The sequence below is a fragment of the Pseudomonas sp. NFACC13-1 genome, assembly GCF_900104425.1.
Taxonomy (GTDB): domain Bacteria; phylum Pseudomonadota; class Gammaproteobacteria; order Pseudomonadales; family Pseudomonadaceae; genus Aquipseudomonas; species Aquipseudomonas fluorescens_AA.
The window spans coordinates 139184-189423 of sequence record NZ_FMXV01000014.1; the positions used below are offsets into that span (position 1 = coordinate 139184).

The 50240-nt window shown below is 62.9% G+C and carries 46 protein-coding genes; 22 read left to right on the forward strand and 24 right to left on the reverse strand.

Features of this window, described 5'->3' with window-relative positions:
* Nucleotides 1–132 precede the first annotated feature (132 nt).
* Both BLQ55_RS18290 and gcbA read right to left on the reverse strand, forming a co-directional pair.
* The gene (locus BLQ55_RS18290) at nucleotides 133–2079 is read right to left on the reverse strand and encodes a methyl-accepting chemotaxis protein (protein ID WP_092255700.1); all 1947 of its coding nucleotides are present in this window, start codon (nucleotides 2077–2079) and stop codon (nucleotides 133–135) included.
* 52 nt (nucleotides 2080–2131) lie between these two features.
* The gene (gene gcbA, locus BLQ55_RS18295) at nucleotides 2132–3802 is read right to left on the reverse strand and encodes a diguanylate cyclase GcbA (RefSeq protein WP_092205093.1); all 1671 of its coding nucleotides are present in this window, start codon (nucleotides 3800–3802) and stop codon (nucleotides 2132–2134) included.
* A gap of 284 nt (nucleotides 3803–4086) precedes the next feature.
* On the opposite strand from gcbA, the gene BLQ55_RS18300 reads away from it, so the two are divergent.
* The 6 genes from BLQ55_RS18300 (at nucleotide 4087) to BLQ55_RS18325 (ending at nucleotide 10734) form a co-directional block, all read left to right on the forward strand.
* Nucleotides 4087–5154, forward strand: coding sequence for a DUF2333 family protein (locus BLQ55_RS18300; RefSeq protein ID WP_092205094.1), 1068 nt, complete (start codon nucleotides 4087–4089; stop codon nucleotides 5152–5154).
* 3 nt (nucleotides 5155–5157) lie between these two features.
* Nucleotides 5158–5715, forward strand: a complete 558-nt coding sequence (locus BLQ55_RS18305; protein WP_060739343.1) for an NUDIX hydrolase — start codon at nucleotides 5158–5160, stop codon at nucleotides 5713–5715.
* A 169-nt stretch (nucleotides 5716–5884) separates the two neighbouring features.
* Nucleotides 5885–6256 carry a translation initiation factor Sui1 gene (locus BLQ55_RS18310; protein ID WP_003197435.1) on the forward strand — a complete coding sequence of 124 codons (372 nt, stop codon included), beginning with the start codon at nucleotides 5885–5887 and terminating at the stop codon, nucleotides 6254–6256.
* A 211-nt stretch (nucleotides 6257–6467) separates the two neighbouring features.
* A complete protein-coding gene (gene speA / locus BLQ55_RS18315) occupies nucleotides 6468–8381 on the forward strand; it encodes an arginine decarboxylase (protein ID WP_060739342.1) in 1914 nt (637 codons plus the stop codon).
* Between the two features lie 254 nt (nucleotides 8382–8635).
* Nucleotides 8636–9943: a type VI secretion system Vgr family protein gene (locus BLQ55_RS18320; protein ID WP_092255704.1), complete on the forward strand. Its 1308-nt coding sequence runs from the start codon at nucleotides 8636–8638 to the stop codon at nucleotides 9941–9943.
* Entirely contained in the window at nucleotides 9940–10734 is a 795-nt protein-coding gene (locus BLQ55_RS18325) for a DUF4123 domain-containing protein (RefSeq protein ID WP_092205096.1), read from the forward strand. Before BLQ55_RS18320 ends, BLQ55_RS18325 begins: the two co-directional genes overlap by 4 nt.
* Nucleotides 10735–10737: 3 nt before the next feature.
* On the opposite strand, the gene BLQ55_RS18330 is transcribed toward BLQ55_RS18325, so the two are convergent.
* Both BLQ55_RS18330 and BLQ55_RS18335 read right to left on the reverse strand, forming a co-directional pair.
* Nucleotides 10738–12087 carry an MATE family efflux transporter gene (locus BLQ55_RS18330; RefSeq protein ID WP_092205097.1) on the reverse strand — a complete coding sequence of 450 codons (1350 nt, stop codon included), beginning with the start codon at nucleotides 12085–12087 and terminating at the stop codon, nucleotides 10738–10740.
* A gap of 183 nt (nucleotides 12088–12270) precedes the next feature.
* On the reverse strand, nucleotides 12271–12564 hold the full coding sequence (locus BLQ55_RS18335; protein WP_003197447.1) for a hypothetical protein: 294 nt from the start codon (nucleotides 12562–12564) through the stop codon (nucleotides 12271–12273).
* Between the two features lie 164 nt (nucleotides 12565–12728).
* Between BLQ55_RS18335 and BLQ55_RS18340 the strand changes: the two genes are divergently transcribed.
* From BLQ55_RS18340 to BLQ55_RS18355, 4 genes are read left to right on the forward strand one after another with little or no spacing between them, the layout of a single operon-like run.
* Nucleotides 12729–13034, forward strand: coding sequence for a MazG-like family protein (locus BLQ55_RS18340; protein WP_092205098.1), 306 nt, complete (start codon nucleotides 12729–12731; stop codon nucleotides 13032–13034).
* Nucleotides 13031–13780, forward strand: coding sequence for a methyltransferase (locus tag BLQ55_RS18345; protein WP_092205099.1), 750 nt, complete (start codon nucleotides 13031–13033; stop codon nucleotides 13778–13780). Before BLQ55_RS18340 ends, BLQ55_RS18345 begins: the two co-directional genes overlap by 4 nt.
* A 25-nt stretch (nucleotides 13781–13805) precedes the next feature.
* A complete protein-coding gene (locus BLQ55_RS18350; protein ID WP_092205100.1) occupies nucleotides 13806–14423 on the forward strand; it encodes a DUF4136 domain-containing protein in 618 nt (205 codons plus the stop codon).
* A 20-nt stretch (nucleotides 14424–14443) separates the two neighbouring features.
* Nucleotides 14444–15001 (forward strand): DUF4136 domain-containing protein, encoded by a 558-nt coding sequence (locus tag BLQ55_RS18355; RefSeq protein ID WP_092205101.1) that lies wholly within the window; start codon nucleotides 14444–14446, stop codon nucleotides 14999–15001.
* 214 nt (nucleotides 15002–15215) lie between these two features.
* Here BLQ55_RS18355 and BLQ55_RS18360 read toward each other — a convergent pair whose 3' ends face one another.
* Entirely contained in the window at nucleotides 15216–16070 is an 855-nt protein-coding gene (locus tag BLQ55_RS18360; protein ID WP_092255707.1) for a MaoC family dehydratase, read from the reverse strand.
* Nucleotides 16071–16072: 2 nt separating this feature from the next.
* Nucleotides 16073–17425, reverse strand: a complete 1353-nt coding sequence (locus tag BLQ55_RS18365) for a 3-oxoacyl-ACP reductase (RefSeq protein WP_092255709.1) — start codon at nucleotides 17423–17425, stop codon at nucleotides 16073–16075.
* A gap of 255 nt (nucleotides 17426–17680) precedes the next feature.
* On the opposite strand from BLQ55_RS18365, the gene BLQ55_RS18370 reads away from it, so the two are divergent.
* Nucleotides 17681–18958 carry an acetyl-CoA C-acetyltransferase gene (locus BLQ55_RS18370; protein WP_092255712.1) on the forward strand — a complete coding sequence of 426 codons (1278 nt, stop codon included), beginning with the start codon at nucleotides 17681–17683 and terminating at the stop codon, nucleotides 18956–18958.
* Here BLQ55_RS18370 and BLQ55_RS18375 read toward each other — a convergent pair.
* Nucleotides 18945–19973 carry a bile acid:sodium symporter family protein gene (locus tag BLQ55_RS18375; protein ID WP_092255715.1) on the reverse strand — a complete coding sequence of 343 codons (1029 nt, stop codon included), beginning with the start codon at nucleotides 19971–19973 and terminating at the stop codon, nucleotides 18945–18947. The genes BLQ55_RS18370 and BLQ55_RS18375 overlap by 14 nt on opposite strands.
* An 80-nt stretch (nucleotides 19974–20053) precedes the next feature.
* Between BLQ55_RS18375 and BLQ55_RS18380 the strand changes: the two genes are divergently transcribed.
* Together BLQ55_RS18380 and BLQ55_RS18385 are read left to right on the forward strand one after the other, a co-directional pair.
* On the forward strand, nucleotides 20054–20845 hold the full coding sequence (locus BLQ55_RS18380) for an AraC family transcriptional regulator (protein WP_092205106.1): 792 nt from the start codon (nucleotides 20054–20056) through the stop codon (nucleotides 20843–20845).
* A 221-nt stretch (nucleotides 20846–21066) separates the two neighbouring features.
* Nucleotides 21067–21960 carry a PA4780 family RIO1-like protein kinase gene (locus BLQ55_RS18385; protein ID WP_072410317.1) on the forward strand — a complete coding sequence of 298 codons (894 nt, stop codon included), beginning with the start codon at nucleotides 21067–21069 and terminating at the stop codon, nucleotides 21958–21960.
* 219 nt (nucleotides 21961–22179) lie between these two features.
* On the opposite strand, the gene cueR is transcribed toward BLQ55_RS18385, so the two are convergent.
* The 3 genes from cueR to BLQ55_RS18400 all read right to left on the reverse strand — a co-directional run bounded on the left by cueR (nucleotide 22180) and on the right by BLQ55_RS18400 (nucleotide 25578).
* Nucleotides 22180–22581: a Cu(I)-responsive transcriptional regulator gene (cueR, locus tag BLQ55_RS18390; protein ID WP_092255718.1), complete on the reverse strand. Its 402-nt coding sequence runs from the start codon at nucleotides 22579–22581 to the stop codon at nucleotides 22180–22182.
* Nucleotides 22578–24971 carry a heavy metal translocating P-type ATPase gene (locus BLQ55_RS18395; RefSeq protein WP_092255721.1) on the reverse strand — a complete coding sequence of 798 codons (2394 nt, stop codon included), beginning with the start codon at nucleotides 24969–24971 and terminating at the stop codon, nucleotides 22578–22580. Before BLQ55_RS18395 ends, cueR begins: the two co-directional genes overlap by 4 nt.
* Nucleotides 24972–25194: 223 nt before the next feature.
* Entirely contained in the window at nucleotides 25195–25578 is a 384-nt protein-coding gene (locus BLQ55_RS18400) for a hypothetical protein (protein ID WP_092171257.1), read from the reverse strand.
* Between the two features lie 148 nt (nucleotides 25579–25726).
* On the opposite strand from BLQ55_RS18400, the gene BLQ55_RS18405 reads away from it, so the two are divergent.
* Nucleotides 25727–25924: a heavy-metal-associated domain-containing protein gene (locus tag BLQ55_RS18405; RefSeq protein ID WP_092171253.1), complete on the forward strand. Its 198-nt coding sequence runs from the start codon at nucleotides 25727–25729 to the stop codon at nucleotides 25922–25924.
* A gap of 95 nt (nucleotides 25925–26019) precedes the next feature.
* Nucleotides 26020–27222, forward strand: a complete 1203-nt coding sequence (locus BLQ55_RS18410; protein ID WP_092205109.1) for a multidrug effflux MFS transporter — start codon at nucleotides 26020–26022, stop codon at nucleotides 27220–27222.
* A gap of 1 nt (nucleotide 27223) precedes the next feature.
* Here BLQ55_RS18410 and BLQ55_RS32200 read toward each other — a convergent pair whose 3' ends face one another.
* Nucleotides 27224–27394: a hypothetical protein gene (locus BLQ55_RS32200; RefSeq protein ID WP_170842341.1), complete on the reverse strand. Its 171-nt coding sequence runs from the start codon at nucleotides 27392–27394 to the stop codon at nucleotides 27224–27226.
* 262 nt (nucleotides 27395–27656) lie between these two features.
* Nucleotides 27657–28670, reverse strand: a complete 1014-nt coding sequence (locus BLQ55_RS18415) for a zinc-binding alcohol dehydrogenase family protein (protein ID WP_092205110.1) — start codon at nucleotides 28668–28670, stop codon at nucleotides 27657–27659.
* Between the two features lie 114 nt (nucleotides 28671–28784).
* On the opposite strand from BLQ55_RS18415, the gene BLQ55_RS18420 reads away from it, so the two are divergent.
* The 3 genes from BLQ55_RS18420 (at nucleotide 28785) to BLQ55_RS18430 (ending at nucleotide 32088) form a co-directional block, all read left to right on the forward strand.
* Nucleotides 28785–29714, forward strand: coding sequence for a LysR family transcriptional regulator (locus BLQ55_RS18420; RefSeq protein ID WP_092205111.1), 930 nt, complete (start codon nucleotides 28785–28787; stop codon nucleotides 29712–29714).
* Nucleotides 29715–29855: 141 nt separating this feature from the next.
* Nucleotides 29856–30590: an ArsR/SmtB family transcription factor gene (locus BLQ55_RS18425; RefSeq protein WP_092205112.1), complete on the forward strand. Its 735-nt coding sequence runs from the start codon at nucleotides 29856–29858 to the stop codon at nucleotides 30588–30590.
* A 115-nt stretch (nucleotides 30591–30705) separates the two neighbouring features.
* Nucleotides 30706–32088, forward strand: coding sequence for an MFS transporter (locus tag BLQ55_RS18430; RefSeq protein ID WP_092255746.1), 1383 nt, complete (start codon nucleotides 30706–30708; stop codon nucleotides 32086–32088).
* 187 nt (nucleotides 32089–32275) lie between these two features.
* Here BLQ55_RS18430 and BLQ55_RS18435 read toward each other — a convergent pair whose 3' ends face one another.
* The 3 genes from BLQ55_RS18435 to BLQ55_RS18445 form a co-directional block, all read right to left on the reverse strand.
* On the reverse strand, nucleotides 32276–33229 hold the full coding sequence (locus tag BLQ55_RS18435; RefSeq protein WP_060739317.1) for an adenosine deaminase: 954 nt from the start codon (nucleotides 33227–33229) through the stop codon (nucleotides 32276–32278).
* Nucleotides 33230–33313: 84 nt separating this feature from the next.
* Nucleotides 33314–34279, reverse strand: coding sequence for a 2-oxoglutarate and iron-dependent oxygenase domain-containing protein (locus BLQ55_RS18440; RefSeq protein WP_092255724.1), 966 nt, complete (start codon nucleotides 34277–34279; stop codon nucleotides 33314–33316).
* Nucleotides 34280–34426: 147 nt separating this feature from the next.
* Complete coding sequence (locus BLQ55_RS18445; RefSeq protein ID WP_092205114.1) at nucleotides 34427–35509, reverse strand: BMP family ABC transporter substrate-binding protein; 1083 nt, start codon at nucleotides 35507–35509, stop codon at nucleotides 34427–34429.
* A gap of 291 nt (nucleotides 35510–35800) precedes the next feature.
* Between BLQ55_RS18445 and BLQ55_RS18450 the strand changes: the two genes are divergently transcribed.
* Nucleotides 35801–36892 (forward strand): calcium:cation antiporter, encoded by a 1092-nt coding sequence (locus BLQ55_RS18450; protein WP_092205115.1) that lies wholly within the window; start codon nucleotides 35801–35803, stop codon nucleotides 36890–36892.
* A gap of 124 nt (nucleotides 36893–37016) precedes the next feature.
* Here BLQ55_RS18450 and BLQ55_RS18455 read toward each other — a convergent pair whose 3' ends face one another.
* The 3 genes from BLQ55_RS18455 to BLQ55_RS18465 all read right to left on the reverse strand — a co-directional run bounded on the left by BLQ55_RS18455 (nucleotide 37017) and on the right by BLQ55_RS18465 (nucleotide 39678).
* The gene (locus BLQ55_RS18455) at nucleotides 37017–38375 is read right to left on the reverse strand and encodes an 8-oxoguanine deaminase (protein WP_092205116.1); all 1359 of its coding nucleotides are present in this window, start codon (nucleotides 38373–38375) and stop codon (nucleotides 37017–37019) included.
* A gap of 240 nt (nucleotides 38376–38615) precedes the next feature.
* Entirely contained in the window at nucleotides 38616–39302 is a 687-nt protein-coding gene (locus BLQ55_RS18460; RefSeq protein ID WP_092255727.1) for an SDR family oxidoreductase, read from the reverse strand.
* 25 nt (nucleotides 39303–39327) lie between these two features.
* Entirely contained in the window at nucleotides 39328–39678 is a 351-nt protein-coding gene (locus tag BLQ55_RS18465; RefSeq protein WP_053118143.1) for a MerR family transcriptional regulator, read from the reverse strand.
* Nucleotides 39679–39758: 80 nt separating this feature from the next.
* Here BLQ55_RS18465 and BLQ55_RS18470 point away from each other — a divergent pair, with 80 nt between their 5' ends.
* Nucleotides 39759–40187 carry a hypothetical protein gene (locus BLQ55_RS18470; protein WP_092205118.1) on the forward strand — a complete coding sequence of 143 codons (429 nt, stop codon included), beginning with the start codon at nucleotides 39759–39761 and terminating at the stop codon, nucleotides 40185–40187.
* 76 nt (nucleotides 40188–40263) lie between these two features.
* Here the strand turns inward: BLQ55_RS18470 and BLQ55_RS18475 are convergent, their stop codons facing one another.
* From BLQ55_RS18475 to BLQ55_RS18500, 6 genes are all read right to left on the reverse strand, one after another.
* Nucleotides 40264–41190 carry an ABC transporter permease gene (locus BLQ55_RS18475; protein WP_092205119.1) on the reverse strand — a complete coding sequence of 309 codons (927 nt, stop codon included), beginning with the start codon at nucleotides 41188–41190 and terminating at the stop codon, nucleotides 40264–40266.
* Entirely contained in the window at nucleotides 41190–42296 is a 1107-nt protein-coding gene (locus BLQ55_RS18480; protein ID WP_092205120.1) for an ABC transporter permease, read from the reverse strand. The genes BLQ55_RS18475 and BLQ55_RS18480 overlap by 1 nt, the downstream gene beginning before the upstream one ends.
* An 11-nt stretch (nucleotides 42297–42307) precedes the next feature.
* Nucleotides 42308–43861, reverse strand: a complete 1554-nt coding sequence (locus BLQ55_RS18485; protein ID WP_092255730.1) for an ABC transporter ATP-binding protein — start codon at nucleotides 43859–43861, stop codon at nucleotides 42308–42310.
* 534 nt (nucleotides 43862–44395) lie between these two features.
* A complete protein-coding gene (locus BLQ55_RS18490) occupies nucleotides 44396–44977 on the reverse strand; it encodes an IMPACT family protein (RefSeq protein ID WP_092255733.1) in 582 nt (193 codons plus the stop codon).
* A 7-nt stretch (nucleotides 44978–44984) separates the two neighbouring features.
* On the reverse strand, nucleotides 44985–45635 hold the full coding sequence (locus tag BLQ55_RS18495) for a TetR/AcrR family transcriptional regulator (protein ID WP_060739307.1): 651 nt from the start codon (nucleotides 45633–45635) through the stop codon (nucleotides 44985–44987).
* Nucleotides 45636–45857: 222 nt separating this feature from the next.
* A complete protein-coding gene (locus tag BLQ55_RS18500; RefSeq protein ID WP_092205123.1) occupies nucleotides 45858–46778 on the reverse strand; it encodes a LysR family transcriptional regulator in 921 nt (306 codons plus the stop codon).
* A 123-nt stretch (nucleotides 46779–46901) separates the two neighbouring features.
* Here BLQ55_RS18500 and BLQ55_RS18505 point away from each other — a divergent pair, with 123 nt between their 5' ends.
* Together BLQ55_RS18505 and BLQ55_RS18510 are read left to right on the forward strand one after the other, a co-directional pair.
* Nucleotides 46902–48251: an omega-aminotransferase AptA gene (locus BLQ55_RS18505; RefSeq protein WP_092255736.1), complete on the forward strand. Its 1350-nt coding sequence runs from the start codon at nucleotides 46902–46904 to the stop codon at nucleotides 48249–48251.
* Between the two features lie 72 nt (nucleotides 48252–48323).
* A complete protein-coding gene (locus tag BLQ55_RS18510; RefSeq protein WP_072410360.1) occupies nucleotides 48324–49817 on the forward strand; it encodes a CoA-acylating methylmalonate-semialdehyde dehydrogenase in 1494 nt (497 codons plus the stop codon).
* Nucleotides 49818–50240: the final 423 nt, after the last annotated feature.

A 50240-nucleotide genomic window follows, 5' to 3' on the forward strand; every position in this document is an offset into this window, starting at 1 on the left:
CAGGCTTCCCTCGAATCTAATGTGGGAGCGAGCTTGCTCGCGATGACGGCGGCATATCCAGCATCGATGCAAGCTGACGCACCGCTATCGCGAGCAAGCTCGCTCCCACAGTGATTCATGCAGTCTGTGGCGCTAAACCCGAAATGCCTGGACGGCGGTGTGCAAACGTCCGCCCAACACCAGTAGGTTGTCGCCCTGTTCCCGGCCCTGGCCGATGCGCAGCAGGTTGTCTGCGCCCAGTTGATGAATCCGCTCGCTGTGATCGCGGATTTCGCTGACGGCGCCGCTTTGCTGGGCGGTGACGTCGGCGATGCGTACCGCCGTGTCGGAGATGGTCTGGATGGCGCCGACGATCTCATCCAGCGCGCCGTCGGCCGCTTGCGCCTGGTTGGCGGTGGCTTCGGCGTGTTCGACCTGGGCGCGCATGCCGTCCACCGATTGGCGCGCGGCCAGTTGCAGGCGGGCGATCAGTGTCTGGATTTCGGCCGTGGCGCCGGCCGTGCGCTGGGCCAGGGAGCGGACTTCCTCGGCCACCACCGCAAAGCCCCGGCCCATTTCCCCGGCGCGAGCCGCTTCGATGGCCGCATTGAGCGCCAGCAGGTTGGTCTGGTCGGCAATCGAGCGAATCACTGTCAACACGCCGCCGATGGTGGCTGATTCCTCGGCCAGTTGCTCGATCATCTGCGCGTTGCCTTGCACTTCCCCTACCAACGCATGCAGGCCCGTGAGGCTCAGGCCGATGACTTTCTGCCCTTGCTCCACCGCTTGCCCGGCGCTGCGGCTGGCGCCTGCGGCCTGGCTGGCATCGCCGGCCACTTGCTGGATCGTCGCTTCCAGCTCGCTGAGGGAATCACGGATCAGCGCCGTATCGTCGGCCTGATCCTCCGCACCACTGTGCAGTTCGCCGCTCAGCTCGGCCAGGGCCCGGCTGCTGCCGGCGACCTGTTCGGCGTTCACCCGAATGGTGCCCACCAGGTCCACCAGGTAAGCGCGCAGGCGATTGAGCGAAGCCTCGATGTCCTGCATTTCGCGGTTGCTGGCGCCCACGTGGATGTCCCGGCTGAAGTCTCCCTCGGCCCAGGTCGACAGGGCTGGAGCCAGGTGCGTCAGGGTACGGGCCAGGCGCCGCTGCAAGGTGTCGATGAGCAGCGCGATCAGCAGGATCAGGCCGATCATCAGCCCCTGGATCATGCGAACCTCCCCCTGGATCTGCCCATGCTGGGCCCGTACCGCCGGCTCCAGGGTATCGATCGCCGTTTGCACGTCGGCGATTTTCAGGTGCGTGGCATTGCTCAGCTCGGTGCGTTTCTGGATCAGTTCGCGGGTGCGGGTCAATTCCGCCGGGTAACGGCCGAGCAGGCTGTTGAGTTCGCGCTTGAGGGCGATGCCCGCATCTTCGGCAACGGTTTTTTCCTGGGTCTCCAGGCCCATCAGCGCGGCGAAATCATCGCTGCCCGATTCGCTGCTGGCGGTGACACCCAACAGGGGCAGGCTGTCGAGGCGTTCGGCCTCGGCACGGATGCTCGCCAGTTCCCGTTCGACATCGGCAGCCAATTCACTACGGCCGCTGCTGACCAGTTTGTCCCGCGTGAGGGACAACCGACCCAGGTGCTGCGAAGCGGCAAACAACGGGGGCAGGTAGGCCGGGGCGCCATTGGCGTATTGGGCCAGTTGATCGAGGCTGGCGCTCAGTTCACGCTCGGCCTGCAGCAACAAGGCCTGCGGATCGCCAGCCAGTTTGCCGGCGGCCAACAGATCGGTCTTGCTGAAGCCGTCGAGGTTCGACAGGCTCGGGCGCAGGGTCTTGGCCAGCTCCGGGGGAAACTGGTCGAGGTCTTTCTGCAGCGTCTCCAAGGCCTGGGTGGCCGCGCTCAGGCGCAAGGCGTCGCCGCTGGCCAGGTAGTCCTCGATGTTGCGCGCCACTTCGCCCTGGAAATGCCGCGACAGGCCCAGGTAGCGCTCCATCAGCATGTAGGGCCGTTCCAGGGCGATCTGCGACCACCACAAGGTGGCTCCGAGGCCCAGGCAGACGGCAACTAAAAGAACGGTGTTGAGATTGGTCAGCAGCTTCAGGCGCATCAAGGGTCTACCGAGGGCAGAATCGTAAGTGCCTGAAGTTATTGCGTTTGCGTTACAGGTTTATGACCGAGTCAGTCGATTCCGATGAAAAGGTGGCACTTTGCTTTGATTGCCGGGCGCTCTGTACCCGGTTGCGTCCGGCATGCTTGGCACGGTACAGCGCTTCGTCCGCCTGGCTGGCCATCATCAGGCTGTCGGACTCATCGCTCATCTCCACCACGCCAGCGCTGAAGGTGCACCACAGATCCTGGGGCTGGGCCGGATAGTGGATTTCGGCAAAGCGCTGGCGAATTTCATCCAGCACTTTGCAGGCGGCGTCGATGTCGGTGTCGGGCATGACGATGGCGAACTCTTCGCCGCCGTAACGGCCGATGAAGTCGGTCTTGCGCAGGCGCTGCTTGAGAAACAGCGCCAGGCTCTTGATCACCCGGTCGCCCATGGGGTGGCCGTGGCTGTCATTGACCCGTTTGAAGTGATCGATGTCGAGCATGGCGAAGCTCAGGGGCTTGCCTTCGCGACGAGCGCGGAAGCTGCAATCCTCGAGCAGTTGCAGGATATGGGTGTGGTTGTACAGGCCGGTGAGGCTGTCGCGCACCATCCGCGCCTTGAGGTTGCGCGCCCGGGCGGCACGGTTGCGCACGGTGGTGATCAAGTGCCGGGGCTTGATCGGTTTGGTCAGGAAGTCGTCGCCACCTTCGCTCATGGCGTCGAGTTGCTTGTCCAGGTCGTCTTCGGCGGACAGATAGATGATCGGCACGCTGACATAACGGTCATTGTGACGGATGACCTTGGCCAGTTCCGTGCCGGTGCAGGCTGGCATGTACATGTCGAGGATGATCAGGTCGGGCTGGAAATCCGCCAGTTCGGCCATGGCCTGGATCGGCTCGATCAGCGTGCGGGTGATGATGCCGGCGCTGTTGAGCAGGCGCTCGGTGTGCAAGGCCTGGGCGCGGGAGTCATCGATGATCAGCACTTTGTAGGGGTCGTACTGGGCGACGCAGGTCAGCACTTCGATCTTTTCCAGCAGGCTCGAGGCTTCGAGGGTGCCGGTGAGGAATTCCTGCCCGCCGGCGCGTACCGCGGCCAGGCGTGTCGGGGTGTCGGTTTCCAGCAAGCTGAAGAACAGCAGCGGCAACGGTTGTTCCAGGCCTTCCTGGGCTTCGGCGGCCAGTTTCAGACCGGTGCCCGGGCCGCTGAAGTCCACGTCCATGACAATCGCCGCCGGCAGGCGCTCGACCATCGAGGCCCGAAATGCCGCGACACTGTCCAGTGCCTGGGCGCTGAGACCGAAGAACTCCAATTGCTTGGCCAGGCGTTCGGCGCGGTCATGGTCCTGCAGCATCACATAGATGGGTTTGCGCAGCGGCGGCAGGAAGGTCTGTTCGAGCTGGTCGCCGTGGCGCAGGCCGGTGCGAGACAAACGTTGCATCAGTCGGTTGAGTTCGGTGATCAGCTGGCTGCTCAGGCGCCCGCGATTGGCGTCCACCGCTTGCAGCGACTGGCTGATGCCTTGGGCCAGTTGGGTATGCTCGGGCTGTTCGAAGCGCTCGGCAAAGCGCAGCAAGCGCAGATTGGCTTCGCTGAGCTCCGACAGATCGGTGCTTGACCACTCACTGCGCTGCAGGCGCTGCCAAATCTCCAGCATCTGGCGAGCCTGATGAATCACCCGCTGGGCAAAGTGGTGCTTGAGGCGCTCACGGCTGGGGTCTTCTGGCTCGGTCATATCCTGACTACTAGTTAGGGTGCATGCTGAGGTCGACTGGTGGCTCTATGCTAGCACCTCTTTTCCTCCATATGAGTGTCATACGTCAATATTCTGTCCAGTCGCCTGATTCAGTTTGTGACCGGACAGTCTCGTAGGCCGATGGCGACGCTTCCTTTATAGTGCTGTTCGATTGCCCTGTCGCGCCCGGCATGGTTGGCGCCGCATTATCGCGTTTCAAATCAGGCACGATGGCGTAGGGTTGTGGTCGAACCGAGAACTCAAGTGATTGAAGGAACATCGCCATGCTGGACTGGAAAAACCGCGCGGGCAGCGCGCCTGAACGTGCCGCCGAGCCGAAATCGGACACCCGCAGCTACCTGGGTGGGCTTTTTTTCAGCCGCGCACTGGCCACGCTGATCGGCCTTTACCTGCTGGTGACCATTGCCCTGGGCTGGTACTGGAGCCAGGAGCCCGCGTTGTTCCCCGTGCAGCAGAACGCCCAGGCCGCAGCCGAGAGGGATGGCCGGCAAATGGTGGTGGGCTACACCACGGTCGAGACGCTCAAGACCGTGGCCGGGACCCTGCTGACCAAGCAAGGCGGCTACATTTCCAACGACCGCTTCCCGCCAGGCCTGTGGATGGACAACATGCCGAGCTGGGAGTACGGCGTGCTGGTGCAGGTTCGCGACCTGAGCCGCGCCCTGCGCAAGGACTTCGCCCGATCCCAGTCCCAGTCCGCCGAGGACGCCGACCTGGCCAAGGCCGAGCCGCGCTTCAACTTCGACAACCGCAGTTGGGTGTTGCCTTCCAGCGAATCCGAATACCAGGAAGGCATCAACTCCCTGAGCCGCTACCAGGCCCGGCTGTCCGATCCGAACCAGAAAAGCGCGCTGTTCTACGCCCGCGCCGACAACCTGAACAACTGGCTGGGGGATGTCGGCACGCGCCTGGGCTCGTTGTCCCAGCGCCTGTCGGCCAGCGTTGGCCGGGTCAAGCTCAACACCTCGCTGAAAACCGAAGTCACGGCCCCGGGCCAAGTGCCGCAGGTGGACGAAGAGGTGGTCGAGACCCCATGGCTGCAGATCGACAACGTGTTCTATGAAGCCCGCGGCCAGGCTTGGGCACTGTCGCACCTGCTGCGCGCCATCGAAGTGGACTTCGCCGATGTACTGGCGAAAAAGAATGCCACGGTCAGCGTGCGGCAGATCATTCGTGAACTGGAAGCGTCCCAGGAACCGGTCTGGAGCCCGATGATTCTCAACGGCAGCGGCTTCGGTGTGTTGGCGAACCACTCGCTGGTCATGGCCAACTACATTTCCCGGGCCAACGCAGCGGTCATCGATTTGCGGCAACTGCTGAACCAGGGCTGATCCATGAGCGAAAGCCCCCGGGAGGTCGCTCACCGAGCGGCCTCGGATGCCGAACTGATCGCGTGGGTCGACGAGCACGACAACCTGCTCGGCAGCCTGGTGCGTTCGCAGCTGCGCGAGCGCGGCCTGATCGGGCGTGGCACCTACATCATGCTGTTCAATTCGGCCGGTGAACTGTGTGTTCACCGGCGCACCCTGAGCAAGGCCATCTACCCGGGTTTCTGGGACGTGGCGGCGGGCGGCATGGTCCAGGCCGACGAGACCTACGCCGAGTCGGCCGCCCGTGAGCTGGCGGAAGAACTGGGCGTGAGCGGCGTGGAACTGACCGCCCACGACCATTTTTATTTCGAAGACCCCGGCAGTCGCCTGTGGTGTTCGGCGTTCTCGGCGGTGTGGGACGGCCCGCTGGTCCTGCAGCCTGAAGAAGTCCTCGAAGCGCGTTTCCTGCCGCTTGAACAGGTGCTCGATGAAATCCAGCGCATGCCTTACTGCCCGGACTCCCTGGCGGCGCTTGAACGCTATTTGCGTGCCCAGGGTGGCGACGTCGCAAAGAAGCTATAAATTGGCGCTGATTGGCCCTTAGCAAGTCGGCTTTTTGCCGTTACACTGCGCGACTTTTCAAGCTGAACCGCGTCTGCGGTCCAGTAGCGCTGCCCCTGCCTGAGTGGGGTTTCGCGGTCGAGGCACGTTCTCCCCTCGACCAGTCTTTGTCCTCCCGAGAGGATTGCCGGTGGCCAAAAAAGCCGCATCCTTCGCCGCCCTGGGCGGCCTGGTATTTTCTACCGACGCCGGTCGTCATTGCCCTGATTGCCGTCAACCGGTGGATGCCTGCATCTGCAAACAGACCGCCATCCCTGCCGGTGACGGCATTGCCCGTGTGCGCCGTGAAAGCAAAGGTCGCGGCGGCAAGACGGTGACCACGATCACCGGCGTGCCGTTGGCCGAAGACGCGCTCAAGGAGCTGGCCACCACATTGAAGAAACGTTGTGGCACCGGTGGTGCGTTGAAAGACGGCATCATCGAGATCCAGGGCGATCACGTCGAGCTGCTGCTGGCGGAACTGGTCAAGCACGGCTTCAAGGCAAAGAAATCCGGCGGCTAGCAGCTTCTGTGAAAACCACCCTCGGCTTGACCCGGACCTGACGTTCGAGGTCGCCCGCATGGTTTTCACAGAGCCTGTTCTGAACGGGTTTCTAAACTCATCGCTGGGAGCAGGGTCTACCTTGCTAACAGGCAATTCGTCATTTTCACTCTCTAGACTGCCCCAGCCTCCGACCGGATGGTGCATTTTGACTTCTTTATAGGGGACTTCGATGTCCGTACGACGCACACGCAAAGACGATGGCAGCCAATGGACAGTTGCGGACAGCCGCAGCGTTTACGGGATTCGCCATTGGGGGGCCGGGTATTTCGCGATCAATGAAGCCGGTCGCGTCGAAGTCCGTCCGAACGGTCCCGGCAGTTCGCCCATCGACCTGTTCGAGCAAGTCGACCAGTTGCGCCAGAGCGGCCTCTCGCTGCCTTTGCTGGTGCGCTTTCCCGACATCCTGCAAGACCGCGTGCGCCAGCTGACCGGCGCGTTCGACAGCAACATCGCGCGCCTGGAATACCAGAGCAAGTACACCGCGCTCTACCCGATCAAAGTCAACCAGCAGGAAGCGGTGATCGAGAACATCATCGCCACCCAGAACGTCTCCATCGGCCTGGAAGCCGGTTCCAAGCCGGAGCTGCTGGCGGTGCTGGCCCTCGCGCCGAAGGGCGGCACCATCGTCTGCAACGGCTACAAGGACCGCGAGTTCATTCGCCTGGCGCTGATGGGCCAGAAGCTGGGTCACAACGTCTTCATCGTCATCGAGAAAGAGTCCGAAGTCGGCCTGGTGATCGAAGAGGCCGCGGTGCTCAAGGTCAAGCCACAGGTCGGCCTGCGCGTGCGGCTGTCGTCCCTGGCGTCGAGCAAGTGGGCCGATACCGGTGGCGAGAAGTCCAAGTTCGGCTTGTCGGCCGCGCAACTGCTGTCGGTGGTCGAGCGCTTCCGCGCCGCAGGCCTGGACCAGGGCATTCGCCTGTTGCACTTCCACATGGGCTCGCAGATCGCCAACCTGGCGGACTACCAGCACGGCTTCAAGGAAGCGATCCGTTACTACGGTGAGCTGCGCAATCTCGGCCTGCCGGTGGATCACATCGACGTCGGCGGTGGCCTGGGCGTGGACTACGACGGCACGCACTCGCGCAACGCCAGTTCGATCAACTACGACATGGACGATTACGCCGGTGTCGTGGTCGGCATGCTCAAGGAGTTCTGCGATGCCCAGAGCCTGCCGCACCCGCACATCTTCTCGGAAAGCGGCCGCTCGCTGACCGCCCACCACGCGATGCTGGTGGTGCAGGTGACCGACGTCGAAAAACACAACGACGACGTGCCGGTGATCGACAACAAGCAGGAACTGCCGGAAACCGTGCAATGGCTGGTTGACCTGCTGGGCCCGACCGATATCGAGATGGTCACCGAGACCTACTGGCGCGCCACGCACTACATGAGCGACGTGGCGACCCAATATGCCGACGGCAAGCTGACCCTGGCGGAGAAAGCCTTGGCCGAGCAGTGCTACTTTGCCGTGTGCCGTCGCCTGCACAACTCGTTGAAGGCCCGCCAGCGCTCGCACCGCCAGGTGCTGGATGAGCTCAATGACAAGCTGGCCGACAAATACATCTGCAACTTCTCGGTGTTCCAGAGCCTGCCGGACACCTGGGCCATCGGCCAGGTACTGCCGATCCTGCCACTGCATCGCCTGGACGAAGAGCCGCTGCGCCGCGCCGTGCTGCAGGACCTGACCTGCGACTCCGATGGCAAGATCAAGCAGTACGTCGACGAGCAGAGCATCGAGACCAGCCTGCCGGTTCACGCTCTCAATCCGGGCGAAGACTACCTGCTGGGCATCTTCCTGGTGGGCGCCTACCAGGAAATCCTCGGTGACATGCACAACCTGTTCGGCGACACCGACTCGGTGAACATCTACCAGAACGCCGATGGCAGCGTGTACCACGCCGGTATCGAAACCCACGACACCATCGAAGACATGCTGCGTTACGTGCACTTGTCGCCGGAGGAGTTGATGACTCACTACCGCGACAAATGCGCCAGCGCCCGTATCAGCGCCGCCGAGCGCACCCAGTTTCTCGATGCGCTGCGCCTGGGGCTGACGCGTTCGTCGTACCTGTCTTCCTGACGGAGAGACAGCGCCAATAGCCGTCCCCTCAATGCCCGCTGGGGCTGTCAGAAAACACACCGCACATCGCGGGTTTTTTCTGATAGTTCCGGAGGGCATTTTTGTTTACGCCACGGCTATTTCTTCACACCGGTGCATTTAATCGGTGATGTCCTTATTTCGTGTAGTCCCTTTCCTAACCTGTACTTGCCCCCTCTACTCGACCATGGCGGTCGGCGAGAATCCCCGACCGCCCCTCCTGTAGAGATACGCCGATGTCCGATCCAGCCTGCGAGCCAGCATTTCGTCTGGAAATAGCCGGCCTGCCCGAGCCTGTTGACGTGGTGGCCTTCACGGGTAGCGAAGCCATTAGCGAACCCTTTATCTATGAAGTGGAGCTTCTGTTGCACGATGCGAACCTGGACTTGGCGAGCCTGCTGTACCGCAGCGCCTGGTTGAGTTTCGGGACCCCGGGCCGGGGCATTCATGGGCAACTCCATGAATTGGTCCAGCACCGTCACGGCGCCGGTTGCCGGGTGCGTATCGGGCCGAAGCTGGCGTGTCTGGCGCAGCGCTTCAGCCAGCGGGTGTTCAGTGCCCGCTCGGTGCCGCAGATCATTCGCCAGGTGCTCAAGGCCCATGGCATCAGCGGCCGCCGCCTGTGCCTGGACCTGAGCGGCGATTATCCGCCCCAGGATTTCTGTACCCAGTATCGGGAATCGGACCTGCAGTTCCTCCAGCGCGTGTGCGCCCGGGCGGGTATCCACTTTCATTTCGAACACACGCGGGACGGGCATTGCCTGGTGTTCGCCGACAATCCCCACAGTTTTCCCCCTGCTGGCAAGGCTGTCTACATGGACGACGGGCTAGTCGCCGCGGTGCGGACCTTCAGCGTGCACACCGATGTGTCGGGGCAGCAGGTTGCCCAGGGGCGCAGCGAACTGACAAACCTGCGCAGTGGCCAGGTGCTGACGTTGACGGACCATCCGTTTGCCGGTTGGAACCGGCGCTGGCTGTTGACGAAGGTCGAGCATCGCGCCCAGGGGGGGGTGTATGGCAACCATTTCAAGGCCATTCCCCGGGGCGTGCTGTTCGTGCCGGACAGTGTCCCGGCCACACCACGCATGGTCAGCCGGCAACGCGGCTGGGTCGTGGCGGTGGACGAGTCGCCGGAACTGGGGGCGGGGCGCGTGGCGGTGGAGTTCGACTGGGTCTACCAGGGCGAAGGTTCCAGCCCCAGTCATTGCTGGCTGCCCTTGGCGCCGGAGCTGGCTGCCGGCGGGGCGGCCGCGCTGTGTGACGGTACCGAGGTGCTGGTGAGCTTTATCGAAGGTGATCCGGATCGGCCGCTGATCAGTGCATTTCTGGGCGAGCCTGCCTCGGCAGCGGTTGCCGATGAGTCATCTTCAGGCGAAACACTTGGGCGGTCGGTTGCCGATCCGGTGCTGTTGTCGGCGATGCGGGAGGCCGAGCCGCTGGTCTTGTTGTGCCTGTTGCCCGAGGGCGGGCCTTTCAATCCCTGCGGCCAACCGCTGTGCACCTGCCGTATGCTCATGGGGCGCGGCGCGGGCGCTGCTCGATGAGCGCGGCCGTGCCTGGATCAACGCCGCAGTGGTTGCTGCTGGACGTACCGAGTGCGCCTGAGGCGGTGCGGCTGGTGCATGCGCAGTTCGCCGAGGCCCGGTGTTTTGCCCTGTTCGAAGGCACCGAGTTGCATGGGCTTCGCGAGCACGGCCCGCTGTTGGTGGATCTGCGCCAATCACCCGCGCTGGTCAGTCTTTGTCACCTGGACCCGCGCGCCTGGCCGGGGTTGTTGTTGGCCAGTCCAAAGCCCGTCGTGCAATTGCTCACGCATCTGCGACGCATGCTGACGGTGACACTGGGCCTGCATCACAAAGCCCTGTTGAATTACTACAACCCGCACACCGCCAGCTATTTTTTCGACGGTTGCGATTCCCATGAGCTCAGTTGCTGGCTGGGTCCGATCAGCCTGGCGCGCTGGTTCGGTGGCACGTGGGCCGACCGGGCGATCGGCAGCCAGGGCTGGCAACAACTGTCCAACCCGGGACTGCCGGTGGCGGCGCTGGAGAAAGAGCACGGCCTCAGCGACCGACAGCAGGGCCAGTTGCAACGATGCCTGTTGGAGCGCCACGCGTGGCAATGGTGCCGCTCCACCGGGCGTGATTACCGTCGCCTCTGGGAGGATTTGCAGCAGGGGCTGGCGTTGGGATTCACCGAGCGGACGGTGCTCGATGACTGGCTGTGGCTGCGCTTGCAATACCCCGATGCCCGGCCCATTCCGGGGCCGGAGGGAGGTTCGCAGCGCGAGCGTCTCGATCACCTGCGGCGGCGGTGGCGGGGTCGCCAGGATTGAAGGTTATGGGGGCGGCGCGCCGAGCCAACGGTCGCGCCGCTGCAAATGCCAGGCAAATGCACCGAGGGTCAGGCTGCGCAGGGCCATGAACAGCAGGAAGGTGATCCACAGCCCATGGTTGCCCAAGCCCAGCAGCATCCAGGCGATCGGCGATACGAGCAGTAGGGTCAGGACCATGCCGTTGCGCATTTCCCGGGCACGGGTGGCACCGATGAACAGGCCGTCGAGCAAGTAGCTCCAGACCGCGATCAGCGGCAAGGTCGCCAGGTAGGGCAGGTAGTCGTAAGCGGTGGCGCGCACGTCGGGGATATCGGTTTGCATGTCGATGAACAAGTGGCCGGCGAGCAGGAACAGCAGGGCAAAGCCGAGGCTTGCAATCAGTGACCAACCGCCGGCCACCACCAGCGAGCGGCGCAGGGCCAGGCGGTCGCGGGCGCCAATGGCATGGCCGCACAGGGCTTCCACGGCGTGGGCCAGGCCGTCCAGGGCATGGGCAGTCAGCAGCAGGCCGTTGAGCAGCAAGGCATTGGCCGCCACGGTGGCGTCCCCCAGGCGCGCGCCTTGCACCGTGATCAGGAAAAACACCGCTTGCAGTGCCAGGCTGCGAATGAAGATGTCCCGATTCACCGCCAGCAGCGGACGCCAGTTCTGCCACATGCCCAGGGCCGCCCAGGCAATCTGCCCGGGCCAGGCCCGCAGTGTCTTGCGAGCCAGGGCCAGGCCGACCAGCGCTCCGGTCCACTCGGCAATCACCGACGCCCGGGCCGAACCGGTCACGCCCCAGTCCAGGCCGATCACGAACCAAAGGTTCAGGGCGATGTTGACCAGGTTGGTCACCAACAGGATCGCCAACGGCGCACGGGCATTCTGGGCACCGAGGAACCAGCCCACCAGCGCATAGCTGGCCAGCGCCGCCGGCAAGCCGAAGAGCCGGGTATGGAAGAAGTCGCGGGTCAACTGGTTGAGCTCGGCGGACGGCTGCATGAAATGCAACGCCACGTCGCTCAACGGCACACCGACGGCACCGAGCAGCAGCGCCAGCCCCATCGCCAACAGCAGTCCTTGCCACAACACTTGCCGCAACGCCGCTCCGTCACCCCGCCCGGCGGCCTGGGCGGCGAACCCGGTGGTGCCCATGCGCAAGAAACCCATGGCCCACGCCAACACCGTATACAAGCTCGCCCCGACCGCCACGGCGCCCAACTGGTGGGCATGGGGCAAATGGCCGATGACGGTGCTGTCCACCAACGCCACCAGCGGCACGGAGATGTTCGAGAGAATCATCGGCGCAGCCAGTGCCCAGACCCGGCGATGGGTCAGGCGGTCGCGCCAGTCGGTGATCAGGTTGGACATGCGGGCTCCTTGATGGAGCGCGATTGTAGCGGGTTCTTGGATTGATCGTGCCCACGTCCCGCGTGGGATGCCTCCATAAATCTGTGGGAGCAAGGCTTGCCCGCGATGAGGATGACGCGGTCTTTCAGGGAACCGAGGCGTCTGTATCGCGAGCAAGCTTTGCTCCCACAAGTGCTCTGGACCCTAGTGAATGATCCAACTCAACAACCACAGCCCCAGCACCAGCCAGATGATGCCCATGACGATCGAGGCCCGCATGAAGGCGCGGATGGCCGAGTACAGCAGCATCAACCCGAGGATCAGCGCGATGATGCTGATGATCGAAGTGTCCATGCCCAAGGTGCGTGACAGCCCATCGACGAAGTTGCCGCCGGCGTTGGCCAGGGTGTTGAAGAGGCCGCTGAGCAGGTCGACGATGAAACGGATTACCGAACCGAGCGCCTGGCCGAGCCATTCGAAAAAGCTTTCTACCTGCATATGTGCATCCTGATGGGAGGGAATCCGAGCTGAGCCGTTGGCTCCTGATTGTAGGAGCTGTGGCGGCCGAGTTGGTTCGATTATGGGGCAAACCGTCGCTTCGTACCGAGACTCTTGCCTTCCCCGGTCATCCCCCTGAAGCTATGCGCATTCAGGAGAACCCGATGAACCTTGTTGAACTGACCGAACGCCTGCACGCCATTCGTGACCATAACGATTGGCGGCAATTCCACAGCCCGAAAAACCTCGCCATGGCCGCCAGTGTGGAAATGGCCGAGCTGGTGGAGATTTTCCAGTGGCTGACCGAGGACCAGTCGCGCCAGTTGCCGGCGGACAAACTGGCCCACGCCGGGCAGGAAGTCGGTGACATCGTGTTGTACCTGTTGCTGCTTTGCAGCGAGCTGGGCCTGGATATGGACGCCGTGGTGCGCAGCAAGCTGGCCGACAGCGAACGGCGTTTCGGCCAATGAGCGACCGTCATTTCGATCAGCTCGCCACGCGCTTCGCGGAAAAAATCTACGGCGGGGCCAAGGGCGCCATCCGCCTGGCGGTGCTTCAGGCCGATCTGCTGGAAACCTTGCCGCAGCGTCCATTGCGTGTGCTGGACATCGGCGCTGGCCTGGGCCACATGTCGTCGTGGTTGGCCGAGCGCGGTCACCAGGTGACCCTGGCCGAGCCGGCCGAGCCCATGCTCGAAGGCGCCCGTCAGCGTTTTGCCGAGGCGGGCCAGCAGGCCACGTTCATCCAGGCACCGTGGCAGGACCTGCTCGGCCAACTGACCGAGCCTTACGACCTGGTGCTGTGTCACGCGGTGCTGGAGTGGCTGGCCGAGCCCCACGCGATCCTGCCGGTGCTACATCAACTGACGGCGCCTGGCGGTTGGCTGTCCCTGGCGTTCTACAACCGCGACGCGCTGGTCTATCGCAATCTGCTCAAGGGGCATTTCCGCAAGTTGCGCAAAAATGACATGGCCGGCGAAAAACAGAGCCTGACGCCGCAACAACCCCTTGATCCGCGAGATCTGGCGGCGCAACTTGAAGGCCTGTGGCAGGTCGAAAGCCAGAGTGGCGTACGGGTTTTCCATGACTACATGCCGGTGGAGTTCCAGGGCCGCGTGGAACTTGCGCAGTTGCTGGAAATGGAACTGGCCCACCGTCGCCATCCGGCGTTTGCCGGGTTGGGACGTTATCTGCACTGGATCTGCCGTCCCCTCTGATCCGCACGTGCAATTGGAGCGCGAAATGAAAGGTCGTTCAGGGTTGTTGGTGCTGTGCCTGGGGCTGGTGGCCTGCCAGGGCAGCAACCCCTATGTCGCCACCTCCAATCCGTTGCCGCCGGCACCACCGCAGGCCGCCACGGTGTTCGACCGCAGCGCCTACCCGGCGCCGCCCCGTGATTACGGGCGCTATCGCAGCTGGGCCTGGCGCGACGGGCGCCTACCGCCGGGCACGGCCTGGGCGGATTCGGCCCAAGTGGCCGAAGCGGTGAGCAATGCCCTCGACCAGCGTGGCCTGCGGCCGCTGCATGACAACCGGCCCGCCGACCTGTTCGTCAGCGCCGACCTGCGCCTGGAGACCCGCGTGCGCCAGGTCCGGGATGATTATGATGCCGGCTATTACGGCGGCTATAACCGGTATGACCGCTACGGTCCGGGTTATGGCGTGTACCATCCGGTGCCGATGGTGCGCACCTATCAGGAGCAAGTCGTGGTGGTCCGGGTGGACCTGTTCGATGCGCGCACCGGTCAGCCGGTGTGGAGCGCCAGCGCCGAGACGGGCCAGCGGGGCAGCCAGAGCGAACGCAGCGATGCCATTCGCGAGGCGGTGGAAAAAGCCATGTCGGCGTATCCCCCAAGTTGATTACGCAACGGAGAAAAACCATGTTTCGCCGTCTTGCTCTATTGGCCTTCACCCTGTTGCTGGGGGCTTGTGCTTCTAACCAGGTCAACCATGACTTCGATACCAGCCGTGACTTTGCGGCGTATCGCAGTTGGAGCTGGAAAGACCCGGCGCTGCAGTATCGCCCCGATGACCCACGCATCAAGAGCGACCTGACCGAACAGCGGATCCGCCAGGCGGTGGCCGATCAACTCGACCAGCGCGGCTTGCGCCCGGCTGCGGCGGGCGGGCGCAGCGATGTGCTGGTCCAGGCCTATTTGATCGTCGAGGACCGCCAGCAGCAGGTCACCACTAACTACGGCGGCGGTTGGGGTGGCCCGTGGAATGGCTACTGGGGTGGGCCGATGTACAACGAAACCCGCAACATCAGCTACAAAGTCGCCACCGTGCAGATCGACCTGCTCGACGGCAAGGACGGCAAGCTGGTGTGGCGTGGCAGTGATGAACAACTGCTCAGCAACTCCCCCAACCCGGCCGACCGCAACACCGCCGTGCGCGAGACGGTCGGGCGGATTCTGTCCAACTACCCGCCGCGCTGAACACGGCGAATTCAAGATGAATGGAGGCTGAGCCACCGCCATCGCGAGCAAGCTCGCTCCCACAGGGGTTGGCGGTGGACATCGAATCTATGAACACCCCGAAGCAAACTGTGGGAGCGAGCTTGCTCGCGAAGACGGCGGTACATTCGACCTCGATGCAAGCTGACCCAGCGCCATCGCGGGCAAGCTCGCTCCCACAGGGGATGGACCCTGCTCAAGTCACCGGCCGCCACTCTCCCGCCATATGTTCCAGCGCCCCGATCCCCACCAGCTGCAGTTGCCCACTGGAGCCCGCCGCGCTGGACAGCAGGGTCACTTCGCTAGGCAGGCGCACCGGTTTCTTGAAGGTCACCTCGATCTCGATGTTGGCCTCGGGCAGGTGGTCATCCAGCGCCGCGAGGGTCCTGGCCTTGTTCCACAAGCCATGGGCGATGGCGGTGGGGAAGCCGAACAGCCTGGCGCTGATACCGCTCAGGTGAATCGGGTTGTAGTCGCCGGACACCTTGGCGTACTGCCGGCCAATGTCGGCCGGCGCGGTCCAGTGCGCCACCTCCATCAAGGGCAGGCTGATATCCGGCCGGTCTTCCACCAGCGCGCTGTCAAGCTGGACCCCCTTGCACAGCATCTGGCTCTCAGCCTCCCATAAAGGGCCCAACTGGTCATCGATGTGGGTCACGAGATTGAACACCGCGCCCTTGGGATGGGCTTGCAGGTTCTCGACATGGACGCTGGCCCGCACCTGGCCGACCCCGCCCATGGGCCGCAATACGCGAATGCGGTTGTTCAAGTGGATCAGCCCCAGCAGCGGAAAGGGAAAGTCCCGCCCCGTGAGCAATTGCATCTGCAGGGCAAACGCCAGAACGTGGGGATAAGTCGGCGGCAGCAGTCCGTTATCGACGAAACCGCACACTTTGCGATAGGCCGCCAGCCGTTGCGGGTCGACTTGAAGCACCTGGCGCAAGCCTTCCTCGGGCAAGGTCGTTCCGGTGACCTTGCGCCGCGTCGCCGCTTTTGAATAGAGCCCGGACATGGATGGCGGGCTGCTGACCTCATGCCATTGGATCGTCATGGTCATGCTCCCAAAAGGCTTTGCCCGCATACCCGCAGGGCCTGCCCGGTCACGGCGCCCGTGCCCGGCTGCGCGAGCCAGGCCACGGCTTCGGCGACATCTTGAGGCAGGCCGCCCTGGCCGAGGGAACTCATGCGCCGCCCGGCCTCGCGCAAGGCGAAGGGGATCTCGGCGGTCATGCGGGTTTCAATGAAGCCCGGCGCCACGGCGTTGATGCTGATGCCCCGAGATTGCAGCAGCGGCGCCCAGGCCTGGGCCAGGCCGATCAGCCCGGCCTTGCTCGCCGCATAGTTGGTCTGCCCACGGTTGCCGGCAATGCCGCTGATGGAGGCCAGCAGGACGACCCGGCCATTGTCGCGCAGGGTGCCGCTGTCGAGCAGGGCCTTGGTCAGCACTTGCGGAGCGTTGAGGTTGACGGCCAACACGGCGTCCCAGAATTCCGGGGTCATGTTGGCGAGGGTCTTGTCCCGGGTGATGCCGGCGTTGTGCACCACGATGTCGACCCCGTCGGGCAGGTGCTCGATCAACTGGGCGGCGGCATCTTCGGCGCAGATATCCAGCGTGACGCTGCGCCCGCTCAAGCGCGCCGCCAAGGCATCGAGGTCTGTCTTGGCCTGGGGAACGTCCAACAGGATCACGTCGGCGCCATCGCGGGCCAGGGTTTCGGCGATGGAGGCGCCGATCCCGCGGGCCGCGCCAGTGACCAGCGCCTTGAGCCCCGTAAGCGGTCGGGTCCAGTCATGGACCTGGGTGCCACAGGCGTCGAGGCGAATGACCTGCCCGGAAATGAAGGCACTCTTGGGCGACAGGAAAAACCGCAGCGCACCTTCCAGCTGGGCTTCGGCACCGTCGCCGACATACAGCAGTTGCAGCGTCCCGCCGTGGCGCAGCTCTTTGGCCAGGGAACGGCTGAAACCTTCCAACGCCCGCTGGGCACTGGCGGCGAACGGATCGCCAAGGCTTTGCGGCGCGCGTCCCAGGATGACGACATGGGCGCTGTGGTCGAGGTTCTTCATCAGCGGCTGGAAAAATTCCCGCAACTGCTTGAGCTGGTCGACCTGCACCAAATGGCTGGCGTCGTACACCACGGCCTTGATTTTCGGGCCGTGGCCGGGGATCCACTCGGTGGCCACGGTCGGTTCGCCGCCGTAGATGAAAATGGTGTCGGTCAGGCGCTTGGCGAACGTGCCGATCTGTTCGGTCAACGGCCCGCCGCCCAGCAGCAGTGCGCCTTCGATAGGCCGCAGCCGCCCGGCCTGCCAGCGCTCCAGGCGTACCGGCGATGGCAGGCCGAGGGACCCGACCATGCGCCGGCCAATGGGCGAATTGGCGAAGTCGATATAACGGTCAGACATGGAACACACTCCGACTGATGAGGTTCCAAGTGTGGACCATGATTGGCAATCAGTCGTTCGATCGGCGAGATAAAGCCTAAGCTTGAGCGGGAGCGCTTTGTCCAGGGCACCGAACCCCTGTGGGAGCAAAGCTTGCTCGCGATACAGACACCGCGTTTTTCAGTAGGCCGCGTCATCGTTCAACGCGAGCAAGCTTTGCTCCCACAGGGGGCGGTTGAGTTTTCTCAGTGCATCAGACTTACAGGGGAGTTCTTCATGACACAACTACGCCGCGTCGCGATCATCGGTGGTAACCGCATTCCTTTCGCCCGCTCCAACGGGCCCTATGCCACCGCCAGCAACCAGGCGATGTTGACGGCGGCCCTCGAGGGGTTGATCGAACGCTACAACCTGCATGGCTTGCACATCGGCGAAGTGGCTGCCGGTGCGGTGCTCAAGCACTCCCGGGATACGAACCTGACCCGCGAATGCGTGCTCGGTTCGCGGCTGTCGCCCACCACGCCGGCCTATGACGTACAACAGGCCTGTGGCACCGGGTTGGAAACGGTGCTGCTGGTGGCCAACAAGATCGCCCTGGGCCAGATCGACAGCGCCATTGCCGGCGGCGTCGACACCACGTCGGATGCGCCCATCGGGGTCAATGAAGGGTTGCGCAAGATCTTGCTGCAAGCCAATCGCGCCAGGACCACCGCCGAGAAAATCAAAATATTCCTGCAATTGCGCCCCCAGCACCTGGTGCCGGACTTGCCGCGCATCAACGAGCCGCGTACCGGCCTGAGCATGGGCGAGCACTGTGAATTGATGGCCCAGACCTGGCAGATCCCCCGGGAGGCCCAAGACCAGTTGGCCCTGGAAAGCCATCAGAAAATGGCCGCGTCCTACGCCGAAGGTTGGCAGAACGACTTGATGACACCGTTTCTCGGCCTGACCCGGGACAACAACCTGCGCCCGGACTTGACCCTGGAGAAACTCGCCTCCCTCAAGCCGGCCTTCGAAAAAAGTGCCAGGGGCACGCTGACGGCGGGCAACTCCACACCACTGACCGACGGTGCCTCGTTGGTGCTGCTGGGCAGCGAAGAGTGGGCCAAGGCCCGGGGCCTGCCGATACTGGCGTACCTGCGCGACGGTGAAACGGCGGCGGTGGATTTCGTCAATGGCGCTGAAGGGTTGCTGATGGCCCCGGTCTACGCCGTGCCGCGATTGCTGGCGCGCAACAGCCTGACCTTGCAGGACTTCGATTACTTCGAGATCCACGAAGCGTTCGCCGCCCAAGTGTTGTGCACGCTGAAGGCCTGGGAAGACCCGGACTATTGCAAGACCCGTCTGGGCCTCGACGCGCCGCTGGGGTCCATCGACCGCGGTCGGTTGAACGTGAAAGGCAGTTCCCTGGCCGCCGGGCATCCGTTTGCCGCCACGGGCGGGCGCATTGTCGCCAACCTCGCCAAGTTGCTGGATGCCGCCGGGCGAGGTCGCGGGTTGATTTCCATCTGCGCCGCCGCCGGTCAGGGTGTGACGGCGATCATCGAGCGTTGACGAGAGTGCCCTCCTGGCGGGACGCCAGTGCCTTGTGCCGGCTGGCGTAGTGCTCGGCCAGGATCGAGCAGACGATCAACTGCAGCGGGTGGTAGATCATGATCGGCAGCAGAATCAGCCCCAGGCCGGGATGGTTGCCGAAAATCAACGCCGCCATCGGCACCCCGGCGGCGAGGGATTTCTTGCTGGCGCAGAACACCGCGGCGACTTCGTCGGCGCTGTTGAATTTCAGGGCGCGGGCGGTGCGGGTGGTCGCCCACAGGATGATTGCCAGCAGCACGGCACTGCCCACCACTGCGCTGAGCAACACGCCGTTGCCTTGCTGGCGCCAGATGCCGGACACCATCGAGTTGCAGAAGGCCGCGTAGACCAGCAGCAGGATCACCAGCTTGTCGATGACGCTGGTGTAGCGTTTGTAGCGACCGAAAAAGCCGGCCAGCCAACGCCGCAGGAACTGGCCCAGCACCAGCGGCAGCAGCAACATCATGCACAGGTCGAGCAAGGTCGAACCCAGGTCGATGCCACCGGCACCGCTGCCGACCACGAAACTGACCAGCAACGGTGTCAGGAAAATGCCCAGTACGCTGGACAGGCTCGCGTTGAGAATCGCCGCCGGCACGTTACCTTTTGCGCTGCCAGTCAGGGCCACCGAGGAAGAAATCGTCGAGGGCAGGGCGCACAGGTAGAAGAACCCCAGCATCAGCAGCGCCGGCACATGGCTGCCCAGCAGCCAGTTGCTGAGCAGCCAGAGCAACGGAAATACGCCAAAGGTGAAAGCCTGCACCATCACGTGCAGCCGGATGTTCTTCAGGCCGTGGCGGATCTGCTCGCCGGACAGGTTGACCCCGTGCAGGAAGAACACCACGAAGATGCCGATGTTGACCACCCATTCGGCATGCATGGCACCGCCCGTGGCACCAAAGGTGGGAAAGAAGTACGCCAGCAGCGTGGCGAGCACCATGCCGCACAGGAACCAGTCGGTCACCATGCGTTTGAGGTGTCTGAAGATATGCATAGGGCACCGCATGTTGTAAGAAAAGTCGACTTAGCCTACCGTCGCCCCTATTCAGTCGTCTTGCGACATAAGGCCAATCAATGCCGCCTAACGGACACCAGCAGCTGGAGCGACGTATCCCCGACCTGGCGCAATTGCCGAGGCCGCTGTACGCCCGTGTCGAAAGTTTGAGCGCCGGTTCCTGGACGCAAGCCCATCGTCATGACTGGGTGCAATTTTCCTACGCCATCAGCGGCGTTCTCGGCGTACACACCGCCGCCGGCAGTTTCTTCGCCCCGCCACAACGGGGCATCTGGATCCCCGCCGACCTGGAACATCAGGTGGTGACCTCCACCCGGGCGGAAATGCGCAGCCTGTATGTCCATCGTCACGCCTGCCCCTGGGCCGATGAGCGCTGTCGGGTGCTGGAAGTCACGCCACTGGCCCGTGAGTTGATCAAGGTGTTCTGCCAGCTGCCGGTCGATTATCCCCAAGGCGATACCCAGGAAGAACGGCTGGTGCAGGTGTTGCTGGACCAGTTGGCGACGTTGCCGGAAGTGGGATTTTCCCTGCCGCTGCCGCGACATGCCCGCTTGCTGGCGCTGTGTAACGAATTGATCGAACAACCTGAACAGAACGTCACCTTGCAAGCCTGGTCTGAACGTCTGGGCACATCGGAAAAAACCCTGATGCGTCTGTTCCAGCGTGAGACCGGCCTGAGCTTTCGTGCCTGGCGCCAGCGCATGCGCCTGTTGTCGTCCCTGGGCTCGTTGGAGAAAGGGGACAGCGTCACCAGCGCCGCGTTGTCGTGTGGGTACGATTCAACGTCCGCATTCATTGCCGCGTTCAAGGGGATGTTCGGGTATACGCCGGGGGAGTTGTTCAAGCATTGAGTTGTCGGTACACATGCCTGTCAGCTCTTGTCGCAAATACCTGGGTATCGAGTTGCCAACGCCAGCGCCGGTCTCGGCTATGATTCGACGCCGTCGATTGATCCGGCACATTGTGTGCATCACAGGTTCATAGGTCGGCAACCCCTCCCCGTGGAGGAAGGATTGCCGTATAACGACTGTCATTCGCGTGTTTGGTAATAAAGGACCCACAATAAAAGCTGATGAAGACTCCAAAACGCATTGAACCCCTGATCGAGGACGGTCTGGTCGACGAGGTGCTGCGCCCACTCATGAGTGGTAAAGAAGCAGCTGTTTATGTGGTGCGCTGCGGCAACGAGCTACGTTGCGCGAAGGTCTACAAGGAGGCGAACAAGCGAAGTTTTCGTCAGGCGGCCGAGTATCAGGAAGGCCGCAAGGTGCGCAACAGCCGTCAGGCCCGTGCCATGGCCAAGGGCTCGAAGTTCGGGCGCAAGGAAACCGAGGACGCCTGGCAGAATGCCGAAGTGGCGGCACTGTTCCGCCTGGCAAGCGCGGGTGTGCGCGTGCCCAAGCCGTACGACTTCCTCGAAGGCGTGCTGCTGATGGAGCTGGTGGCTGACGAGTACGGCGATGCGGCACCGCGCCTGAACGATGTGGTGCTGGAGCCGGACCAGGCCCGTGAATATCACGCCTTTCTGATTTCCCAGATCGTGTTGATGCTGTGTACCGGTCTGGTGCACGGTGACCTGTCGGAGTTCAACGTGTTGCTGACGCCGACGGGGCCGGTGATCATCGACCTGCCGCAAGCCGTGGATGCCGCGGGTAACAACCATGCCTTCAGCATGCTGGAGCGGGACGTGGGCAACATGGCGTCCTATTTCGGCCGGTTTGCCCCGGAGCTCAAGCGCACCAAGTACGCGAAGGAAATGTGGGCGCTGTACGAAGCTGGCACCCTGCACCCGGCCAGCGTGTTGACCGGCGAGTTCGACGAGCCGGAAGAACTGGCGGATGTCGGCGGGATCATGCGTGAAATCGAGGCCGCCCGCCTGGATGAAGAACGCCGTCAGGCCGTCCGCGCCGCCGACGATGCCCCACCCGGCAAGACCGAAGAACCACCCCCGCCGTGGATGCAATGATCGGTTGAACAGAAACCCGGCCAATGGCCGGGTTTTTTGTGGGCGCTGTAAAATCTCCTATCCACCGCAGACCTCCAGTGGGAGCGAGCTTGCTCGCGATAGCGGTAGGTCCGCTTGCATTGATGTTGAATGTGCCGCCGTCATCGCGAGCAAGCTCGCTCCCACCGTTTTGCTTCGGCTGTTCACAGTATTGCTGTCCACCGCCGGTCTGTGTGGGCATCAACTCTTGCAGCACCCCGACGCCAGTTCCTTGAGGATCGGGCAATCCGGACGGTCGTCGCCGTGGCAGTGCTCGACCAGGTCTTGCAAGGTGTCGCGCAGTTCGGCCAGTTCACGGATTTTCTGGTTCAGCTCATCGATGTGTTGCCGGGCCAGGGCCTTGACGTCGGCGCTGGCGCGTTGGCGGTCTTGCCAGAGAGCGAGCAATTTGCCGACCTCTTCCAGGGAAAACCCCAAGTCGCGGGAGCGCTTGATGAACGCCAGGGTGTGCAGGTCATCGGCGCCGTAGATCCGGTAGCCGCTGTCGGTGCGATGGGCGGCCTTGAGCAGGCCGATGGACTCGTAGTAGCGGATCATCTTCGCGCTCAGGCCGCTCTGGCGGGCCGCTTGGCCGATGTTCATCGCTTGTCCTCCAACTGCTTGGGTGTCCAGAATTTCAACAGTAACGCATTGCTCACCACGCTGACGCTCGACAGGGCCATGGCCGCGCCGGCCAGCACCGGGTTGAGCAAGCCGAACGCGGCCAGGGGGATGCCGATCAAGTTATAGACGAACGCCCAGAACAGGTTCTGGCGGATCTTGGCGTAGGTCTTGCGGCTGATGTCCAGCGCCGCCGGTACCAGTCGCGGATCGCCACGCATGAGGGTGATGCCCGCGGCATGCATCGCCACGTCGGTGCCACCGCCCATGGCAATGCCGATGTCGGCGGCGGCCAGGGCCGGGGCGTCGTTGATGCCGTCGCCGACCATCGCCACCACCGAGTGGCGCTTCAATTGTTGGACGATGGCGGATTTATCCGCTGGCAGTACCTCGGCATGGACATTGGAAATCTCCAGCGCCTGGGCCACCACCCGGGCGCTGCCTTGGTTGTCGCCGGTGAGCAGATGGCTGGCGATGTGCTGTTCATTCAAGGCCTGTACGGCGGCGAGAGCGCCGGGCTTGAGGGTGTCACCGAAGGCGAACAGGCCCAGCACCCGCGGCGTCGCGTCTTGTTCGAGCAGCCAGGACAACGTACGGCCCTCGGCTTCCCAGGCCTGTGCGGATTCGGCCAGCGCGCCGGGGTCCAGGCCCTGTTCGTCCAGCAGGCGGCGATTGCCCAGGGCCAGGCGTTGCCCGGCGAGGTTGCCGGCGATGCCGCGCCCGGCCAGGGACTGGCTGTCGCTGACATCCGGCACATCCAGGCCGCGCTCGGCGCAGGCGCCCAGCACGGCTTTGGCGAGCGGGTGTTCGCTGCCGCGTTGCAGCGCGCCGGCCATTTTCAGCAACGCATCTTCATCGCCGTCCAGGGCGGTCAAGTGGGCGATGCGCGGCGCGCCGGAGGTCAGGGTGCCGGTCTTGTCGAACACCACGGTCGTGACTTCATGGGCGCGTTCCAGGGCCTCGGCATCCTTGATCAGAATCCCGTGGCGCGCCGCCACGCCGGTGCCGGCCATGATCGCCGTGGGCGTCGCCAGGCCCAGGGCGCAGGGGCAGGCGATCACCAGCACGGCGACGGCGTTGATCAGCGCGGTTTCCAGTGGCGCACCGTACAGCCACCAGCCGATCAACGTCGCCAGGGCCAGCACCAGCACCACCGGTACGAAGACCTGGCTGACTTTATCCACCAGTTTCTGGATCGGCGCCTTGGCGGCCTGGGCGTCTTCCACCAGGCGGATGATGCGCGCCAGGACGGTTTCGGTGCCCAGGGCTTGCGTGCGGACCAGCAACCGGCCTTCGCCATTGATGGCGCCGCCGGTGACCTTGTCACCGGGCTGCTTGGGCACCGGCAGGCTTTCGCCGCTGATCAGCGCTTCGTCGGCGTGGCTCTGGCCTTCCAGCACTTCGCCGTCCACCGGGAAGCGTTCGCCGGGCTTGACCAGCACCAGGTCGTTCAAGCGCAGGGCGCTGATGGCAACGTCCCGCTCCTGGCCATCGATCACCTGGATCGCCCGTTCCGGGCGCAAGGCTTCGAGGGCGCGGATGGCGCTGGCGGTCTGGCGCTTGGCGCGGCTTTCCAGGTATTTACCGAGCAACACCAGGGCGATCACGACGGCCGAAGCCTCGAAATACAGGTGCGGCATGCTGCCGGGACGGGCCATCGCCCATTCATACAGGCTCAAGCCGTAGCCAGCGCTGGTGCCCAGGGCCACCAGCAGGTCCATGTTCCCGGCACCGGCCCGCACGGCCTTGAAGGCGGCGACGTAGAAACGCGCACCGAAGATGAACTGCACCGGCGTCGCCAGGGCGAACTGCACCCAGGCCGGGAGCATCCAATGCACGCCGAACGGCTGCAGCAACATGGGCAGCACCAACGGCACTGACAGCACAATCGCCAGCACCAGGGCCAGGCGTTCACGGTTCAGCCGGTTGTTCTGCGTGTCGGCGACCTGCTCGGCCTGCCAGACCGTGGCGTCATAGCCGGCCCGCTTGACCGCATCGATCAGGGTTTGCGCATCCACCTGGCCGAGCAGTTCGAGGTGGGCCCGCTCGTTGGCCAGGTTGACACTGACGCTGTTCACGCCGTCGACCTTGCCCAGGGCCCGTTCGACCCGGCCGACACAGGAGGCGCAGGTCATGCCTTCGATGTTCAGTTCCAGGGTGTGAACCGCAACGCTATAGCCTGCCTGTTCGACGGCCTGCTTCAAGGCCGGCAGGCTGCCTTCGGGGGCCTGGACACGCGCCAGTTCCGTCGCCAGGTTGACGCTGACGGCGCTGGTACCGGCGACTTTGCTCAAGGCCCGCTCGACCCGCCCGGCGCAGCTGGCGCAGGTCATGCCGGCAATGGGTAGATCGAATGTGGTGGATCCGGACATCGGTCACGCTCCCTGTAGTGAATGACTACAGGATCAACCTTGCCATGCTGGCAAGGTCAAGCGCCAATCCAAAAAGGGCTTCCGCTCCCTAATATGGGATCTGGCTCTGTGGGAGCAAGGCTTGCCCGCGATGAAAGCACTGCAGTCTCTTGAGTGATCGCGGCGCCTGGATCGCGAGCAAGCTTTGCTCCCTTAAAGCTTGCCCACCGGGGCAAGTGGCGTGTCAGTAACCGAGCCCTGCCTGCTTGAGGTACATACCTTGTTCGTTCATGGCGATGCGGAACTTCAAGATGTCCCCGGCCTTGAGGGTGATGTTCTGCGACCCTGGCGCGAGCATGCCCGGGTTGCAACCCGGCGCCTGTCCCGGCAGCAATTTCAGGCGCAAGGAAAACTGGCCCGGCGGCAGGTTGAACGAGGTGCTCTGTTCCTGGAACAGCCTGGCCGAGAGTTGATCCTGGATGTAGATGCCGATTTCGCAACTGGTCGCCACTTCCAGGCGCTCGCGGGAAATGATCAACACGCCATAGTCTTCACCGACGGCCGATGCCTGGGGCGCCACCGCTGAAAAACCGAGCATGCAAAACAGACTGAACGCTGACCAGCGCATGGCTGAACCTCCGGTGTGAAATCCTTGATGTGTGCAGCTTGGCTGACGGCGATGCCGATTGCCAGCCCGGCAGTTTTTGTCAGAACTTGACCTTGCCATGATGGCAAGCTTGAGACTGGCGGCAACCTCAATCCAAAGGAGTCATCCCATGCAAACATTCAATGTCCAGGGCATGTCCTGTGGTCACTGCGTCAAGGCCATCACCCAGGCTGTCCAGGCCAAGGATCCGGCGGCGGACGTGCAAGTCGACCTGGGTGCCAAGACCGTCCGGGTCCAGAGCTCGTTGGCGACCGATGCCGTGCTCGCGGCCATCAAGGAAGAAGGCTATGAAGTCAGCCCTGCCTGAAGTTTTTTAATCGTTAGCGACCTATCGGAATGTTCAAGAGCGCCCGGCACGGCTAGACTGTCGGGCTGTCGAACGACGCCTGAGCTGGACGCCCGATGAACCTTCGCACCATTCTGATTCTTGGCGCCTTGAGCGCTTTCGGTCCCTTGGCGATCGACTTCTACCTGCCCGCCTTTCCGGCGATGGCCACCGCCTTCGGTACTGACGAAAAACATATCCAGTTGACCCTGGCGGCCTACTTCCTCGGCTTGTCCATCGGGCAACTGGCCTATGGGCCGGTGGCGGATCGCTTCGGGCGGCGCATTCCGCTGCTGACGGGCGTCGGCTTGTTCACCCTGGCGTCCCTGGCCTGCGCCTATGCGCCGAACCTCGAATGGCTGATCGGTGCCCGCTTCGTCCAGGCCCTGGGCGGATGCGCCGGGATGGTGATTTCCCGGGCGGTAGTCAGCGACAAATGCGACGCGGTGGGTTCGGCCAAGGTGTTTTCGCAGTTGATGCTGGTGATGGGCCTGGCGCCGATTCTCGCGCCGATGCTCGGCGGGTTGTTGGTGAACCTGCATGGCTGGCAGTCAATTTTCATTGCCCTGACCGTGTTCAGCGCAGTGGCGTCGACGGCAGTGGCCTTGTGGCTGCCGGAAAGCCTGCCGGATCATGTCCCTCGGCAACCGTTGTCGGGGGCGTTGCGCCAATATGGTCGGTTATTGACCGATGCCGTCTACCTCGGCCACGCGCTGACGGGGGGCATCGCTATCGCCGGGATGTTTGCCTACATCGCCGGTTCGCCTTTCGTCTTCATCAAGCTCTACGGTGTACCGGCCGAACATTTCGGTTGGCTGTTCGGCACCAATGCGGCGGGCTTCATCCTGGTCGCCCAGGTCAATGCCCGGCTGCTGTCCAAGCGCGGCCCGGCGTTCCTGCTGAGCCGCGCGGTATGGGTCTACCTGGGCGCGGGGCTGAGCCTGCTGGCCGTCAGTTCATTGCAACCTGCGCAGTTGTGGCCGCTGCTGGTTCCACTGTTTATCTGCATCGCCAGCCTGGGTTGCATCCTGCCCAATGCCTCGGCCTGCGCCATGAACGGGCAGGGCGCCCGGGCCGGCAGTGCTTCGGCGATGTTGGGATGCCTGCAGTTTTCCGTCGCCGCCGGGGCAGCCGCGTTGGTGGCGGCGCTGCATAACGGCACCGCCGTGCCAATGGCGCTGGTCATCAGCCTTTGCGGGCTGTTGGTGGTGAGCGCGGCGATGCTGACTCGTCGCCTGCAAAATGCCCGGGCATTGGCCCAGGCCAGTCGCGAGGGCTGACTCAGCCGGCCGCGCGCTGCTGCTGTTCGGGGAAGTGATGGGGCGCGAGGATCCGCGCTTGCAAGGTGGTGGCGAAAGCCTGGGCTTCGGCCTCGGTACGGAAGGTGACGACGTGCCGGTCAAGACGCACTTGCCATTGGTTTTTTGCCACTTCTTTTATCAGGATCTTCATTGCTGACCTCCTCACGAAAAGATTACGTTGCAAAGGCCTCGAGTGTAGACCCGAATACGATCGGAGTTGTGACAACGGTCAATTCTCGGACTGACGGTTAGTCGCCGGATAATGGCGAGGGAGTTTGTTCCCGCTGGTTCTGTAGGAGCTGGCGAAGCCTGCGATCTTTTGATCTTTCGCTTGAGACACAAGTGTCAGGGGAAAGATCGCAGCCTCGCTCCGCTCGACAGCTCCTACAGAGCTCAGCGGGGTTGATGTCCGGTCAGAAACCTTCAAGCACGATCTTGCCCTTGGACTGGCCGCTTTCCAGCAAGGCGTGGGCCCGGCGCAGGTTCTCGGCGTTGATGGTGCCGAAATGCTCGCCCACCGTGGTCTTCAGCGTACCGGCGTCGATCAGCGCGGCCACGCGGTTGAGCAGTTTGTGTTGTTCAAGCATGTCAGCCGTTTCGAACAGCGAGCGGGTGTACATGAATTCCCAATGCAACGACAGGCTCTTGCGCTTGAGCTTGGTCACGTCCAGCGCCTTGGGATCGTCGATCAGCGCCAGTTTGCCCTGGGGGGCGAGGGCTTCGACCAGTTGGTCCAGGTGCTGGTCGGTCTGGGTCAGGCTGGCGACGTGAGTCACCTGGGGCTGGCCTGCTTCCTTCAATGCCTCGCTCAAGGGACGGCTGTGGTCGATCACCAGGTCGGCACCCAGGTTGCGCACCCATTCCTGGGTTTGCGCACGGGATGCGGTGCCAATCACCTTCAGCCCGGTGAGTTGGCTGGCCAGTTGCGTCAGGATCGACCCCACGCCGCCGGCGGCGCCGACGATCAACAGGCTCTGGCCCTGGTTGTCCTGGCCTTCCTTGATATTCAGGCGCTCGAACAACAATTCCCAGGCGGTGATGGCTGTCAGTGGTAGCGCCGCCGCGTCGGCGAAACCGAGGGTCTTGGGCATGTGGCCGACAATGCGTTCATCCACTACGTGCAATTCGCTGTTGCCACCGGCCCGGGCGATGGAACCGGCGTAGAACACCTTGTCCCCGGCCTTGAACAGCGTGACCTCGCTGCCCACCGCCTTGACCACGCCGGCCACGTCCCAGCCCAGCACCTTGGCGACGCCATCTTCGGGCTGGACGTTCTGGCGGACCTTGGTGTCCACCGGGTTGACCGAAATGGCCTTGACCTCCACCAGCAGGTCCCGGGGGCCGGCGACCGGTTCCGGCAGCTCGATGTCCTGGAGCGATTGTGGGTCGGTGATGGGTAGCGAGTGGTAGTAGGCAATGGCTTTCATGAAGCGGCTCCGTGAGGTGAGTTTCGATGAAGGTCATGTTTAGCTATTTATAGTCGAGATAAAACCAGCTAAAACAACAGGCTCTTTCAATACTTTTTTGATAATGGGCGCGTGATGCTTCGCTTCGATGACTTGCAATTGTTTGTCCGGGCAGCGGACCTGGGCAGTCTTTCGGCCGCGGCCAGGGTCATGGACCTGTCGGCGGCGGTGGCCAGTGCCGCGTTGAAACGGATCGAGCAGCACCTTGGAGCCCGGCTGCTGGCCCGCTCTACCCGCAGCTTGCGCCTGACGGCCGAAGGCGAGGGTTTTCTCGAATATGCCCGGGCCGCATTGAGCAGCCTTGACGAAGGCCGGCGGTTGTTGACCAGCGGCCAGGACCAGGTCAGCGGGGTGTTGCAGTTGTCCGCGCCGTCGGACCTGGGACGCAACCTGCTGCTGCCCTGGTTGGATGCGTTCCAGCGCGAGCACTCCGGGTTGACGGTGCGACTGCTGCTGGGCGATCGCATGGCCGACCTGTTCAAGCAGCCGGTGGACATCGCCCTGCGTTATGGCGAGCCGGAAGATTCGAGCCTGGTGGCCTTGCCTGTCGCCCCGGACAACCGTCGGGTGCTGTGTGCGTCGCCGGATTATCTGGCTCGCCGGGGCGAACCTCATCAACTGGAACAACTGGCCCAACACAACTGCCTGCTGTACATGCTGGGCAGCCGGGTCCATGACCGCTGGGCTTTTCATGACGGCAAGCGGGAGGTGAGCCTCACCGTCAGTGGCGACCGTTTCAGTGACGACGCCGACGTGGTGCGCCGCTGGGCGGTGGCGGGGGCCGGGATCGCTTATAAATCGTGGCTGGATGTGTCCACTGACGTGCTGGCCGGGCGTTTGAAAATCCTCTTGCCGCACCTGCGATGCGAACGCGCGCCCCTCAATCTGCTGTGTGCCCACCGGGCGCAATTGAGCAAACCGATCAAACTTCTGCGGGACATGCTCCAGGCTCGCTGCGGTGAGTTGACGGCTCGATTTCCACTCCCGACGGGGGCAGGCCATTAGTCGCGCGCAAATAGAGACTTTTCCCTCATGAACAATCGCCTCCAAAGGTTTCCGGAGGACAGGAAAGCTCGATCGTCGCGCTTATACTAACGACCGCCTGCGCCAGAGCAGTAGACGAATGATTCAACAGGGAGTGAATACATGGAACATGCACCTTGCATCAGCCAGATCGCCACGCTGCTGGCTGACCCCAAGCGCAGCGCAATGATGTGGGCCTTGATGGACGGCACGGCCCGCCAGGCCGAAGAGTTGGCGTTGCTCGCCGGTTTGTCGCCGTCCTCGGCCAACGCGCACCTGGGACGCTTGTCCGCCGGCGGCCTGTTGAAAGTCGAAGCCCGGGGACGCAAGCGGTTTTTCCGCCTGGCCGCGCCTGAAATCGGCGCGGCCGTCGAAGCGCTGGCCAGCGCGACCCTGGTCAGTACGCCCCGGCAGATTCCGGATGTCTTCAAGCGCCGGGTCATGCCGACCAAGGCCCCGTCGGCCCCCGCTTCGTTGATGCGGGCCAGGCTGTGCGACGATCACTTGGGGGGAACCCTGGCGGCCGATCTCTACCAGCGCCTGCTCGACGCGGGGTGGATCGAGCAATTCGAGCAACGGGTGATCGTCACGCACAAGGGCGCCAGTCAACTGGCCGAGCGTGGCCTGTTCATCCAGGCCCTGGCCCATCGCAACGCCCGTGTCGCCTGCCCTTGCCCGGACTGGAGCGAGCGTCGTCCGCATCTGGGAGGCGCGCTGGGGGCGGCGTTGCTGCAACTGTTCATGCAGTCGGGTTGGCTGACCTTGCCCAACGATTCGCGGGCCTTGCAGGTGACGACGCTGGGCCAGCAGGAAATCCACCGGTTCGCCCGGCAGGATGCCGTAGAGATGGCGTTCTAGGGAACTCGCCTGGCGCGTCGCTGAGGGCTGTCGACAGGTCGTATTCAGCAATAGCCGCCAGCAAGGTTCGCGCACACTCGATCCGGGGAATTTTTTCGGATTGGGGGGCAGCAACATGGACACTCACGGTTACAGCGCGGCGGAACGCCTGGAGCGGTTACCCATCAGCGGGTATCACCGGGTGATTTTCATCATCATCGCCCTGGCGTTTTTCTTCGACTCCATGGACCTGGCGATGATGACGTTCCTGCTGGGCTCGATCAAAGCCGAGTTCGGCCTGAGCACCGCCCAGGCCGGTCTGCTCGCCAGCTCCAGCTTCTTCGGCATGGTGCTGGGTGCATCGCTGTCAGGCATGCTGGCCGACCGTTTCGGGCGCAAGCCGGTGTTCCAGTGGAGCATCGTGCTGTGGGGCATCGCCAGTTACCTGTGCTCCACCGCCCAGGACGTCGAGACCTTGACGCTGTTTCGTATTCTGCTGGGGATCGGCATGGGCATGGAGTTTCCGATTGCCCAGTCGATGCTCTCGGAGTTGATCCCGGCCAAGCGTCGAGGGCGCTACATCGCCTTGATGGACGGCTTCTGGCCGCTGGGTTTCGTGGCGGCGGGGGTGCTGTCGTATTTTCTGCTGCCAGTGATCGGCTGGCGCGACATTTTCCTGGTGCTGGCGGTACCAGCGGTGTTTGTCCTGGCGATTCGCTTCTTCATTCCCGAGTCGCCGCGCTGGCTGGAGCAGGCCGGACGGGGCGATGAAGCGGATGCCGTGCTCAAGCGAATCGAAGACAAGGTCCGGGCCTCGCTGGGACGGCGCGACCTGCCGGAACCGATTCGCCTGCCGAGGGGCGAGAGCACACCGGGCAATTTCTTTTCGGCCCTGGCGAAGATCTGGTCGCCGCTGTATCGCCAGCGCACGATGATGATCTGGAGCGTCTGGTTCTTTGCCTTGCTCGGTTTTTATGGCCTGACGTCCTGGCTCAGCGCGTTGTTGCAGCAGTCGGGGTTCGCGGTGACCCAGTCGGTGTATTACACCGTGCTGATTTCCCTGGGCGGGATTCCCGGCTTCCTGATGGCGGCCTGGCTGGTGGAGCGTTGGGGGCGCAAGCCGGTGTGCATCATCACCTTGCTGGGCGGCGGGGTGATGGCGTTTCTGTATGGTCAGAGCGCGGTGTTTGGTGGCAACGTCGGCCTGTTGATCGGCACCGGGTTGCTGATGCAGTTTTTCCTGTTCGGCATGTGGGCGGTACTCTACACCTACACGCCGGAGCTGTACCCCACCTCGGCGCGGGCCACGGGTTCGGGCTTCGCTTCGGCGGTGGGTCGTATCGGTTCGCTGCTCGGCCCCCTGGTGACCGGCTTGGTGTTTCCCATCACCGGCCAGGGCGGTGTATTCGCCCTGGGGGCGTTGTGCTTCGCCGTGGCGGCGGGGGTGGTCTGGGTGTTCGGGATGGAAACCCGGGGCAAGACGCTGGAAGAGTTGAGTGAGGGTACGGTGGCCGATTAAACGCCACCCCCCTGTGGGAGCGAGCTTGCTCGCGATAGCGGTCTGGCATGCAACATCGATGTCGACTGATATATCGCCATCGCGAGCAAGCTCGCTCCCACAATTGGATCCGTGTCCAACCGTGGATCTGTAGGCGATCAAAAAACCTGTGGGAGCGAGCTCGCTCCCACAGGGTTGATTGTCTGGACTAAGGTTTTACCAGCCGCGCATCCAGGCTGTTCTGCGCCAGGCGCTTGGCCTGGTCCTGGGTCATGCCCAGGTGGGTGTGCAGGGCATGGAAGTTTTCGGTGACGTAGCCGCCGAAGTAGGCCGGGTCATCGGAGTTCACCGTCACCTTCACACCGCGTTCGAGCATGTCGAGGATGTTGTGCTGGGACATGTCGTCGAACACGCACAGCTTGGTGTTGGACAGTGGGCACACGGTCAATGGAATCTGCTCGTCGATGATCCGCTGCATCAGTCGCTCATCTTCGATGGCCCGCACACCATGGTCGATGCGCTGGATCTTCAGCAGGTCCAGGGCTTCCCAGATGTACTCGGGCGGGCCCTCTTCGCCGGCGTGGGCGACGGTCAGGAAGCCTTCGTTGCGCGCGCGGTCGAAGACCCGCTGGAACTTGCTCGGTGGATGGCCCATTTCCGAACTGTCCAGGCCCACGGCCACGAAGGCCTCGCGGAACGGCAGCGCCTGGTCGAGGGTTTTCTCGGCTTGTTCTTCACTCAAGTGGCGCAGGAAACTCAGGATCAGGCCGCTGGTGATGCCCAGTTGCTGCTCACCGTCCTTGAGGGCGGCGGCGATGCCGTTGAGCACCACTTCGAACGGGATGCCACGGTCTGTGTGGGTTTGCGGGTCGAAGAACGGTTCGGTGTGGATCACGTTCTGCGCCTTGCAGCGCAACAGGTAGGCCCAGGTCAGGTCGTAGAAATCCTGGGAGGTGCGCAGCACATCGGCACCCTGGTAATACAGGTCGAGGAACTCCTGGAGGTTATTGAAGGCATAGGCCTTGCGCAGGGTGTCGACGTCGTTCCATGGCAGAGCGATCTTGTTGCGTTCGGCCAGGGCGAACAGCAGCTCGGGTTCCAGGGAGCCTTCCAGGTGCAGGTGCAGTTCAGCCTTGGGCAGGGCGTTCAGCCAGTCGTACATGGTCTTTTCTCATCAGCGAAGCGATGGCGGGCATTCTACAGGGGGCTGGCCGCCCTGTCGGGTAAAACCTGACCGGCTGATCCACTACACGGCGTGGGGCTCCCGTCGGTAAGCATAGGTGTCGGCGAAGCGCGAGAGCAGGAATTCGGCGCAAGTGGTGGTCGGGTACTTTGGCGGGTGGGCGTCGTCCTGGCAACCGGGCAGGCATTGGATCAGCGTGTCGGGGTGCGGCTCGGCAAAGAAGGGCATCGAATAACGGTCCACTCCCAGCGGGCTGATCACCCGATGCGGCGTGGACAGGTAACGGTCGTTGCTCCAGCGCGCCATCATGTCGCCGAGGTTGACCACGAAGGTTCCGTCGATAGGCGGCGCGTCGATCCACTGGCCGTTGACGTTGCGCACTTGCAGGCCGCCGGCGGCGTCCTGGTAGAGCAGGGTGATGCAACCGTAATCGGTATGAGCGCCAGCCCCTTGCTGTTCGGCGCAGCTGGCGGCATCGCGGGGTGGGTAATGGATCAGGCGCAGCACGCTCACCGGCTCGTTGAAGCGCGTATCGAAAAAGTCCCGGTCGATGCCCAGGGCCAGGGTCATGGCCCGCAGCAGGGTTTGCGCAAGCGCCTGCATGTCACGGTAATGCTGCTCCATCAGGGTTTCCCAACCGCTCAGGTCGGGGTGCCGGTTGGGGCCGCGCAGGGGTTTTTCCGCCATCACCTCGGGGTGATCGGCCGGCAAATGCAGGCCCATGTCGAAGGTTTCCTTCAGGTCGCTGGGCTTGGTCGGGTCCAGTTGTTCCGTGGCGACGGCGCCGTAGCCGCGATGGTGACGGGTCTGGGTGATGTCGATCTTGAGCTTTTCTTCGACGGGCAGGGCGAAGAAGCGTTGCGCATTGTCCAGCACCTCGGCGATGCGCGCCGGGCTGATGGGGTGGCCCTTGATGTAGAAAAAGCCCCACTGGCGGCAGGCGCGGTCGATTTGCCCGGTGACGGCTTGCCAGGCGTCGGGCTCATCGCCGTAGAGCGGGCTGATGTCGATGATGGGCAGGCTGTTCATGCGGCTTTCCTGACTTGAAATAGGAGCCCCATTGTGGGAGCGAGCTTGCTCGCGATCGCGGTCCGGCATTCGACATCGATGTCGACTGATACACCGCCATCGCGAGCAAGCTCGCTCCCACAATAGGTATTGGGTTGGGTTTGTGGACTATTTGGGAATCTCGGCCTTCATGCCTTCGACGTAGTAATTCATCGATGCCAGTTCCGCGTTGCTGGCGCTCGCGCCCGCGGGGATTTTCTCGACGCCGGCCTGGTCCTTGATCGGGCCGGTGAACGGGTGGAAGGCGCCGCTCTCGATGTCGGCGATGATCTGCTCGGCTTCGCCCTTGACCGCTGCCGGCACCAGGTCGCTGATCGGCAGTTTCACCGTGCCTTCCTTCAGGCCGCCCCAGTAGTCCTGGGATTTCCAGTCATGGTCGAGCACGCTCTGGGTCGCCTGGATGTAATGCGGGCCCCAGTCGTTGACGATGGAGGTCAGCACCGCCTTGGGCCCGAAGTGGGCCATGTCCGAAGCGTAGCCCACCGCATAGACGCCGCGTCGCTCAGCGGCCTGGATCGGCGCCGGGCTGTCGGTGTGCTGGAACACCACGTCCACGCCCTGGTCGATCAGCGCGTTGGCGGCGTCGGCTTCCTTGCCCGGGTCGAACCAGGAGTTGACCCACACCACCTTGATCTCGGTACCGGGGTTGTATTTGTTCAGGGCCAGTTGGATGGCGTTGATGTCGCGGATGACTTCCGGGATCGGGAAGGAGGCGACGTAGCCGATCTTCTTGGTCTTGGTCATCTTGGCCGCAAGGAAACCGCCGACGTAGCGGCCTTCGTAGGTACGAGCCAGGTACGTGCCCAGGTTCTTGTCCTGCTTGTAGCCGGTGGCGTGTTCGAAGATCACCTTGGGGAACTGCTTGGCGACTTTCAGCGTCGGGTTCATGTAGCCGAAGGAGGTGGTGAAGATCAGGTCGTATTTGTCCTTGGCCATGTTGCGGATCACCCGCTCGGCGTCGGCCCCCTCCGGCACGTTTTCCACGTAGTTGGTGGTGATCCTGTCGCCGAATTTCGCCGCCAGTTCCTTGCGCCCTTGTTCATGCTGATAGGTCCAGCCGTGGTCGCCGATCGGGCCGATGTAGACGAAGCCGACCTTCAGCGGGTCGGCGGCACTGGCATTCAGGCCGGCGCCCAGGCCGACGGCTGCGACGACGGCGCAAAGCAACTTCTTCAAGGGGCGTTTGTGCATGAACTCGAACTCCATTTTGTTGTGAGGTTGGCTGTGCAGCACCAATGCAAAATGCTGACCAACAGGACAACAAAATCTGCGATCTTTTCGGGGCAGCCGTCGCGAGCAAGCTCGCTCCCACAAAGGCATGCATGACCTGTGGGAGCGAGCTTGCTCGCGATGAGGCCCTCCAGATCGATAAAGGTGCACCTGCCAGCCACTCGCCACTCCCTGGTGCGTCACACTCGAACGAAACGTTCGCCGCCCCCTACAGTCTGTAGCTCATGACCCGCCCACGCTGACAGGCCCGCGATGCTCACTTTGCTCAAGCAAGAAAAACTGCTGTTGCTGGCGCTGATCGCCGCGTTCATCGCCTACCCACTGGAACATTGGCTATTGGGCAACGGGCAGCTGGTCGCGTTGGTCGGCGGCCTGGTGCTGATCGGTTTCATCGTCGCCGCCTCCATGCGCGTGGCCCATCACGCCGAGCTGCTGGCGGAAAAAGTCGGTGACCCCTACGGCACGATGATCCTGACCCTGTCGGCGGTGCTGGTGGAGGTGGTGATCCTGGCGATCATGATGAGCAACGAAGCGTCGTCGACACTGGTGCGAGACACGATCTACTCGGCGGTGATGCTGGACATCAACGGCATCCTCGGGCTGGCGGCGCTGATGGGCGGGATCAAGCATGGCGAGCAGGCCTACAACGACGATTCGGCGCGCACCTACAGCGTAATGATCCTCACCGCCATGGGGGTGTCGATGGTGGTGCCGGAGTTCATTCCCCAGCAGAACTGGAAAATGTATTCGGCCTTCACCATCGGCGCGATGATCGTGCTGTACACCCTGTTCCTGCGCATGCAGGTCGGGCCCCACAGTTACTTCTTCAGCTACAGCTACCCGGAAAAACGCCGCAAGAAAGAACCGGTGGAAAACGAGCCGGAACCCATCAGCCTGACGTTTTCCATCGGTGCCCTGGTGTTTGGCGTGGTGGTGATCGGCGCCCTGGCCGAAGTCATGTCCAAGGCCCTCGACCTGGGTCTGGAAGGCTCGGGCGCGCCGCCGGTGGTCACGGCGATCCTGGTGGCCGCGATCTCCGCCGCACCGGAAATCCTCACCGCCCTGCGCGCCGCCCTGGCGAACCGCATGCAGTCGGTGGTGAACATCGCGTTGGGCGCGTCGCTGTCCACCGTGATCCTCACCGTACCGGTGATGGAGGCCATGGCCCTCTACACCGGCCAGCCCTTCCAGATGGCGATGACTCCGGTGCAGACGGTGATGATCTTCATCACCCTGATCGTCAGCGCGATCAACCTCAATGATGGTGAAACCAATGCCATCGAAGGCATGACCCACTTTGTGTTGTTCGCGACTTTCATCATGTTGTCCTTGCTGGGCCTCTAGGCCCGATACAGCACCCATTGTGGGAGCGAGCTTGCTCGCGATGGCGGCCAGCCATTCAACATCAGTGTTGACTGATCTGGCGCTATCGCGAGCAAGCTCGCTCCCACAGGGGATTTGGGGTGGGTCAGGCGCCGGCGATCAACTCCCGCGCCGCCTGACTGTGATCGGCAATCAGCCCCTTCAAGTCCAGTCCCTCGACCTGCCCGTCGATCACTCGCCATTGCCCACCGATCATCACCCGATCCGCCCGGTCCGCACCGCACAGCAGCAGGGCCGAGATCGGGTCGTGGCTGCCGGAGAAACGCAGCTCATCGAGCTTGAACAGCGCCAGGTCGGCCTGCTTGCCCACGGCCAGTTCGCCGATATCGCTGCGCCCCAGCAGTTGCGCCGAGCCCCGGGTCGCCCAGCCCAGTACGCGTTCCGGCGTGATCGCTTGAGCGCCATAGCGCAGGCGCTGGATGTACAGCGCCTGGCGGGTTTCAAGGATCATGTTCGAGGCATCGTTGGACGCCGAACCGTCTACCCCCAGGCCCACGGGGGCGCCGGCGGCGGTGAGCTCCAGGGTCGGGCAGATGCCCGAGGCCAGGCGCATGTTGGAGCTGGGGCAATGGCAAATGCCGGTGCCGGCGGCGCCGAGACGAGCGATTTCATCCGGGTTGAAATGAATGCCGTGGGCCAGCCAGGTGCGCGGGCCGAGCCAGCCGACGCTGTCCAGGTAATCCACGGTGCGCAGGCCGAAGCGTTGCAGGCAAAAGTCCTCTTCATCGAGGGTCTCGGCCAGGTGCGTGTGCAGGCGTACGTCGAGTTGCTCCGCCAGCCCGGCGCTGGCCTGCATGATCTCGGGCGTGACCGAAAACGGCGAGCAGGGCGCCAGGGCAATCTGGATCCGGGCGCCGTCGCCGCGCTCGTGGTACTCGGCGATCAAGCGCTGGCTGTCGGCGAGAATCACCTCGCCTTGCTGCACGGTCTGCTGCGGCGGCAAGCCTCCGTCGGCCTCGCCCAGGCTCATGGAACCGCGGGTCAGCATCGCGCGCATGCCCAGTTCACGGACACTTTTCACTTGCACGTCGATGGCCTGTTCCAGGCCCTGGGGAAACAGGTAATGGTGGTCGGCCGCCGTGGTGCAGCCCGACAGCAGCAACTCGGCCAAGGCCACTTTGCTTGCCAGGGCGAGTTTTTCCGGGGTCAGCCGCGCCCATACCGGATAGAGGGTTTTCAGCCACGGGAACAACGGCTGGTTCACCACCGGCGCCCAGGCGCGAGTCAGGGTCTGGTAAAAGTGATGATGAGTGTTGATCAACCCCGGCAGGATCACATGCTCGCGCGCGTCGAAGACGTAGTCGCAGGGCTGGGCGGGTTGTTGGCCGGCGCTCAGCAGTTCGACGATCACACCGTCCTGCAGGACGAGGCCGCCACGGGCATCGAGGTCGTTGGCGGTGAAAATGGCGAGGGGATTTTTTAACCAGGTACGGGTCGCAGGCATGATGGCCGGCTCCTCTGAAAGTGGGTTCAGGTTAGCCAGCTCAGTGATGCCCTGTCTGCTGATCCAGGGTCGCCGGTAAAGGCGAGGAATGGAGTTTACTCAGGTTGCCGGGCGCAGATCCAGTGTCAGGCCGAGAACCCTCTGGGAGCGAGCTCGCGATAGCGGTAGATCAGTCGACATCAATGCTGGATGTAAGGCCGCCATCGCGAGCAAGCTCGCTCCCACAAAGGAAAGGTGGGGTTACCAGGGAATCGTTTCGCCCCTGTAGTTGACGAAGTGATGCCCACCCTTGCCGGCGAAGGCATTGACTTGGTCGATCAGCCCGCGGGTACTGGTCTCGACATCGATGTCCGCGCCTTCACCGCCCATGTCCGTCTTGACCCAGCCCGGGTGCAGCGACAGCACGGTCAATGCCTGCTCGCCCAGTTGGCTGACGAAGCTGTTGGTCATGGAATTGAGCGCCGCCTTGCTGGCCTTGTACAGCGCCAGTTCCGGCGCGTCGGGCATGGTCACGCTGCCCAGCACCGAGCTCATGAACGCCAGCACGCCGCTGCCGTCGCGGATCTGGCCGACGAAGCGCTGGGCCAGGTTGATCGGCGCCACGGCGTTGGTGAAGAACAACTGGCCGACTTCCGCCAGCGTCGCGCCGCCTGGGTTCTGGTTGTCCGGGCCTTTGACACCGGCATTGACGAACAGCAGGTCGAAGGTCTCGCCCTTGAGCTGCTGGCTCAGGGCGATGACGGCTTGCTGATCGTCCATGTCGAGTTTTTCGATGCGCACCGGGCCCAGCGCCTTCAAAGCTTCTGCGTTCTGCGGGTTGCGCACGGTGGCGGTCACGTTCCAGCCATCGCTGAGCAGCGTCTTCACCAGACCGAGGCCCAGGCCCCGGGAGGCGCCGATGATCAATGCGTTTCTTGCCGAAGTCATGAGGGGCATCCTTGAAAGAAAAAGGTCATGGGTTTAATGGACAACGTTGCCCGAGCCGTTGTTTCAGCTCGTGACGCAACGCGTCGAGTTCGGTCATGCGGGTTTCGATCAGGTTCAGTTTGTCTTGCAGCAATTGCGTCACCGCGCAGTCGGGGTCGGGGGCGTTCCACAGGGCGGCGACGCTGGCGCCGATCTCGCCCAGGGTAAAGCCCAGGCGCTGGGCGGTCTTGATATAGAGCACCAGTTGGACCACATCGGCGGGGTAGTCGCGATAGCCATTGGCACTGCGCGTTGCCGCGATCAGGCCCCGCTGTTCATAGAAGCGCAGGGTGTCTCGACTGACGGCGCAGGCTTGGGCTAATTCACCGATACGCATGGACGACTCCGGAGGGCTTGACCTTGGAGCATACCCCAGGCTTTAGCCTTTTCGCTCCCCAATTATCTGGAGCAACGTGTATGTGGACTTCGATGCAATATCGCCAGGTGGTGCGCGGCAGCGCCTGGTACGACCTTATCGTGTCGGCCGTGCTGGCCACGCCGTGGAGCTTTGCGGCGTTGCATGGTGTGTTGACGAGCCTGACTCAGCTATTTGACCTGCCTGGAGAACTGCCGCCGTTTGCGCCGGCGCATCTGCTGATGGTGAATTTGCTGGGCTCGATTGTCTGCGTGTGGGCAGTGCTGCGGATTCGTGATCCGCAACCGCTGTACGGACGGTATGACGCGGTGGGGCGGTTTCTGTTTGCGGCCTGGCAGCTGTATGCGCTGCTTCATGGGGCCAGTGCGGTGTTGTGGGTTTTCCTGTTTTTGGAGGTGGTGTGGGGGGTGGTTCAGGTGTTGCCTGTTCGGGCCTCATCGCGAGCGAGCTCGCTCCCACAGGGGGCCTGAGTCAAGCCTGAACTCAGTGTTCACCTGGTCTGGTGTGGGAGCGAGCTTGCTCGCGATAGGTGCGCCGCGGTCTATCTCAATGCCCCGCCTGCCAAGGCTGCCCCAGTGACACCGGCGCATACAACCGGGTGCGTACGGCATCCCGGGACAGCAGCACCAGCACTATGATGGTCGCGGCGTAGGGCAGCATCGCCAGCAGACTCGATGGAATCGCCAGCCCCAAGCCCTGGGCCACCAGGTGCAGGATGCTGGCGAGGCCGAACAGGTAGGCACCCAGCAGCAGGCGCCACACTCGCCAACTGGCGAACACCACCAGGGCCAGAGCGATCCAGCCACGGCCGGCGCTCATGTTCTCGGCCCACATCGGCGTGTAGGCCAACGACAGATAGGCGCCGGCCAACCCGGCCATGGCGCCGCCAAACAATACCGCCAGGGTCCGCACCCGCAACACCGGCAGGCCCATGGCGCTGGCGGCATCGGGGTTCTCGCCGACGGCCTGGATGATCAATCCGGTGCGGCTTTTCATCAGCACCCACGCCACCAGGGCAAACAGCGCGAAGGACAGGTAAACCAGCAAGTCCTGGGCAAACAGCATCCGCCCGATCAAGGGGATGTCACTCAGGTAGGGAATGGCCAGCGGCTCGAATCCCGCCAGCGGTTTGCCGACCCAGGTCGCGCCGACAAAACTCGACAGGCCCACCCCGAAAATCGTCAGCGCCAGCCCGGTGGCCACCTGATTGGCGTTGAACACCAGTGCCACCAGCGCGAACAATGCCGACAACAGCATTCCGGCGGCCATCGCCAGCAGCACGCCGAGCCAGAGGTTGCCGCTGTTGAACGCGACGATAAAACCGATCACCGCGCCGAACAGCATCATGCCTTCCTGGCCCAGGTTGAGGACGCCGCTTTTTTCGCAGACCAATTCACCCAGGGCCACCAGCAGCAGTGGCGTGCCGCAGCGCACCATGGCGTAGAAAATATTGCTCAACAGGTCGATATCCATCACAGGGCTCCTGCCTGTACCGCAGTGGTTCGGGCGCGCCGGGTCCAGCGCAGGTTCAGGCGTGGCCGGTAGAGGATCAGCACGTCGCAGGCCAACAGGAAAAACAGCATCATCCCCTGGAACAACTGGGTGATCGCCTGGGGCAGGTTCAACGACATCTGCGCGCTCTCGCCGCCGATGTACAGCAACGCCATCAACAGGCTGGCAAACAGAATGCCGATGGGATTGAGCCGTCCCAGGAATGCCACGGTAATCGCCGCATAGCCGTAGCCCGGCGACACCTGTGGCACCAGTTGGCCGATCGGCCCGGTCACTTCGCAGACGCCGGCCAGCCCGGCCAGCGCACCGCTGATCAACAGCGCCAGCCACACCAGCGGCTTCTGGCGAAAACCGGCGAAACCGGCGGCGCGGGCGTCGAGGCCCAGCACCTTGATTTGAAAACCGACGAAGCTTTTCTGCAGCAAGACCCACACCGCCACCAACGCCAGCAGGGCGAAGTACAGCCCGGCATGGACCCGGCCATCCTCCAGCAGCAATGGCAGGCGACTGGCCTCGCCGAACATCGCCGACTCCGGGAAGTTGAAACCCGCCGGGTCTTTCAACGGCCCGTGAACGCAAAACAGCAGCAGGTTCAGGGCGATGTAATTGAGCATGATGCTGGTCAGGATTTCGTTGGCATTGAAACGCGTGCGCAGCCACGCCGTGAGTCCGGCCCAAGCCGCCCCTGCCAGGGTGCCGGTCAGCAGGATCAGCACCAATGCCCAGCGGCTTTGCACGTCGATGATGTTCACCGCCAAGGCACTGCCGGCCAGGGCGCCCAGCAGCAGTTGGCCTTCGGCGCCGATGTTCCAGATCCGCGCCTGATAGGCCACGGCCAGACCGAGGGCGCAGAGCAGGATCGGCAAGGTCTTGACCAGCCACTCGGACACGCCGTACAGGTCGCTGATCGGGGCGATCAACAGGGTGTACAGCGTTTGCAACGGGTCATGCCCCAGGGTGATGAACAGCAGCGAGCCGCAGCCCAGGGTCAATACGGCGGCCAGCAGCGGCGAGCACCAGAGCATCAGGCGCGATTGCTGGCCGCGGGGTTCGAGAGAAAGCAGCATGTGAAACTCCGTTATACCGGCGCGGGGGCAGAGGGTTGAGGGGCGTCGAACTGGCCGGCCATCCAGCCGCCGACGTCGCTGAGCCGGGTCTCGCCCGTGGGGCGCAAGGCCGACAGGCGCCCGCCGCACAAGGCGCCGAGGCGGTCGCTGATCTGGAACAGTTCGTCGAGGTCTTCGGAGATCACTAGAATGGCCGCGCCCGCATCGCGCAGGGCGATCAGGGCATGATGGATGGTCGCCGCCGCCCCGACGTCCACGCCCCAGGTCGGGTGCGCGGCCACCAGCAGTTTTGGCTGTTGGAGAATTTCCCGGCCAAGAATGAATTTCTGCAAGTTGCCCCCCGAAAGGCTGCGTGCCGGGGTTCGGGTGTCAGGTGTCTTCACACCGAAGCGACGGATGATTTCCTCGGCCAGGTGTTCGACCTGGCGGCGTCGAATCAGCCCATGACTGACCAGGCCCTGTTGGAACGCGCTGAGCAAGGCGTTATCCGCCAGGCTCAATTGCGGCACGGCGCCGTGGCCCAGGCGTTCGGCGGGGACAAATGCCAGGCCGAGTCGACGACGGGCATCGGGGCGCAGGTGCGCGACGGGTTGACCGGCGAATCGGATCGTTTCGCCTTGCTGGCGGGGAAGTTGCGTTTCTCCGCTGAGCAACGCCAGCCATTCGTCCTGGCCGTTGCCCGCCACCCCGGCGATGCCGACGATTTCGCCGCTGCAGACCTCCAGGTCAATGCCCCTCAACGAGCAGCCGAACGGGTCCGGGTTGTGCCAGGACAGCTGGTTGATTTGCAGGAAGGCTTTGTCTGCGCTGACCTTGGGGTAGTCCGTGATCAGCCCGGCCGCTTCGCCGACCATCAGTTGTGCCAGCTCCCGGTCCGAGCAGTGCGCCGGGGTGCAATGCCCCGAAACCCGCCCGCCTCGCAGTACCGTGGCGCTGTGGCACAAGGCTCGCACCTCTCCGAGCTTGTGGCTGATAAACAAAATGCTGCAGCCCTCGCTCGCCAGCCGGCGCAGGGTCACGAACAACTCTTCGGCTTCCACGGGCGTGAGCACCGAGGTCGGTTCATCAAGAATCAACAGCCGAATGTCCTGCATCAGGCAGCGAATGATCTCCACCCGTTGGCGCTCGCCGATCGACAGGCTGTGAACCAGCCGCTGCGGTTCCAGCGCCATGCCGTAGCGCCGGGACACTTCGCGAATCCGGGGTTCCAGCTGTGCTGGCGAACCGGCTGTCGCGCCCATTGCCAGGGCGATGTTCTGCGCAACGGTGAGGGTTTCGAACAGCGAGAAATGCTGGAATACCATGCCGATGCCCAAGCTGCGAGCCTGGGCCGGGTTACGCAGGTTGACGCGCTGGCCTTGCCAGATCACTTCACCCGAATCGGCAGGGGTGACGCCGTAGATGATCTTCATCAGGGTGCTTTTGCCCGCACCGTTTTCGCCGAGCAGGGCGTGGATTTCTCCGGGTTGGATGCTCAGGTCGATGGCGTCGTTGGCCAGGCAACCGGGGTAGCGTTTGCTGATCTTGCGCAGTTGCAGGCGCGCGATGGAGTCGGGGTTGGACATGACAGGCTCGGGCCGATGGACAGGAATGCCTGTGGATAAAGCAATTTCCTGGCCATGAGGTCAGGAAAATGCCTTGGCCCCGCTGCCAAGGCCCTCTGCGTATGGCCTGGATAGCTGCAACAGGAAAATTTGCACCGGGTTGGAGCGCGCATGTTTTATGCAGGCATCGGTTTGCCCTGAAATGGGTGGTTAAAAATTGAACAAGCGACCGCGAGCCGTGATCTTCTTGGGGCGGGAGGAGCCATGAACGGGTTATCCACAGGTTGCTCCACAGTTATTGTGCGCAAGCTGGAGACTCGGGCATAAGCAATGCGAGGCTTTCTTCTAAAGGTGATAAACCCCTGCAAGCATTTGTTTTGCAGATGGATTTGTCGATTGGGCAGGACTTTGGACGAAAAATGAGCAACCCTCTGAAACCCGCATGACAGAAGGGTTACAGAGGAATGTGCTCAGGTTATCCACAGTCGGGTGCACAGTGGATGTGGGCAAGTTGAACGATTGCGCGATGCCCTGAAAGGTTGCAAGCCTGCGAACTCAACGCTCCAGCAGGATCCGTCCACGGCTCAGGCCGGCCAGTTGCGTCTGCAAGGTTTCGATGTGAGCTTCACCCACGGCCAATTGCAGGTCTACGCCATTGGCGGTGAAGCGTTCTTCGTTCACCAACCCGCCGCACTCGGCGACGCGCAGTTTCACCAGGGGCAGTTCGGCGAACCCGCAGCTACAGTGCAGCGGCACACGGCTGATCAGTTCGATTTTTTCGGCGTTTTGCAGGCATTTGTTCGCACCGCCGCCGTAAGCCCGGGCGAGCCCACCCGTGCCCAGTTGAATCCCGCCGTACCAGCGAATCACCAGCACCACGACTTGATCGCAGGCCTGGGCTTCGATCGCGGCCAGGATCGGCCGCCCGGCGGTGCCACCTGGTTCGCCATCGTCGTTGCTGCGGTATTGGTCGCCGAGTTTCCAGGCCCAGCAATTGTGCGTGGCATCCAGGTCGCTGTGCTGCTCGATGAACGCTTGGGCATCGGTGGGGCTTGTGATGGGCGCGGCGAAGGTGATGAAGCGGCTTTTGCGAATTTCTTCGCGGTACTCGCAAAAACCGGCAAGGGTAAAGGGCATGGCGATCTTAAAGAGTGGGTGTCAGGCCGCAGCCCTTGAGAATGATGCGGATCAGGTTGTCACCCGCATCGATCATGTCCTGCTTGGTCAACTTGCTGCGACCGGTCACGCGACAGATCTGGGTGGCGAAGTCGGCGTAATGCTGGGTGCTGCCCCACAACAGGAAAATAAGGTGCACCGGATCGATCGGGTCCATCTTGCCGGCGTCGATCCAGGCCTGGAACACGGCCGCCCGACCATTGAACCAGGCGCGATAATCCTGGTTGAAATACTCGGTCAGGCATTCGCCACCGCTGATCACTTCCATGGCAAACAACCGCGATGCCTGGGGCTGGCGACGAGAGAACTCCATTTTGGCGCGGATATAGCGGGTCAAGGCTTCGGCCGGATCATCCTCGGCGGTGAGGGTATTGAAGGTGCTGTCCCACAATTCGATGATGTTGCTCAGCACCGCCACGTACAAGCCGAGTTTATTGGTGAAGTAATAATGCAGGTTCGCCTTGGGCAGCCCGGCCTTGAGGGCGATGGCATTCATGCTGGTGCCTTTGAACCCGTGGCGGGCGAATTCATCTTCGGCAGCCTTGAGGATCGTCTCTTCGTTCTTTTGACGAATGCGACTGGTGGGCTTGCCACTGTGGGCTGGGACTTCAAAGGTCATGGGCGTTTCCGGGCTGGGTCTGTGGGCAAGCAAATGCGTTGATAGCGCACCGGCATCAATCCGACAAGTGTCATCACACTAAAAAGACCTCCGCCGATGACCAGGCCAACCTCGACCAATGTGGGAGCGAGCTTGCTCGCGATAGCGGTTAGTCAGTCAATGATGATGTGGATGACCTATCGCTATCGCGAGCAAGCTCGCTCCCACAAGGGGTAAATGGGATCAGCGGGTGGCCGCCAGGCTCTCTAGGAAACTCTCCAGCACCAGATGAGGCCGGCGACCCTTGCGCGTAACCGACGCCAGGCTCAGGTCATAGAACCGTGCCGCGGGTTTCAAGGGCCGCAACCGACCTTGCTGGACCCAGAGGTTGGCGTAGTGATCAGGCAGGTAACCGATGTAGCGCCCGGTGAGAATCAGGAACGCCATGCCTTCACGGTCCGATGCACTCGCGGTGCAATTGAGCGCCTGGTAGTGGGCCTGGATCTCGGCCGGCAGGCGGAACGTGGGGGCGATGGCGTCCTGGCTATTGAGGCGAGCGTCTTCAAGCTGCTGGTCATCGACATAAAACAGCGGATGCCCGACCGCGCAGTACAGCAGCGACCGCTCACTGTACAGCGGTTGATATTCCAGCCCTGACAGGGCACTGGCCTGGGGGACCACGCCGACATGCAAGCGCCCGTCGAGTACGCCTTGCTCGACTTCGTTGGGGGCGATCATGCGAATCTGGATCTGCACGTCGGGCCCGCGTTCTTTCAATTGCGCCAGGGCGTGGGTGATGCGCATGTGGGGCAGGGTAACCAGGTTGTCGGTCAGGCCGATGGTCAATTCGCCGCGCAAGTGCTGGTGCAGGCCGTTGACCTCGGTGCGAAAACTTTCCAGTGCGCTCAAAAGCTGCAACGCCGACTGATACACCTCGCGGCCTTCCTCGGTCAGGGAAAAACCCGCGCGCCCGCGTTGGCACAGACGCAAACCGAGGCGTTGCTCGAGATCGCTCATCTGCTGGCTGATGGCCGAGCGGCCGATGCCCAGCACGGTTTCCGCGGCGGAAAACCCACCACATTCCACGACGCTGCGGAAAATGCGCAGCAGGCGAATATCAAAGTCGCTGACCTGGGCCAGTGGATCGGGACGACGCGCGCTCATAGTTTAGTGATCCGCCGACTGAAGGTTACAAAAGTTGCATTTCATCGACTTTATCGCCGTGGCAACTTAGCTGCAAGAACGCTTTCGATTCCCTGTCGCTTATGACTTGCGAGGTTTTTGTCGATGAACATGCCCGAACACGCTGCCGGTTCCCTGGCCAACCAGCTCAAGCTCGATGCCCACTGGATGCCTTACACCGCCAACCGTAATTTCCAGCGCGATCCGCGCCTGATCGTCGCCGCCGAAGGCAGCTGGTTGGTGGATGACAAGGGGCGCAAGGTGTACGACTCGCTGTCGGGGCTGTGGACATGCGGTGCCGGGCACACTCGCAAGGAAATCCAGGAAGCGGTCGCCAAGCAACTGGGCACCCTCGATTATTCGCCGGGGTTCCAGTACGGTCATCCGCTGTCGTTCCAGTTGGCGGAAAAAATCACCAGCCTGACCCCGGGCAATCTCAATCATGTGTTCTTCACCGATTCCGGCTCCGAATGCGCCGATACCGCGGTGAAGATGGTCCGCGCCTACTGGCGCCTCAAGGGCCAGGCGACCAAGACCAAAATGATCGGCCGTGCCCGTGGCTATCACGGGGTAAACATCGCCGGCACCAGCCTCGGCGGTGTCAGCGGCAACCGCAAGTTGTTCGGCCAGGCGATGATGGATGTCGATCACTTGCCCCACACCTTGCTGGCCAGCAACGCCTATTCCCGTGGCATGCCGAAAGAAGGTGGCATCGCCTTGGCCGATGAGCTGCTGAAGCTGATCGAACTGCACGATGCGTCCAACATCGCTGCGGTGTTCGTCGAACCGATGGCTGGCTCGGCCGGTGTGCTGGTGCCGCCAGAGGGGTACCTCAAGCGCCTGCGGGAAATCTGCGACCAGCACAGCATTCTCTTGGTGTTCGACGAAGTGATCACCGGTTTCGGTCGCACCGGTTCGATGTTCGGTGCCGACAGCTTTGGCGTGACCCCGGACCTGATGTGCATCGCCAAGCAAGTCACCAATGGCGCGATTCCCATGGGTGCGGTGATTGCCAGCAGCGAGATCTACCAGACGTTCATGAACCAGCCGACGCCTGAGTACGCGGTGGAATTCCCCCACGGCTACACCTACTCGGCGCACCCGGTGGCTTGCGCGGCTGGCCTGGCGGCGCTGGACCTGCTGCAAAAGGAAAACCTGGTACAGAGCGTGGCCGAGATCGCCCCGCATTTCGAGAATGCGCTGCACGGCTTGAAGGGCGCGAAGAACGTCATCGACATTCGTAACTATGGCCTGGCCGGCGCGATCCAGATCGCCGGGCGCGATGGCGATGCCATCGTGCGTCCGTTCGAGGCCGGCATGGCGTTGTGGAAAGCCGGGTTCTATGTGCGCTTCGGCGGCGACACCCTGCAATTCGGGCCTACGTTCAACAGTAAGCCGCAGGACTTGGATCGCCTGTTCGATGCCGTCGGTGAAGTGCTGAACAAGCTCGACTGATGCGTCCTTCTCTATAGCTTTCGATAACGGGCGTCCGGTCACGGGCGCCTGTGGATAATTCCGGAGTCCCCCATGAGCCTCATCCCGCATTTGATCAATGGCGAACTGCTGAGTGACAGCGCTCGCACCGCCGACGTTTTCAATCCGTCCACTGGCCAGGCCATCCATAAGGTGCCGTTGGCCGACCGCGCGACCATCCAGCAGGCTATCGACGCCGCCAAGGCGGCTTTCCCGGCCTGGCGCAATACACCTGCGGCCAAGCGTGCGCAGGTCATGTTCCGTTTCAAGCAATTGCTGGAGCAAAACGAGGCGCGTATCGCCCAGTTGATCAGCGAAGAACACGGCAAGACCTTGGAAGACGCGGCCGGTGAACTCAAGCGCGGCATCGAGAACGTCGAGTTTGCCTGTGCAGCGCCAGAAATCCTGAAAGGCGAATACAGCCGCAACGTAGGACCGAACATCGACGCCTGGTCAGACTTTCAACCCTTGGGCGTGGTGGCAGGCATCACGCCGTTCAACTTCCCGGCGATGGTTCCGCTGTGGATGTATCCGCTGGCGATCGTCTGCGGTAACTGCTTCATTCTCAAGCCGTCCGAGCGCGACCCGAGTTCGACGTTGCTGATCGCTCAGTTGCTGTTGGAAGCCGGTTTGCCCAAGGGCGTCTTGAGCGTGGTCCATGGCGACAAGGCCGCGGTGGACGCGCTGATCGAAGCGCCGGAAGTGAAGGCGCTGAGTTTTGTCGGTTCGACGCCGATTGCCGAATACATCTATGCCGAGGGCACTCGACGTGGCAAGCGCGTCCAGGCACTGGGCGGGGCGAAGAACCATGCGGTGCTGATGCCGGATGCCGACCTGGACAATGCCGTCAGCGCGTTGATGGGCGCGGCGTACGGTTCGTGCGGCGAACGTTGCATGGCGATTTCGGTGGCAGTGTGTGTGGGCGACCAGGTGGCGGATGCGCTGGTGGCCAAGTTGGTACCGCAGATCAAGGCGTTGAAGATCGGTGCCGGCACGTCTTGCGGGCTGGACATGGGGCCGTTGGTGACCGGTCAGCACCGGGACAAGGTCAGTGGCTATATAGAAGAGGGTGTGGCGGCGGGTGCTTCGCTGATTGTCGATGGTCGCGGCTTGAGTGTGGCTGGGCACGAGGAGGGCTTCTTCCTGGGTGGCTGCCTGTTCGATCGTGTGACCCCCGAGATGCGCATCTATAAGGAAGAGATCTTTGGGCCGGTGTTGTGCATCGTCCGGGTCAACAGCCTGGAAGAGGCGATGCAACTGATCAATGATCACGAGTATGGCAACGGCACCTGCATCTTCACCCGCGATGGCGAGGCGGCGCGGTTGTTCTGCGACGAGATCGAGGTCGGCATGGTGGGCGTCAACGTTCCGTTGCCGGTGCCTGTGGCCTATCACAGCTTTGGCGGTTGGAAGCGTTCGCTATTCGGCGACCTGCACGCCTATGGCCCGGACGGCGTGCGTTTCTATACCCGTCGCAAGGCGATCACCCAGCGCTGGCCGCAGCGTGCCAGCCATGAGGCTTCACAGTTCGCATTCCCCAGCTTGTAATCGGTCAGAGAAGAGGCCGGCGCCGTCAGGCGCCGGCCTCCATGTTTGTGGGGCTTTTTGATCGATGTGACAGAATTATGAAAAAAGCTGTTGACGGCAGATTCTGGAAGTCTATAATTCGCCCCACTTCCGGCGCAGTCGAAACGGAAAACTCCTTGATATTCAATGAGTTAAGTAGGTTTCGACGGTGCAGGGCTTCAGTTCATCGAAGCCCGGAAGGCGCAGATAGAGCAGTGTTGTTTGGCTCTATATGCGGTTCGATCTTCTCGGTCGAAAGCGGTGAAAAAGAGGTGTTGACAGCAGCGAGTAACGCTGTAGAATTCGCCTCCCGCTAACGAGAGATCGGAAGCGCAAGTGGTTGAAGTTGTTGATGTTTCGGAAGCGAAACTTTGAAAACTTCTGAAAATAACCGCTTGACAGATA

Excerpts from the sequence above, each read along its gene's own strand:
- BLQ55_RS18320 (WP_092255704.1), top strand. The coding sequence starts at position 8,636 with ATGTCCGATCCAGCCTGCGAGCCAGCATTTCGTCTGGAAATAGCCGGC.
- BLQ55_RS32200 (WP_170842341.1), bottom strand. The coding sequence starts at position 27,394 with ATGAAGATCCTGATAAAAGAAGTGGCAAAAAACCAATGGCAAGTGCGT.
- BLQ55_RS18300 (WP_092205094.1), top strand. The coding sequence starts at position 4,087 with ATGCTGGACTGGAAAAACCGCGCGGGCAGCGCGCCTGAACGTGCCGCC.
- BLQ55_RS18395 (WP_092255721.1), bottom strand. The coding sequence starts at position 24,971 with ATGTCCGGATCCACCACATTCGATCTACCCATTGCCGGCATGACCTGC.
- BLQ55_RS18425 (WP_092205112.1), top strand. The coding sequence starts at position 29,856 with ATGGAACATGCACCTTGCATCAGCCAGATCGCCACGCTGCTGGCTGAC.
- BLQ55_RS18510 (WP_072410360.1), top strand. The coding sequence starts at position 48,324 with ATGAGCCTCATCCCGCATTTGATCAATGGCGAACTGCTGAGTGACAGC.
- BLQ55_RS18435 (WP_060739317.1), bottom strand. The coding sequence starts at position 33,229 with ATGTACGACTGGCTGAACGCCCTGCCCAAGGCTGAACTGCACCTGCAC.
- BLQ55_RS18480 (WP_092205120.1), bottom strand. The coding sequence starts at position 42,296 with ATGCTGCTTTCTCTCGAACCCCGCGGCCAGCAATCGCGCCTGATGCTC.
- BLQ55_RS18505 (WP_092255736.1), top strand. The coding sequence starts at position 46,902 with ATGAACATGCCCGAACACGCTGCCGGTTCCCTGGCCAACCAGCTCAAG.
- BLQ55_RS18475 (WP_092205119.1), bottom strand. The coding sequence starts at position 41,190 with ATGGATATCGACCTGTTGAGCAATATTTTCTACGCCATGGTGCGCTGC.
- BLQ55_RS18500 (WP_092205123.1), bottom strand. The coding sequence starts at position 46,778 with ATGAGCGCGCGTCGTCCCGATCCACTGGCCCAGGTCAGCGACTTTGAT.
- BLQ55_RS18495 (WP_060739307.1), bottom strand. The coding sequence starts at position 45,635 with ATGACCTTTGAAGTCCCAGCCCACAGTGGCAAGCCCACCAGTCGCATT.
- gcbA (WP_092205093.1), bottom strand. The coding sequence starts at position 3,802 with ATGACCGAGCCAGAAGACCCCAGCCGTGAGCGCCTCAAGCACCACTTT.
- BLQ55_RS18455 (WP_092205116.1), bottom strand. The coding sequence starts at position 38,375 with ATGCCTGCGACCCGTACCTGGTTAAAAAATCCCCTCGCCATTTTCACC.
- BLQ55_RS18325 (WP_092205096.1), top strand. The coding sequence starts at position 9,940 with ATGAGCGCGGCCGTGCCTGGATCAACGCCGCAGTGGTTGCTGCTGGAC.
- BLQ55_RS18290 (WP_092255700.1), bottom strand. The coding sequence starts at position 2,079 with ATGCGCCTGAAGCTGCTGACCAATCTCAACACCGTTCTTTTAGTTGCC.
- BLQ55_RS18465 (WP_053118143.1), bottom strand. The coding sequence starts at position 39,678 with ATGCGTATCGGTGAATTAGCCCAAGCCTGCGCCGTCAGTCGAGACACC.
- BLQ55_RS18350 (WP_092205100.1), top strand. The coding sequence starts at position 13,806 with ATGAAAGGTCGTTCAGGGTTGTTGGTGCTGTGCCTGGGGCTGGTGGCC.
- BLQ55_RS18345 (WP_092205099.1), top strand. The coding sequence starts at position 13,031 with ATGAGCGACCGTCATTTCGATCAGCTCGCCACGCGCTTCGCGGAAAAA.
- BLQ55_RS18430 (WP_092255746.1), top strand. The coding sequence starts at position 30,706 with ATGGACACTCACGGTTACAGCGCGGCGGAACGCCTGGAGCGGTTACCC.
- BLQ55_RS18305 (WP_060739343.1), top strand. The coding sequence starts at position 5,158 with ATGAGCGAAAGCCCCCGGGAGGTCGCTCACCGAGCGGCCTCGGATGCC.
- BLQ55_RS18370 (WP_092255712.1), top strand. The coding sequence starts at position 17,681 with ATGACACAACTACGCCGCGTCGCGATCATCGGTGGTAACCGCATTCCT.
- BLQ55_RS18385 (WP_072410317.1), top strand. The coding sequence starts at position 21,067 with ATGAAGACTCCAAAACGCATTGAACCCCTGATCGAGGACGGTCTGGTC.
- BLQ55_RS18340 (WP_092205098.1), top strand. The coding sequence starts at position 12,729 with ATGAACCTTGTTGAACTGACCGAACGCCTGCACGCCATTCGTGACCAT.
- BLQ55_RS18355 (WP_092205101.1), top strand. The coding sequence starts at position 14,444 with ATGTTTCGCCGTCTTGCTCTATTGGCCTTCACCCTGTTGCTGGGGGCT.
- BLQ55_RS18400 (WP_092171257.1), bottom strand. The coding sequence starts at position 25,578 with ATGCGCTGGTCAGCGTTCAGTCTGTTTTGCATGCTCGGTTTTTCAGCG.
- BLQ55_RS18490 (WP_092255733.1), bottom strand. The coding sequence starts at position 44,977 with ATGCCCTTTACCCTTGCCGGTTTTTGCGAGTACCGCGAAGAAATTCGC.
- BLQ55_RS18470 (WP_092205118.1), top strand. The coding sequence starts at position 39,759 with ATGTGGACTTCGATGCAATATCGCCAGGTGGTGCGCGGCAGCGCCTGG.
- BLQ55_RS18405 (WP_092171253.1), top strand. The coding sequence starts at position 25,727 with ATGCAAACATTCAATGTCCAGGGCATGTCCTGTGGTCACTGCGTCAAG.
- BLQ55_RS18440 (WP_092255724.1), bottom strand. The coding sequence starts at position 34,279 with ATGAACAGCCTGCCCATCATCGACATCAGCCCGCTCTACGGCGATGAG.
- speA (WP_060739342.1), top strand. The coding sequence starts at position 6,468 with ATGTCCGTACGACGCACACGCAAAGACGATGGCAGCCAATGGACAGTT.
- BLQ55_RS18420 (WP_092205111.1), top strand. The coding sequence starts at position 28,785 with ATGCTTCGCTTCGATGACTTGCAATTGTTTGTCCGGGCAGCGGACCTG.
- BLQ55_RS18485 (WP_092255730.1), bottom strand. The coding sequence starts at position 43,861 with ATGTCCAACCCCGACTCCATCGCGCGCCTGCAACTGCGCAAGATCAGC.
- cueR (WP_092255718.1), bottom strand. The coding sequence starts at position 22,581 with ATGAACATCGGCCAAGCGGCCCGCCAGAGCGGCCTGAGCGCGAAGATG.
- BLQ55_RS18330 (WP_092205097.1), bottom strand. The coding sequence starts at position 12,087 with ATGTCCAACCTGATCACCGACTGGCGCGACCGCCTGACCCATCGCCGG.
- BLQ55_RS18360 (WP_092255707.1), bottom strand. The coding sequence starts at position 16,070 with ATGACGATCCAATGGCATGAGGTCAGCAGCCCGCCATCCATGTCCGGG.
- BLQ55_RS18450 (WP_092205115.1), top strand. The coding sequence starts at position 35,801 with ATGCTCACTTTGCTCAAGCAAGAAAAACTGCTGTTGCTGGCGCTGATC.
- BLQ55_RS18365 (WP_092255709.1), bottom strand. The coding sequence starts at position 17,425 with ATGTCTGACCGTTATATCGACTTCGCCAATTCGCCCATTGGCCGGCGC.
- BLQ55_RS18335 (WP_003197447.1), bottom strand. The coding sequence starts at position 12,564 with ATGCAGGTAGAAAGCTTTTTCGAATGGCTCGGCCAGGCGCTCGGTTCG.
- BLQ55_RS18445 (WP_092205114.1), bottom strand. The coding sequence starts at position 35,509 with ATGCACAAACGCCCCTTGAAGAAGTTGCTTTGCGCCGTCGTCGCAGCC.
- BLQ55_RS18410 (WP_092205109.1), top strand. The coding sequence starts at position 26,020 with ATGAACCTTCGCACCATTCTGATTCTTGGCGCCTTGAGCGCTTTCGGT.
- BLQ55_RS18380 (WP_092205106.1), top strand. The coding sequence starts at position 20,054 with ATGCCGCCTAACGGACACCAGCAGCTGGAGCGACGTATCCCCGACCTG.
- BLQ55_RS18415 (WP_092205110.1), bottom strand. The coding sequence starts at position 28,670 with ATGAAAGCCATTGCCTACTACCACTCGCTACCCATCACCGACCCACAA.
- BLQ55_RS18460 (WP_092255727.1), bottom strand. The coding sequence starts at position 39,302 with ATGACTTCGGCAAGAAACGCATTGATCATCGGCGCCTCCCGGGGCCTG.
- BLQ55_RS18375 (WP_092255715.1), bottom strand. The coding sequence starts at position 19,973 with ATGCATATCTTCAGACACCTCAAACGCATGGTGACCGACTGGTTCCTG.